At 59.5% G+C, this 53,624-nt stretch carries 69 protein-coding genes and 1 tRNA gene (2 of these 70 cut by a window edge); 41 read left to right on the forward strand and 29 right to left on the reverse strand.

Going from position 1 to position 53,624, the window contains the following annotated elements; translation table 11 throughout:
* Positions 1-1,245: the 3' portion of a siroheme synthase CysG gene (gene cysG, locus E4O97_RS24425; protein ID WP_032880627.1), read on the forward strand. 150 nt of this gene lie to the left of the window's left edge; 1,245 of the gene's 1,395 nt are visible here — the last part of the coding sequence; its start codon lies beyond the left edge, outside the window; the stop codon is at positions 1,243-1,245.
* Positions 1,246-1,359: 114 nt separating this feature from the next.
* Here the strand turns inward: cysG and E4O97_RS24430 are convergent, their stop codons facing one another.
* The 6 genes from E4O97_RS24430 to tusD form a co-directional block, all read right to left on the reverse strand.
* A complete protein-coding gene (locus E4O97_RS24430) occupies positions 1,360-2,355 on the reverse strand; it encodes a glutathione S-transferase family protein (RefSeq protein ID WP_078821661.1) in 996 nt (331 codons plus the stop codon).
* Positions 2,356-2,443: 88 nt separating this feature from the next.
* The gene (locus E4O97_RS24435) at positions 2,444-3,445 is read right to left on the reverse strand and encodes a glycosyl transferase family protein (RefSeq protein WP_078821660.1); all 1,002 of its coding nucleotides are present in this window, start codon (positions 3,443-3,445) and stop codon (positions 2,444-2,446) included.
* Complete coding sequence (locus tag E4O97_RS24440; RefSeq protein ID WP_032880630.1) at positions 3,442-3,777, reverse strand: TusE/DsrC/DsvC family sulfur relay protein; 336 nt, start codon at positions 3,775-3,777, stop codon at positions 3,442-3,444. Before E4O97_RS24440 ends, E4O97_RS24435 begins: the two co-directional genes overlap by 4 nt.
* Positions 3,774-4,052, reverse strand: coding sequence for a sulfurtransferase complex subunit TusB (gene tusB / locus E4O97_RS24445; protein ID WP_005789074.1), 279 nt, complete (start codon positions 4,050-4,052; stop codon positions 3,774-3,776). The genes E4O97_RS24440 and tusB overlap by 4 nt, the downstream gene beginning before the upstream one ends.
* The gene (tusC, locus tag E4O97_RS24450; protein WP_032880631.1) at positions 4,052-4,402 is read right to left on the reverse strand and encodes a sulfurtransferase complex subunit TusC; all 351 of its coding nucleotides are present in this window, start codon (positions 4,400-4,402) and stop codon (positions 4,052-4,054) included. The genes tusB and tusC overlap by 1 nt, the downstream gene beginning before the upstream one ends.
* 1 nt (position 4,403) lies before the next feature.
* Entirely contained in the window at positions 4,404-4,796 is a 393-nt protein-coding gene (gene tusD / locus E4O97_RS24455) for a sulfurtransferase complex subunit TusD (protein ID WP_005789072.1), read from the reverse strand.
* Positions 4,797-4,953: 157 nt separating this feature from the next.
* Between tusD and E4O97_RS24460 the strand changes: the two genes are divergently transcribed.
* On the forward strand, positions 4,954-6,129 hold the full coding sequence (locus E4O97_RS24460) for a CaiB/BaiF CoA-transferase family protein (RefSeq protein WP_248162474.1): 1,176 nt from the start codon (positions 4,954-4,956) through the stop codon (positions 6,127-6,129).
* A gap of 93 nt (positions 6,130-6,222) precedes the next feature.
* Here E4O97_RS24460 and E4O97_RS24465 read toward each other — a convergent pair whose 3' ends face one another.
* Together E4O97_RS24465 and E4O97_RS24470 are read right to left on the reverse strand one after the other, a co-directional pair.
* Complete coding sequence (locus tag E4O97_RS24465; protein WP_003192067.1) at positions 6,223-6,717, reverse strand: SprT family zinc-dependent metalloprotease; 495 nt, start codon at positions 6,715-6,717, stop codon at positions 6,223-6,225.
* A gap of 128 nt (positions 6,718-6,845) precedes the next feature.
* Positions 6,846-7,448: a Yip1 family protein gene (locus E4O97_RS24470; protein ID WP_005789070.1), complete on the reverse strand. Its 603-nt coding sequence runs from the start codon at positions 7,446-7,448 to the stop codon at positions 6,846-6,848.
* A 348-nt stretch (positions 7,449-7,796) separates the two neighbouring features.
* Here E4O97_RS24470 and ttcA point away from each other — a divergent pair, with 348 nt between their 5' ends.
* Entirely contained in the window at positions 7,797-8,621 is an 825-nt protein-coding gene (gene ttcA / locus E4O97_RS24475) for a tRNA 2-thiocytidine(32) synthetase TtcA (protein WP_044274647.1), read from the forward strand.
* 67 nt (positions 8,622-8,688) lie between these two features.
* Positions 8,689-9,360 (forward strand): DNA-3-methyladenine glycosylase I, encoded by a 672-nt coding sequence (locus tag E4O97_RS24480; RefSeq protein WP_034120216.1) that lies wholly within the window; start codon positions 8,689-8,691, stop codon positions 9,358-9,360.
* Positions 9,361-9,449: 89 nt separating this feature from the next.
* Here E4O97_RS24480 and E4O97_RS24485 read toward each other — a convergent pair whose 3' ends face one another.
* Genes E4O97_RS24485 through arsC form a run of 3 tightly spaced genes read right to left on the reverse strand, consistent with a single transcriptional unit; the run spans position 9,450 to position 10,817 of the window.
* Complete coding sequence (locus tag E4O97_RS24485; protein WP_078821656.1) at positions 9,450-9,869, reverse strand: DUF2069 domain-containing protein; 420 nt, start codon at positions 9,867-9,869, stop codon at positions 9,450-9,452.
* The gene (gene wrbA / locus E4O97_RS24490) at positions 9,853-10,467 is read right to left on the reverse strand and encodes an NAD(P)H:quinone oxidoreductase (RefSeq protein ID WP_216091701.1); all 615 of its coding nucleotides are present in this window, start codon (positions 10,465-10,467) and stop codon (positions 9,853-9,855) included. The genes E4O97_RS24485 and wrbA overlap by 17 nt, the downstream gene beginning before the upstream one ends.
* A complete protein-coding gene (gene arsC / locus E4O97_RS24495) occupies positions 10,464-10,817 on the reverse strand; it encodes an arsenate reductase (glutaredoxin) (protein WP_216091700.1) in 354 nt (117 codons plus the stop codon). The genes wrbA and arsC overlap by 4 nt, the downstream gene beginning before the upstream one ends.
* A gap of 115 nt (positions 10,818-10,932) precedes the next feature.
* Between arsC and E4O97_RS24500 the strand changes: the two genes are divergently transcribed.
* Positions 10,933-11,394 carry a TlpA disulfide reductase family protein gene (locus E4O97_RS24500; protein WP_005789064.1) on the forward strand — a complete coding sequence of 154 codons (462 nt, stop codon included), beginning with the start codon at positions 10,933-10,935 and terminating at the stop codon, positions 11,392-11,394.
* A gap of 141 nt (positions 11,395-11,535) precedes the next feature.
* Here the strand turns inward: E4O97_RS24500 and E4O97_RS24505 are convergent, their stop codons facing one another.
* From E4O97_RS24505 to E4O97_RS24520, 4 genes are all read right to left on the reverse strand, one after another.
* Positions 11,536-11,940 carry an META domain-containing protein gene (locus E4O97_RS24505; protein WP_032880638.1) on the reverse strand — a complete coding sequence of 135 codons (405 nt, stop codon included), beginning with the start codon at positions 11,938-11,940 and terminating at the stop codon, positions 11,536-11,538.
* The gene (locus tag E4O97_RS24510; protein WP_078821651.1) at positions 11,937-12,377 is read right to left on the reverse strand and encodes a hypothetical protein; all 441 of its coding nucleotides are present in this window, start codon (positions 12,375-12,377) and stop codon (positions 11,937-11,939) included. The genes E4O97_RS24505 and E4O97_RS24510 overlap by 4 nt, the downstream gene beginning before the upstream one ends.
* Positions 12,378-12,448: 71 nt before the next feature.
* Positions 12,449-13,438 (reverse strand): 2-hydroxyacid dehydrogenase, encoded by a 990-nt coding sequence (locus E4O97_RS24515; RefSeq protein ID WP_248162476.1) that lies wholly within the window; start codon positions 13,436-13,438, stop codon positions 12,449-12,451.
* 97 nt (positions 13,439-13,535) lie between these two features.
* Positions 13,536-16,289, reverse strand: a complete 2,754-nt coding sequence (locus E4O97_RS24520; RefSeq protein ID WP_032880641.1) for a response regulator — start codon at positions 16,287-16,289, stop codon at positions 13,536-13,538.
* A gap of 205 nt (positions 16,290-16,494) precedes the next feature.
* Between E4O97_RS24520 and E4O97_RS24525 the strand changes: the two genes are divergently transcribed.
* Both E4O97_RS24525 and E4O97_RS24530 read left to right on the forward strand, forming a co-directional pair.
* Positions 16,495-17,223, forward strand: a complete 729-nt coding sequence (locus E4O97_RS24525) for a response regulator transcription factor (RefSeq protein ID WP_005789059.1) — start codon at positions 16,495-16,497, stop codon at positions 17,221-17,223.
* A complete protein-coding gene (locus E4O97_RS24530; protein ID WP_078821650.1) occupies positions 17,210-18,568 on the forward strand; it encodes a sensor histidine kinase in 1,359 nt (452 codons plus the stop codon). The genes E4O97_RS24525 and E4O97_RS24530 overlap by 14 nt, the downstream gene beginning before the upstream one ends.
* Positions 18,569-18,571: 3 nt before the next feature.
* Here the strand turns inward: E4O97_RS24530 and E4O97_RS24535 are convergent, their stop codons facing one another.
* Positions 18,572-19,087 (reverse strand): DUF2062 domain-containing protein, encoded by a 516-nt coding sequence (locus E4O97_RS24535; RefSeq protein ID WP_005789057.1) that lies wholly within the window; start codon positions 19,085-19,087, stop codon positions 18,572-18,574.
* A 135-nt stretch (positions 19,088-19,222) separates the two neighbouring features.
* Here E4O97_RS24535 and E4O97_RS24540 point away from each other — a divergent pair, with 135 nt between their 5' ends.
* The 8 genes from E4O97_RS24540 to murB all read left to right on the forward strand — a co-directional run bounded on the left by E4O97_RS24540 (position 19,223) and on the right by murB (position 26,068).
* The gene (locus tag E4O97_RS24540; RefSeq protein ID WP_216091696.1) at positions 19,223-21,448 is read left to right on the forward strand and encodes a DNA internalization-related competence protein ComEC/Rec2; all 2,226 of its coding nucleotides are present in this window, start codon (positions 19,223-19,225) and stop codon (positions 21,446-21,448) included.
* A 109-nt stretch (positions 21,449-21,557) separates the two neighbouring features.
* Positions 21,558-22,193, forward strand: coding sequence for a MotA/TolQ/ExbB proton channel family protein (locus E4O97_RS24545; protein ID WP_005789055.1), 636 nt, complete (start codon positions 21,558-21,560; stop codon positions 22,191-22,193).
* Positions 22,190-22,618 carry a biopolymer transporter ExbD gene (locus E4O97_RS24550; RefSeq protein ID WP_216091695.1) on the forward strand — a complete coding sequence of 143 codons (429 nt, stop codon included), beginning with the start codon at positions 22,190-22,192 and terminating at the stop codon, positions 22,616-22,618. The genes E4O97_RS24545 and E4O97_RS24550 overlap by 4 nt, the downstream gene beginning before the upstream one ends.
* Positions 22,618-23,628 (forward strand): tetraacyldisaccharide 4'-kinase, encoded by a 1,011-nt coding sequence (gene lpxK / locus E4O97_RS24555; RefSeq protein ID WP_228308572.1) that lies wholly within the window; start codon positions 22,618-22,620, stop codon positions 23,626-23,628. Before E4O97_RS24550 ends, lpxK begins: the two co-directional genes overlap by 1 nt.
* Before the next feature lie 22 nt (positions 23,629-23,650).
* Entirely contained in the window at positions 23,651-23,836 is a 186-nt protein-coding gene (locus tag E4O97_RS24560) for a Trm112 family protein (RefSeq protein WP_003174668.1), read from the forward strand.
* Positions 23,833-24,597: a 3-deoxy-manno-octulosonate cytidylyltransferase gene (kdsB, locus tag E4O97_RS24565; protein WP_032880648.1), complete on the forward strand. Its 765-nt coding sequence runs from the start codon at positions 23,833-23,835 to the stop codon at positions 24,595-24,597. The genes E4O97_RS24560 and kdsB overlap by 4 nt, the downstream gene beginning before the upstream one ends.
* Entirely contained in the window at positions 24,597-25,052 is a 456-nt protein-coding gene (locus E4O97_RS24570) for a low molecular weight protein-tyrosine-phosphatase (protein ID WP_248162478.1), read from the forward strand. Before kdsB ends, E4O97_RS24570 begins: the two co-directional genes overlap by 1 nt.
* Entirely contained in the window at positions 25,049-26,068 is a 1,020-nt protein-coding gene (gene murB, locus E4O97_RS24575; RefSeq protein WP_248162480.1) for a UDP-N-acetylmuramate dehydrogenase, read from the forward strand. The genes E4O97_RS24570 and murB overlap by 4 nt, the downstream gene beginning before the upstream one ends.
* A 69-nt stretch (positions 26,069-26,137) precedes the next feature.
* Here murB and E4O97_RS24580 read toward each other — a convergent pair whose 3' ends face one another.
* Entirely contained in the window at positions 26,138-26,809 is a 672-nt protein-coding gene (locus E4O97_RS24580) for a Bax inhibitor-1/YccA family protein (RefSeq protein ID WP_003192030.1), read from the reverse strand.
* Positions 26,810-26,961: 152 nt separating this feature from the next.
* Between E4O97_RS24580 and E4O97_RS24585 the strand changes: the two genes are divergently transcribed.
* A tRNA-Ser gene (locus E4O97_RS24585) sits at positions 26,962-27,052 on the forward strand.
* Positions 27,053-27,168: 116 nt separating this feature from the next.
* On the opposite strand, the gene E4O97_RS24590 is transcribed toward E4O97_RS24585, so the two are convergent.
* From E4O97_RS24590 to E4O97_RS24635, 10 genes are all read right to left on the reverse strand, one after another.
* The gene (locus tag E4O97_RS24590; RefSeq protein ID WP_248162483.1) at positions 27,169-28,218 is read right to left on the reverse strand and encodes a tyrosine-type recombinase/integrase; all 1,050 of its coding nucleotides are present in this window, start codon (positions 28,216-28,218) and stop codon (positions 27,169-27,171) included.
* Between the two features lies 1 nt (position 28,219).
* Positions 28,220-28,495, reverse strand: a complete 276-nt coding sequence (locus E4O97_RS24595) for a DUF4224 domain-containing protein (protein ID WP_248162550.1) — start codon at positions 28,493-28,495, stop codon at positions 28,220-28,222.
* A 218-nt stretch (positions 28,496-28,713) separates the two neighbouring features.
* A complete protein-coding gene (locus E4O97_RS24600) occupies positions 28,714-29,256 on the reverse strand; it encodes a phosphohydrolase (RefSeq protein ID WP_248162485.1) in 543 nt (180 codons plus the stop codon).
* Positions 29,253-29,474, reverse strand: a complete 222-nt coding sequence (locus E4O97_RS24605) for a hypothetical protein (RefSeq protein WP_248162486.1) — start codon at positions 29,472-29,474, stop codon at positions 29,253-29,255. The genes E4O97_RS24600 and E4O97_RS24605 overlap by 4 nt, the downstream gene beginning before the upstream one ends.
* Positions 29,471-29,872: a hypothetical protein gene (locus E4O97_RS24610; RefSeq protein WP_248162487.1), complete on the reverse strand. Its 402-nt coding sequence runs from the start codon at positions 29,870-29,872 to the stop codon at positions 29,471-29,473. Before E4O97_RS24610 ends, E4O97_RS24605 begins: the two co-directional genes overlap by 4 nt.
* Positions 29,873-29,921: 49 nt before the next feature.
* Entirely contained in the window at positions 29,922-30,245 is a 324-nt protein-coding gene (locus E4O97_RS24615; protein ID WP_248162488.1) for a pyocin activator PrtN family protein, read from the reverse strand.
* Between the two features lie 33 nt (positions 30,246-30,278).
* Entirely contained in the window at positions 30,279-30,686 is a 408-nt protein-coding gene (locus E4O97_RS27575) for an AlpA family phage regulatory protein (protein ID WP_348984555.1), read from the reverse strand.
* Positions 30,643-30,807: a hypothetical protein gene (locus E4O97_RS24625; protein WP_248162489.1), complete on the reverse strand. Its 165-nt coding sequence runs from the start codon at positions 30,805-30,807 to the stop codon at positions 30,643-30,645. The genes E4O97_RS27575 and E4O97_RS24625 overlap by 44 nt, the downstream gene beginning before the upstream one ends.
* Positions 30,794-31,078, reverse strand: coding sequence for a phage antirepressor KilAC domain-containing protein (locus E4O97_RS24630; protein ID WP_248162490.1), 285 nt, complete (start codon positions 31,076-31,078; stop codon positions 30,794-30,796). The genes E4O97_RS24625 and E4O97_RS24630 overlap by 14 nt, the downstream gene beginning before the upstream one ends.
* A 9-nt stretch (positions 31,079-31,087) precedes the next feature.
* Positions 31,088-31,669 (reverse strand): hypothetical protein, encoded by a 582-nt coding sequence (locus E4O97_RS24635; protein ID WP_248162491.1) that lies wholly within the window; start codon positions 31,667-31,669, stop codon positions 31,088-31,090.
* A 336-nt stretch (positions 31,670-32,005) separates the two neighbouring features.
* Here E4O97_RS24635 and E4O97_RS24640 point away from each other — a divergent pair, with 336 nt between their 5' ends.
* The gene (locus E4O97_RS24640; protein WP_248162493.1) at positions 32,006-33,484 is read left to right on the forward strand and encodes a HEPN domain-containing protein; all 1,479 of its coding nucleotides are present in this window, start codon (positions 32,006-32,008) and stop codon (positions 33,482-33,484) included.
* Here E4O97_RS24640 and E4O97_RS24645 read toward each other — a convergent pair.
* The gene (locus E4O97_RS24645; RefSeq protein WP_248162494.1) at positions 33,471-34,196 is read right to left on the reverse strand and encodes a S24 family peptidase; all 726 of its coding nucleotides are present in this window, start codon (positions 34,194-34,196) and stop codon (positions 33,471-33,473) included. The genes E4O97_RS24640 and E4O97_RS24645 overlap by 14 nt on opposite strands.
* A gap of 78 nt (positions 34,197-34,274) precedes the next feature.
* Here E4O97_RS24645 and E4O97_RS24650 point away from each other — a divergent pair, with 78 nt between their 5' ends.
* The 5 genes from E4O97_RS24650 to E4O97_RS24670 all read left to right on the forward strand — a co-directional run bounded on the left by E4O97_RS24650 (position 34,275) and on the right by E4O97_RS24670 (position 38,166).
* Complete coding sequence (locus tag E4O97_RS24650; RefSeq protein WP_065929212.1) at positions 34,275-34,535, forward strand: hypothetical protein; 261 nt, start codon at positions 34,275-34,277, stop codon at positions 34,533-34,535.
* A gap of 328 nt (positions 34,536-34,863) precedes the next feature.
* Entirely contained in the window at positions 34,864-35,382 is a 519-nt protein-coding gene (locus E4O97_RS24655; protein WP_248162495.1) for a phage regulatory CII family protein, read from the forward strand.
* Positions 35,375-35,602 (forward strand): TraR/DksA family transcriptional regulator, encoded by a 228-nt coding sequence (locus E4O97_RS24660; RefSeq protein WP_248162496.1) that lies wholly within the window; start codon positions 35,375-35,377, stop codon positions 35,600-35,602. The genes E4O97_RS24655 and E4O97_RS24660 overlap by 8 nt, the downstream gene beginning before the upstream one ends.
* Complete coding sequence (locus tag E4O97_RS24665) at positions 35,592-37,808, forward strand: VapE domain-containing protein (protein WP_248162498.1); 2,217 nt, start codon at positions 35,592-35,594, stop codon at positions 37,806-37,808. The genes E4O97_RS24660 and E4O97_RS24665 overlap by 11 nt, the downstream gene beginning before the upstream one ends.
* The gene (locus E4O97_RS24670) at positions 37,801-38,166 is read left to right on the forward strand and encodes a hypothetical protein (protein WP_248162500.1); all 366 of its coding nucleotides are present in this window, start codon (positions 37,801-37,803) and stop codon (positions 38,164-38,166) included. The genes E4O97_RS24665 and E4O97_RS24670 overlap by 8 nt, the downstream gene beginning before the upstream one ends.
* Positions 38,167-38,686: 520 nt before the next feature.
* Here the strand turns inward: E4O97_RS24670 and E4O97_RS24675 are convergent.
* Positions 38,687-39,064 carry a hypothetical protein gene (locus tag E4O97_RS24675; RefSeq protein ID WP_248162502.1) on the reverse strand — a complete coding sequence of 126 codons (378 nt, stop codon included), beginning with the start codon at positions 39,062-39,064 and terminating at the stop codon, positions 38,687-38,689.
* A 106-nt stretch (positions 39,065-39,170) separates the two neighbouring features.
* On the opposite strand from E4O97_RS24675, the gene E4O97_RS24680 reads away from it, so the two are divergent.
* From E4O97_RS24680 to E4O97_RS24770, 19 genes are all read left to right on the forward strand, one after another.
* Entirely contained in the window at positions 39,171-39,515 is a 345-nt protein-coding gene (locus E4O97_RS24680) for a phage holin family protein (RefSeq protein WP_043046669.1), read from the forward strand.
* A gap of 205 nt (positions 39,516-39,720) precedes the next feature.
* The gene (locus tag E4O97_RS24685; protein ID WP_248162506.1) at positions 39,721-40,326 is read left to right on the forward strand and encodes a terminase small subunit; all 606 of its coding nucleotides are present in this window, start codon (positions 39,721-39,723) and stop codon (positions 40,324-40,326) included.
* Positions 40,327-40,329: 3 nt separating this feature from the next.
* A complete protein-coding gene (locus tag E4O97_RS24690) occupies positions 40,330-42,330 on the forward strand; it encodes a phage terminase large subunit family protein (RefSeq protein WP_073521655.1) in 2,001 nt (666 codons plus the stop codon).
* 1 nt (position 42,331) lies between these two features.
* Positions 42,332-42,538, forward strand: coding sequence for a hypothetical protein (locus tag E4O97_RS24695; protein WP_056783432.1), 207 nt, complete (start codon positions 42,332-42,334; stop codon positions 42,536-42,538).
* Positions 42,538-44,019 (forward strand): phage portal protein, encoded by a 1,482-nt coding sequence (locus E4O97_RS24700; RefSeq protein ID WP_248162508.1) that lies wholly within the window; start codon positions 42,538-42,540, stop codon positions 44,017-44,019. The genes E4O97_RS24695 and E4O97_RS24700 overlap by 1 nt, the downstream gene beginning before the upstream one ends.
* Positions 44,016-45,158 (forward strand): head maturation protease, ClpP-related, encoded by a 1,143-nt coding sequence (locus E4O97_RS24705; protein ID WP_248162510.1) that lies wholly within the window; start codon positions 44,016-44,018, stop codon positions 45,156-45,158. The genes E4O97_RS24700 and E4O97_RS24705 overlap by 4 nt, the downstream gene beginning before the upstream one ends.
* Positions 45,155-45,493, forward strand: a complete 339-nt coding sequence (locus E4O97_RS24710) for a head decoration protein (protein ID WP_248162512.1) — start codon at positions 45,155-45,157, stop codon at positions 45,491-45,493. Before E4O97_RS24705 ends, E4O97_RS24710 begins: the two co-directional genes overlap by 4 nt.
* Positions 45,494-45,555: 62 nt before the next feature.
* On the forward strand, positions 45,556-46,551 hold the full coding sequence (locus tag E4O97_RS24715) for a major capsid protein (protein ID WP_150689209.1): 996 nt from the start codon (positions 45,556-45,558) through the stop codon (positions 46,549-46,551).
* Positions 46,552-46,553: 2 nt separating this feature from the next.
* The gene (locus E4O97_RS24720; protein ID WP_078821616.1) at positions 46,554-46,874 is read left to right on the forward strand and encodes a hypothetical protein; all 321 of its coding nucleotides are present in this window, start codon (positions 46,554-46,556) and stop codon (positions 46,872-46,874) included.
* A complete protein-coding gene (locus E4O97_RS24725) occupies positions 46,871-47,527 on the forward strand; it encodes a phage tail protein (protein WP_248162514.1) in 657 nt (218 codons plus the stop codon). Before E4O97_RS24720 ends, E4O97_RS24725 begins: the two co-directional genes overlap by 4 nt.
* Complete coding sequence (locus tag E4O97_RS24730) at positions 47,520-48,050, forward strand: hypothetical protein (protein ID WP_248162515.1); 531 nt, start codon at positions 47,520-47,522, stop codon at positions 48,048-48,050. Before E4O97_RS24725 ends, E4O97_RS24730 begins: the two co-directional genes overlap by 8 nt.
* Positions 48,047-48,610 (forward strand): phage baseplate assembly protein V, encoded by a 564-nt coding sequence (locus tag E4O97_RS24735; RefSeq protein ID WP_248162516.1) that lies wholly within the window; start codon positions 48,047-48,049, stop codon positions 48,608-48,610. The genes E4O97_RS24730 and E4O97_RS24735 overlap by 4 nt, the downstream gene beginning before the upstream one ends.
* A 58-nt stretch (positions 48,611-48,668) precedes the next feature.
* A complete protein-coding gene (locus E4O97_RS24740; RefSeq protein ID WP_248162517.1) occupies positions 48,669-48,914 on the forward strand; it encodes a hypothetical protein in 246 nt (81 codons plus the stop codon).
* A gap of 5 nt (positions 48,915-48,919) precedes the next feature.
* A complete protein-coding gene (locus E4O97_RS24745; RefSeq protein ID WP_248162518.1) occupies positions 48,920-49,246 on the forward strand; it encodes a GPW/gp25 family protein in 327 nt (108 codons plus the stop codon).
* Positions 49,243-50,130, forward strand: coding sequence for a baseplate J/gp47 family protein (locus tag E4O97_RS24750; protein WP_248162519.1), 888 nt, complete (start codon positions 49,243-49,245; stop codon positions 50,128-50,130). Before E4O97_RS24745 ends, E4O97_RS24750 begins: the two co-directional genes overlap by 4 nt.
* Positions 50,127-50,816, forward strand: coding sequence for a phage tail protein I (locus E4O97_RS24755; RefSeq protein WP_248162521.1), 690 nt, complete (start codon positions 50,127-50,129; stop codon positions 50,814-50,816). The genes E4O97_RS24750 and E4O97_RS24755 overlap by 4 nt, the downstream gene beginning before the upstream one ends.
* Positions 50,813-52,699: a phage tail protein gene (locus E4O97_RS24760; protein ID WP_078821607.1), complete on the forward strand. Its 1,887-nt coding sequence runs from the start codon at positions 50,813-50,815 to the stop codon at positions 52,697-52,699. Before E4O97_RS24755 ends, E4O97_RS24760 begins: the two co-directional genes overlap by 4 nt.
* A 9-nt stretch (positions 52,700-52,708) precedes the next feature.
* Entirely contained in the window at positions 52,709-53,098 is a 390-nt protein-coding gene (locus E4O97_RS24765; RefSeq protein ID WP_248162522.1) for a phage tail assembly chaperone, read from the forward strand.
* 93 nt (positions 53,099-53,191) lie between these two features.
* Positions 53,192-53,624, forward strand: the 5' portion of a protein-coding gene (locus E4O97_RS24770) for a phage tail sheath family protein (protein ID WP_248162524.1). It continues 740 nt past the right edge of the window; 433 of the gene's 1,173 nt are visible here — the first part of the coding sequence; the start codon lies at positions 53,192-53,194; its stop codon lies off the right edge, out of view.

Here is a 53,624-nt window from a genome sequence, read left to right on the forward strand (position 1 = left end):
GAACTGGTACTGGGCAGTGGCGGGGAACTGATTTTGCGCGGTTATCAGGAGGCTGACCTGGAGGGTTGCACCCTGATCATCGCGGCAACGGACGACGAGCCGCTGAACGCGCAAGTGTCCAGTGAGGCCAAGCGCCGTTGCGTGCCGGTCAATGTTGTAGATGCGCCGGCCTTGTGCAGCGTGATCTTCCCGGCGATTGTCGACCGTTCGCCGTTGGTAATTGCGGTGTCCAGCGGCGGCGACGCGCCGGTGCTGGCGCGCTTGATCCGCGCCAAGCTGGAAACCTGGATTCCGTCCACCTACGGCCAATTGGCCGGTTTGGCCGCGCGTTTTCGCGCCCAGGTCAAAGGTTTGTACCCGGATGTGCAGCAGCGCCGTGCGTTCTGGGAAGAGGTGTTCCAGGGGCCGATTGCCGACCGTCAACTGGCCGGGCAGGGCGATGAAGCTGAGCGCCTGTTGATCGAAAAGGTCAATGGCGCGCCACCTTATGCACCCGGCGAGGTGTACCTGGTGGGTGCAGGCCCGGGTGACCCGGACTTGCTCACCTTTCGTGCCTTGCGCCTGATGCAGCAGGCCGACGTGGTGCTGTACGACCGTCTGGTGGCGCCGGCGATCCTGGAACTGTGCCGTCGTGATGCCGAGCGAGTTTACGTCGGCAAGCGGCGTGCTGACCACGCTGTGCCTCAGGATAAGATCAACCAGCAACTGGTCGACCTGGCCAAGCAAGGCAAGCGCGTGCTGCGCCTCAAGGGCGGTGATCCGTTCATTTTTGGGCGCGGTGGCGAAGAAATCGAGGAATTGGCGGCCCATGGCATCCCGTTCCAGGTGGTGCCAGGGATCACGGCGGCCAGTGGTTGTGCCGCGTATGCCGGGATTCCGCTGACGCACCGTGACTATGCGCAATCGGTGCGCTTCATCACCGGGCACCTGAAGAACAATACGTCGGATCTGCCCTGGCAGGACTTGGTCGGGCCGTCGCAGACCCTGGTGTTCTACATGGGCTTGATTGGCTTGCCGATCATTTGCGAGCAGTTGATCAAGCACGGGCGCTCGGCGGACACACCGGCGGCTTTGATCCAGCAGGGCACCACTTCCAACCAGCGTGTGTTTACCGGCACCCTGGCGGACTTGCCGCGCATGGTGGCGGAGCATGAAGTACATGCGCCGACGCTGGTGATCGTGGGTGAGGTGGTGGTGTTGCGCGAGAAGCTCAAATGGTTCGAAGGGGCTCAGTCTCAGGTCTGAGCCTTAAAAGCATCGGGAGCAAGCCCCCTCCCACATTTTGGTTTGTGAACACAGTCAAAATGTGGGAGGGGGCTTGCTCCCGATGAGGCCATCAAATACAACCGATAATCCAGATCAGCTAAAGACACCTTTACCTGAAAGTCGCGCCCGATCATGGCTGTTGTCAAACTCTTGCAACGGCCCCTTCGGCACAATCCCCGTCGGGTTGATCGTGCGATGGCTGGCATAGTAATGCCCCTTGATATGGGCAAAGTCCACCGTCTCGGCCACGTCCGGCCACTGATACATCTCCCTTAGCCAATTCGACAAATTCGCATAATCGGCAATCCGCCGCAGGTTGCACTTGAAGTGGCTGTAATACACCGCGTCAAAGCGAATCAACGTGGTAAACAGCCGCACATCCGCCTCTGTCAGGTACTCACCGGCCAGATAACGATGCTGGCCCAGGTGTTGTTCCAAATGATCCAGCTCGGCAAACACATCATCAAACGCACGTTCATACGCCTGTTGTGACGTGGCAAAACCTGCGCGGTATACGCCGTTGTTCACGGCCGGATAGATACGTTCGTTCAGGGCGTCGATGGTCGGACGCAGCGTGTCGGGATAAAAATCCAGGGTATTGCCGGTCAGCCCGTTGAACGCGTTATTAAACATGCGGATGATTTCCGCCGATTCATTGCTGACGATGCGCTTGAGTTTTTTGTCCCACAGCACCGGCACGGTGACGCGCCCGGTGTAGTCGGTCGTATCGGCGGTGTAGCGCTGGTGCATGAAGGCCAGATCGTCCAGTTTGTCACCGCTGGAGCCGTGGGCCTTGTCGAAGGTCCATCCGTTTTCCAGCATCAACCAGCTGACCACTGACACGTCGATCAGGCTTTCCAGGCCTTTGAGCTTGCGCAGGATCAAGGTGCGGTGCGCCCAGGGGCAGGCCAGGGATACATAGAGGTGATAGCGGCCAGCCTCAGCCTTGAAGCCACCTTCGCCACTCGGGCCGGGCGCGCCATCGGCGGTCACCCAGTTGCGGCGTTGTGCCTGTTCCCGTTGGAAAGCGCCATCTGCGCTACTTTCATACCACTGGTCTTTCCACTGTCCTTCAATCAGCAAACCCATGACTGGCTCCTTGGCTGTTAAACGTTGGAGTCCAGTCTAAAGGGATGAGTTCGAACTAAAAGCGCAAAGACCGGGGGTGAATGATCGACTAAATCGATTTATCCCGTGCATCCCAGTATTGCTGGGCCAGTTCGAAGGCCTGTTGCCGCGGGTGGCCGAGACCGCGCAACGCCAGGGCCATGGTGGCGATCAGCGCCAGTTGCGGGTAGCTGTCCTCGACTTCGCCACGCCACAACGCTTTCAACTGTTCAGGCTCAAGCGTCGCCGGTTTGACGTGACGCTGGGCGGAGAGCGCGGGCCACTCTTCGTCCCAACTCTGGCCGCCGGTGGTGCCATACAGGTGACTGAGGGTGTCGGGGTTGATTTCGATCTCGCCGCCGTCGCCCTTGACCACGATCACATTGTCCCCGAGCAGGCCGCTGGCATCGCGGTGTACGCCCTGGTAGCCCGGGTGGAAGATGCTTTGCAGGCCGCAGCGCGCATTCAGCGGGTTAAGCAGCCGCGCCAGGGAATGAATGGGCGAGCGCAGGCCGAGGGTGTTGCGCAGGTCGATCATGCGTTGCAATTGCGGCGCCCAGTCGCCCAGCGGGATAAAGGCCAGGTTGCCCTGCTCGAAGGCGCTTCCCACCTGCTGCCAATTGCGGCACAGCGGGATCTGCAGCGTCTGCAGCAGTTGCTCGGTGTACAGCCGGCCCGCCGTGTGGGCACCGCCGCCGTGCATCAGAATGCGCACACCGTTTTGCGCCAGGCACTTGGCCGCCAGCAGAAACCACGGCAGATGGCGCTTTTTGCCGGCGTAAGTCGGCCAGTCGATATCCACGTTCAACGCCGGTGCATCCAGGCGTTCACGTACCGCTTCGGTGAAACCGGCGAGTTCTTCCGGGCTCTCTTCTTTGTGACGCAGCAGCATCAAAAAGGCGCCGAGCTGGGTGTCTTCGACCTTTTCGTCGAGCAACATGCCCATGGCTTGCCGCGCTTCTTCGCGGGTGAGGTTGCGTGCGCCGCGCTTGCCTTTGCCGAGGATGCGTACGAACTGGGCAAAAGGGTGCTCTTCGGGCGTGTTGAGGGTCAAGGGGGCGAAGTCGGTCATAAGCAATTCGTCGGCCTGGGCAGGCCCGCCAGCTTGGCGGCGAGTTTGGCGGGAGTGCCGTTGAACAGTTTGTTTAGATGCAGGCTGTTGCCCTTTTCCGGGCCCAGTTTCAAGGCGGTGTACTTGATCAGCGGGCGTGTGGCAGGGGACAGCTGGAATTCGGTATAGAACTGGCGCAGCAGCTTGAGGATTTCCCAGTGATCCGCGGTCAGCTCCAGGGCTTCGGCAGCGGCCAGGGCGTGCGCCACCTCATCGGACCAGTCATTGAGGTCGACGAGGTAACCGTCCTTGTCCAGTTCGAGGCTGCGTGTGCCGACGGTCAGGGTGTTCATAGCCAGGTGTTGACCTTGTCGTAGTCGATCGACAGTTGCACGAAACCTGGATAATCCACGCTGTCAGCCCAGTCGGGAAGCGGCAGGTTGCGCGCCTGCATGTCTTCGGCCAGTACAAAGACCTTCACGCCTTTGCTTTGCAGGGCGGGCGTGTGTAGCGCGTAGGCACCGTCGCCACACAGCAGGATTGCGTCCTGAGCGCCGCAGATGCGCAGGCAGCTGTCGAGGCGGCTGTCGGTAAAGGGAGAGTGAGACACCACATGTAGAGTCGACATCAGAGGGTAATCACCTGGTCGTAACGATCAATCAGCTCGCAAATGGCTTGGCTGTGCAGCGTCTGCGCATTGGCGGGCGGCAGCAACCCGCGTGCGGACAGGCTGTGGCCGCAGGCGAACACGTCATCAATGCCGAACAGGCCCAATGCCTGCAGGTTGGCGCTCAGGTCTTTTTGTTGCACGGCCTTGGCGGCCTGATGCGGCGCCAGCTGGAACACACCGTCATCCAGAAACAGCAGACCAATGGGCAGATCAAACGCGCCACCAGCCAGCACGATATCCAGTGCTTCCCGCGCACTTGGCCCGGACCACGGCGCCTGTCGGCTGATCACCAATAAGGATTTGGACATCTCACGGCCCTCCAAAACAGATCAGGCGGTCGGCATCCTGGATCGCGTCATGCAATTGCCCAAGGCCCGATAACGCCCATGGCGCCTGCAGATTGACCGCGCTGCGTTGATAGCGTGCGGCCTCCTCGGCGTTCAGCACACCACGGCGCAAGGCGGCGGCGATGCACACCACGCCGTCGAGCTGGTGCTGGCTGACAAACTCGCGCCATTGGCGCGCAATGTCTGGCTCGTCCTGGGGCGCTACGATGTTATTGGACGCGCTGTACACGCCATCCTGATAAAAAAACAGCCGCACAATCTCATGCCCGCCCGCTAGCGCTGCCTGTGCGAACAGCAGGGCGCGGCGCGAGGAGGGCGCGTGGGCGGCGCTATACAGTGCAATCGCGAACTTCATGGGAGACTCTGCCAACAAACGTCGGCCAATGATAAAGCCGCCGCGGCGAAAAAGCCCGCCGTGATCAAAACGGTCACTGTCGCTGATCGTTCTGACGATTGCCGGCAGGCACAAGGCTGCCTAGTCTGTGGGGATTCGCAACCCGGATGGAGTCCGTATGTCAGGTCCCTTGGCGTCCCTTAAAGTGCTGGATTTTTCCACCTTGCTGCCCGGCCCGTTTGCCTCGTTGATGCTGGCGGACATGGGCGCCCAGGTGCTGCGTATCGAATCGCCCACGCGCATGGACCTGTTGCGGGTGTTGCCGCCCCATGACCGCGGTACCTCGGCGAGCCACGCGTATTTGAACCGCAACAAGCGCAGCCTGGCCCTGGACCTCAAGCAGGCCGAGGCGGTGGAGATCGTGCGTGAGCTGGTCAAGGGCCATGACATCCTGCTCGAACAGTTTCGCCCTGGGGTCATGGAGCGCCTGGGGCTGGGTTATGAGACGCTGAAGGCGATCAATCCCGGGTTGATTTATGTGTCGATTACCGGCTACGGCCAGACCGGCCCTTACAAGGACCGCGCCGGGCACGATATCAATTACCTGGCGTTGGCCGGTGTGGCCAGTCACACCGGGCGGCGGGACAGCGGGCCGTTGCCGCTGGGCGTGCAACTGGCGGACGTGGCAGGTGGTTCGTTGCATGCGGTGGTGGGCTTGCTGGCGGCGGTGATTGCCAGGCAGCAGAGCGGAGTGGGGCAATACCTGGATGTGAGCATGACCGATTGTTCGTTCAGCCTGAACGCCATGGTCGGGGCTGGCTATCTAGCCTGCGGGGTGGAGCCGGAGTGGGAGAACCATGTACTCAATGGTGGCAGTTTTTACGATTACTATCGCACTCGCGATGGGCGCTGGATGTCGGTGGGCAGCTTGGAGCCGGCCTTTATGCAGCAATTGTGCGAGGCGCTCGGAAGGCCGGAGCTGGCGGCCCACAGCGTGAAGCCTGAACAGCAGGGGGCCTTGAAGCAGGCATTGCAGGTGGAATTCGAGAAGCGCAGTTTTGAGGAACTGTGCGAGTTGTTCGCCGGGGTGGATGCGTGTGTTGAGCCGGTGTTGAGCCTGGCGGAGGCTGTTGAGCATCCGCAGTTGAAGGCGCGGGAGCTGGTCAGCCATGTGCCCCGGGGGGATGGCTCGACACAAGCGCAATTGGCCTGCCCGCTGAAGTTCTCAGAAGGGTTGCCGGCGCCCAGGCATATTGGGGTGGCGGTGGGGGCGCATAGTGATGAGGTGTTGGTGGAGTTGGGGATCAGTGCTCAGCGGATAGATGAATTGCGTCAGGCCAAGGTTGTAGGTTGACTGAGCCGACGCTTTCGCAGGCAAGCCAGCTCCCACATTTTGATTGCGTTCACAGATCCAGATGTGGGAGCTGGCTTGCCTGCGAAGAGGCCCTCATTCCACCCGAGTTTCCCCGGTGAACACCAGAGTCTGCCGACACCGCCGACACAAATACCGCCGCCCCTGGTTCACCAGGCCATGGCGCTGCGGCGAGAACGGGAAGTCACTGTCCGCGCACGGGCAGCGGTAGATATAACGGGTCACCTGGCGGCGCTTGACCTCATAGGTATGGCAGCGGTCCGGCGGTAGTTCGTAAACCCCGCGCATGATCAACTGCCATTCCTCGCCATGGGGCTGTATACGCTCGCCAAACAACTGGTGGGCAATCAGGTGCGCCACTTCGTGGGCCACGGTTTGCTTGAGAAAATGCTGGCTGTTTTCACGGTACAACTGAGGGTTGAAGCGCAGCAGGTTCTCGTGCAAATGCGCGACACCGGCTTTCTGGCCCCGCAGCTTGAGGCTGACCTGGGGGCGTTTGAAGCTTCGTTTGAAAAAGGATTCGGCTTGCAGGAAACAATCTTCGACGCGGGTATTGAGTTGCTCGGGCATGCTGTACAAATCTCCAGAGACGCCCAGTATGCCGCAAAGCAGGGTGTTTCCGAATCTGTCAGGCGCCGAATGGTCATGCATAACGCACAAAGCCACCTTGCGGTGGCCTTGCCTGCGGGTTGAGTTGCCTAGTTGGTGTAGATGGGCCCTACGCCCAGGCCCCAAACAATCACGGTAAACGCCATGATCGCCACCAGTACCACCAGGCCCACGGCCAATACCGAACTGGAAAACAGGAAGCCTTCGTCCGGGTCGATACTCATGAAGGTCGGCAGCCCCACATACAGCAGGTACACCGTGTAGCAAATGGCCGCCGTGCCGACCACCATGCCCAGCCACATATGCGGGTAGAGTGCCGCCAGCCCGCCGACAAACAGTGGCGTTGCGGTATAGGTGGCGAAGGCCACGCAGCGTGCCATGCTGGGGCTGGCGTCGTAGGTGCGGGCCATCCAGTGAATGAACGCGCCCATCACCGCCACGCCGCCAAGCATGGCCGCGTACGACATGAGCGTCATCCACAGTGCGCTTTCCTGGGTCAACATCACCGGCGCCCGGTTGCCGATGACCCAGCCAACCTGGGTGGTGCCGATAAAGGCGGACACGGCGGGGATCGCCGCGAGAATCAGGGTGTGAGTAAGGTACATGTGGCCGATACTTTCTTCTTTATCGCCACGGATTTCCCGCCATTCCTGGTCGGGATGGGTAAAAAGCCCCACGACGTGATGGATCATGCCAGTCACTCCTGTCGTTATTACCATCGCCCCCCATCGGAGCGCCCACCGGCCAGATGGCCTGAAAGGTTTGGATATGTGTGCGACCTCAAGTCGCAGTATAGGAAGTGATGACCGGAATAACTGTAGGGCCTTTAGAGCAAATTGCGCTGTAAACAGGGCGCTTAATCGCGGTGGGGTCTGTCAAATGTGGGAGGGGGCTTGCTCCCGATAGCGGTGTGCAGGCACTACAAGCGCTGTCTGATGCACTGCTATCGGGAGCAAGCCCCCTCTCACATTGAATGTAGGTACTCGACATCGCTAAAATACCCGGCTTTTCGTCACACACCTTCAGCGGATCCAAGCGCCATGGGCACTCTTACGGTCAACCAGAACAAACTGCAAAAACGCCTGCGTCGCCTGGCCGGTGAAGCGGTCGCCGATTTCAACATGATCGAGGACGGCGACAAGGTCATGGTCTGCCTCTCTGGTGGCAAAGACAGCTACACCATGCTCGACGTATTGCTGCACCTGCAAAAGGTCGCGCCGATCAAGTTCGAGATCGTGGCGGTGAACATGGACCAGAAGCAACCCGGCTTCCCCGAGCACGTATTGCCGGCCTACCTCAAGGAATTGGGCGTTGAATACCACATCGTCGAGAAAGACACCTACTCGGTGGTCAAGGAGCTGATCCCGGAAGGCAAGACCACCTGCTCGCTGTGCTCGCGCCTGCGCCGTGGCACGCTCTACACCTTTGCCGACGAGATCGGCGCGACCAAGATGGCCCTGGGTCATCACCGCGATGACATCGTCGAGACCTTCTTCCTGAATATGTTCTTCAACGGTTCGCTCAAGGCCATGCCACCTAAGCTGCGCGCCGATGATGGACGCAACGTGGTGATCCGCCCGCTGGCGTATTGCAATGAGAAGGACATCCAAGCGTACTCCGACTTCAAGCAATTCCCGATCATCCCCTGCAACCTGTGCGGCTCCCAGGAAAACCTGCAGCGCCAGGTGGTCAAGGAAATGCTGCTGGACTGGGAGCGCAAGACCCCCGGGCGTACCGAGAGCATCTTCCGCAGCCTGCAAAATGTGATCCCGTCTCAACTGGCTGATCGCAACCTGTTCGATTTCACCAGCTTGAAAATCGATGAGACGGCTGCTTCGCGTTTCGTCAATGTAGTGAACCTCTAAGCCTCGTCGAGGCTCTAGTAAACGGCGCTTGCGGGCGCCGTTTTCAATTCAACTGCCAGGAGAGGGCGTGCGCGATTACAAGTGGCTGCACGAATATTGTCTGAACCGCTTCGGTTCGGCGGCCGAGCTGGAAGCCCACCTGCCTGTGCCCAAGACCCCGGCGCAATTGCGCAAGATCACCGATGACCGTTACCTGTCGACCCTGGCGCTGCGGGTCTTCCGTGCGGGCTTGAAGCACAGTGTGGTCGACGCGAAATGGCCGGCGTTTGAACAGGTGTTTTTCGGCTTCGATCCGGAAAAAGTCGTGCTGATGGGCGCCGAGCACTTGGAACGCCTGATGCAGGACACCCGCATCATCCGCCACCTGGGCAAGCTCAAGAGTGTGCCGCGCAATGCGCAGATGATCCTGGATATCGAGCAGGAAAAGGGCAGCTTCGGTGCGTTTGTCGCCGATTGGCCGGTCACCGATATCGTCGGGCTATGGAAATACCTGAGCAAGCATGGCCACCAACTGGGCGGGCTGTCGGCACCGCGTTTCCTGCGCATGGTGGGCAAGGATACGTTTGTGCCGAGCTATGACGTGGTGGCGGCGTTGAATGCGCAGAAGATCGTCGACAAGGCGCCGACCAGCCTGCGGGATTTGGCCACAGTACAGGGCGCCTTCAACCAGTGGCATGCCGAGAGTGGGCGGCCGATGTGCCAGTTGTCGATGATGTTGGCGTACACCGTCAACCATTGAGACCCAGGTGATGCCTTCGCGAGCAAGCCCACATTTTGACCACGCCGCCTATCAACATGTGGGAGCTGGCTTGCCTGCGATAGCGGACTTCAGGCCGATACAGGTTCTGCAGCCAACCGCCGATTCAACTGATGCCGCCAACGCACATACAACAGCGCCGTGCAAAACACCGCCAGGCTCGCCAGCATCTCCAACACCCCGAACCACTGGCGGTTCGGGTCGTACGCCGCCAGCGCGCCCTTGATGAAATACAGATTCACCACAAAGCACATCCACGAATGCCCGCGCGCACTGCCGATCATCATCCCTGGCGCCAGTACCAGCAGCGGCACCAGTTCGATCAGCAGGATCACCCATGGGCGCGCCCCATGCAGGTCGGCGATGAACAGGTAGTACACGCACAACAAGCCCACCAGGGCAAAAAACGCCAGCAGGCTCAGTGCGCGTGCAATGTTTACCCGCGGTTCCAGCCACGCCTGGGGCGGCAGGATTTTAGGTTTGCGGGCCACGGCCGTGCTCCAGCAGCGTGGCGGTCTTGGCCAGGCGCAGGCCCAGGGCCCGGCACAGGGTGATTTCATGTTGATCGAGCATCCGCTTGCCGTCAGGCCCGGAATGGTGGCTGGCGCCGTATGGCGTGCCGCCGCCCTGGGTATCAAGCAGTGCCTGTTCGCTGTAAGGCAGGCCGGTGATCAACATGCCGTGGTGCAGCAGCGGCAGCAACATCGACATCAGCGTGGTTTCCTGGCCGCCATGCAGGCTGGCGGTAGAGGTGAACACGCCGGCGGGCTTGCCGACCAGGGCACCGGTGAGCCACAGGTTGCTGGTGCCGTCGAGGAAGTACTTGAGCGGTGCAGCCATGTTGCCAAAGCGTGTCGGGCTGCCCAGGGCCAGGCCTGAACAGTGCTTCAGATCATCCAGGCTGGCATACAGCGCGCCTTCCTCGGGAATGCTCGGCGCCACCGCTTCGCACTCGGTGGAAATCGCCGGCACGGTGCGCAGACGTGCTTCCATGCCGCCTTGCTCGATCCCCCGGGCAATCTGCCGGGCCATTTCGCTTACCGAGCCGTTGCGGCTGTAATACAGCACCAGCACATAGGGCGTGGTCACGGCAGAATCTCCAATACGTTCTCGGGTGGGCGGCCAATGATGGCTTTGTCGGCAGTTGCCAGGATCGGGCGTTCCATCAGCTTGGGGTGCCCGGCGATAGCGGCGATCAATTGCGCTTCGCTCAAGTTGGCATCGGCCAGGTTGAGGGTTTTGTATTCCTCTTCGCCGGTGCGCAGCAGTTGGCGCGCGCTGAACCCCAGCTTTTTGAGCAAGGCCTGGATTTGCGCGGCGTCCAGCGGGGTTTCCAGGTAGCGCACCACGGTCGGGTTGAGGCCGCGAGCTTCAAGCAGTTCGAGCGCACCGCGGGATTTCGAGCAGCGCGGGTTGTGATAAAGCGTCAGATCGGTCATGTGCGGGTCGCATCTTGCGTAAGGTGGCGGGTATTCTACCTGCGCTGGCGCCTGTCCTTAAACCGTAAGAGGCGATAGGTCGCAGCCAACGTTCATTTTTGCGAAGGAATACCCCATGACAAGGCGACTGATCGGTGCATTGGCGATCATCACAACCCTGCTGCTCAGCGGCTGCGGTAACGATTACGGCGTTGACCAATATGGCCAGAAAGTGGCGGCCGAACGCCTGGACAAACAGTGGCTGGTGGTCAATTACTGGGCCGAATGGTGTGGCCCGTGCCGCACGGAAATCCCCGAACTCAATGCCTTGGCCGAGCAACTGAAAGGGCAGGGTGTGGAGGTGTTCGGGGTTAACTTCGACAATGTGCAGGGTGAGGAACTGAAGGCCGCCAGCGACAAGCTGGGGATCAAGTTCACGGTCCTGGCCCAGAACCCGGACGGGATCTTCGAGATTCCACGCAGCGAGGCGTTGCCGGTGACCTACATCATCGACGACAAGGGCAAGGTGCGTGAGCAGTTGATGGGTGAGCAGACTGCAGAAGGGGTGCTGGCCAAGCTCAAGGCCCTGCGCGGTTAAAGCAACACCTCAGAGAAAGTGTGGGAGGGGGCTTGCTCCCGATAGCGGTGTAACAGTCAATTGATGTATTGACTGACACACTGCTATCGGGAGCAAGCCCCCTCCCACATTGAGATCCCATCAATCCAAAGACTGGGGATATCAGCCTTCTTCAAGCCACAAACGAATCGGCTTGCCCTCGGCCGGCCAGAACCGCGTCTGTTCGATCGGCGAGATGTCCCAGCGCTGCACGCCTTGCAAGGCCTGGAAGAAGCGGTGCTCCTGCTCCATCAACGCCTCGGCGCACATTTTGCGGGTGCTGCCGATAGGTCCGAAGCTGAGCTTGTCACCCTCGACGGTATACGGTGCAAACCAGTGATTGCAGCCGCCGTTGCCGTAGGCGCGGCCATCAGCGCCAAGGGTGACGGTCAGGTGCGCGTAGTCCATCAGCGGGCGCTCACCGATCCACTCCACCACGTAGCTGTGGTCGCGTTCGAGCTTCGGGCCGTCGGCAGCACAACCCGTCAGAGCCGCGCCGATTGCGGCGAGCAGCAGCGGGCCCTTCATTGTGCGGCCTGCTGGCATTTCGGGCAGCGGTGCTTGTCGCCTTCACTGGCCCAGCCGAGTTCTTTGATGCGTGCGTTGGCGGCCGGTTGCAGCGGCTCTTTGGTCAGCTTGGTTTCCACCGAAAATTCAAACTCCAGCACGACGTCGCAGCTGTCGCAGTTGACCTTCCAGGTGTGAATTTCCAGTTCGCCGAACTTCGGCCCCTGGGCCATGGCGACCCATTGGCCCGCCGGGCGTATGGAGTAGCGTGCGTCACCTTCGACGGTCAGGCGCATCGACAGGGTTTTACTGCCGCGCAGGGTGACGATCAGCACGTCACCGTGCTTGATCGAACCACCGTTGCCGGTGACCTGGTAACGGCCCGGCACAAGGGCGCGGCATTCGATCAGGGTGTGTTGCGGGCTCAGCAAGCTGAAGCGGAAATCGTGTTCGGCCATGGATCCTCCAAATAGGCGCGGCATCCTATCACGGGTGCCGGCCCATCATGAGCCTGGTATGTGACCGCTGATCAACCCTCGACCAGGTTCTGTGGCCGACCATCGGCCCACGCCACAATGTTGGCCAGCGTCGTACCGGCGATCGCCGCCAGGGCTTCACGAGTGAGAAATGCCTGGTGCGCAGTGATGATCACGTTGGGGAAGGTCAGCAGACGCGCGAGTACGTCGTCTTGCAGGGGCAGGTCCGAGCGGTCCTCGAAAAACAGCTGGGCTTCTTCTTCATAAACGTCCAGCGCCAGGTAGCCCAATTGGCCCTCCTTGAGGGCTTCGATCAGCGCGGGCGTATCGACCAAGCCACCGCGGCCGGTGTTGATCAGCATTGCACCGGGCTGCATGTGCGCCAGGGAACGGGCGTTGATCAGGTGTTTGCTGTCGGCAGTCAACGGGCAGTGCAGGCTGATGATCTGCGCCTCGGCCAGCAAGTCGGGCAGGCTGACGTAGCGAGCGCCCAGGGCCTGGACGTGTGGGTTGGGGAAGGGGTCATAAGCCAGTAATTGGCAGCCGAAGCCGGCCATGATCTTGGCGAAGGTCGCGCCGATCTGCCCGGTGCCAACCACGCCGACGGTTTTGCCGACCAGATCGAAACCGGTGAGCCCATGCAGGCTGAAGTCGCCATCACGGGTACGGTTATAGGCACGGTGCAGGCGGCGGTTGAGAGCCAGGATCAGCGCCACGGCGTGTTCGGCCACGGCGTGGGGCGAATAGGCGGGCACGCGCACGATGCTCAGGCCCAGGCGTTTGGCGGCGACCAAGTCAACATGGTTGTAGCCGGCCGAACGCAGGGCAATCAGGCGTGTACCGCCCTTGGCCAGTTGCTCCAGCACCGGGGCGCTGAGGTCGTCATTGATAAAGGCGCAGACCACCTCATGGTGTTCGGCCAGGGCTACGGTGTCGAGGTTGAGGCGGGCGGGTTGGAATTGCAGCTCCAGGGCCGAGGGGAGCGGTTCACCGAGAAAACTGTCACGGTCGTAGGTCTGGCTGCTGAAAAGAATGACGCGCATCAAGAAGGCTCCCTGCAATTTACACGATGGAAATGCTGACTAAATGTGGGAGGGGGCTTGCTCCCACATTTTGATTGGTGTTGTCCATAAAATTGCGTCAGGCGCTGACTCTGGCTTCACTGGCCAGCCGCGCAATCGCCATGTCCAGTTCATCCAGCGCGGCCATGGCCTTAGCATCGTCCTGCTTGAGCAGGGTTTCAGCGCGTTGGCACGCCGCGCGCAGTTGCGGCACGCCACAGTAGCGCGTGGCGCCGTGCAAACGGTGCACGCGTTCGATCAGGGCGTGATTGTCATTGGCTTCGCGGGCGACGGTAATCGCCAGGCGGTCGGCTTCCAGGGAGGCCAGCAGCATGGCGAGCATGTCGGCGGCGAGGTCGGCCTTGTTGGCGGCCAGGCGCAGGCCCTCCTCGTGGTCGAGCACCAGCAGTTGCACACCTTGAGCCGGGCCGTCGTTGACGCGTTCCGGGCCCTGGTTACGCAGGGCCAGGCCGGTCCACTTCAACACCACCTGGGCCAGTTGCCGCTCGCTGATGGGCTTGGTCAGGTAGTCGTCCATGCCGCTCTGCAGCAGGGCGCGTTTTTCATTGGCCATGGCGTGTGCCGTGAGGGCCACCACCGGCAGCGGCGTGCCGTGGCGCTCGCTTTCCCACTGGCGGATCGCCTCAGTGCTTTGGCGGCCGTCCATGCCGGGCATTTGTACATCCATCAATACCAGATCGAAGGTTTCCTGCTTCACCGCATCAATGGCCGCGTAACCGCTCTCCACCGCCTGCACCTTGGCGCCCATGTCTTCCAGCAGGGTTTGTACCAGCAACAGGTTCGCCGGGTTGTCGTCCACGCACAGCACACGCGGCGCACGGCTGGACAGCGGCTCACCCGGCTCGCTGCGTGAAGGGCGGGGGCTGATCAGGTCGGCCAGGGAGCGGCGCAGCTTGCGTGTACAGGCCGGCTTGGCCTGCAATTGGCTGTTGGGGTTGGGTACCGATTGGTTGAACAGCATCTGTTCGGTGGTCGGGCACAGCACCAGCACTTTGCAACCCAGGTGTTCAAGGTCCCACAAGTGCTGGTTGAGACGCTCGGGCGGAATGTCATTGGCCGTCACGCCGAGCACCGCCAGGCTGATGGCCTGCTCGGTCTGGTGCGCACTGGTGATGCCGTTGGTCAGGCTTTCCAGGGTATTGAAGGGTGTGACTTCCAGGCCGCAGTCTTCCAGTTGGTGTTGCAGGGCCTGGCGCGCCAGCTCGTGGTTTTCCAGTACGGCCACGCGGCGACCCAGCAGCGGCGGGGCGGGCAGGTCTTCGACGTCGTCGCGGGTCTTGGGCAGGTTCAGGCTGATCCAGAATTCCGAGCCTTCACCCGGCGTGCTGTCGACGCCGATTTCACCGCCCATCTGCTCGATCAAACGCTTGGAAATCACCAGGCCCAGGCCGGTGCCGCCAGGTTGGCGCGACAGCGAGTTGTCGGCCTGGCTGAACGCCTGGAACAGCGCGCGCACATCCTGGTTGGACAGGCCTATGCCGGTGTCTTGCACGCTGATGCGCAATTGCACGCTGTCCTCCTGTTCGTCCTCGACCATCGCCCGGGCGACGATGGTGCCTTCGCGGGTGAACTTGATCGCGTTGCTGATCAGGTTGGTCAGGATCTGCTTGAGCCGCAGCGGGTCGCCCACCAACGCCAGCGGCGTATCGCGGTACACCAGGCTCACCAGTTCAAGCTGCTTGGCATGGGCGGCGGGGGCGAGGATGGTCAGGGTGTCTTGCAGCAAGTCCCGCAGGTTGAACGGCACGCTGTCGAGCACCAGCTTGCCGGCCTCGATCTTCGAGAAATCGAGGATTTCGTTGATGATACCCAGCAGGTTATCGGCGGATTTTTCAATAGTGCCCAGGTAATCCAGTTGGCGCGGCGACAGCTCGCTTTTTTGCAGCAGATGAGTAAAACCGAGGATGCCGTTGAGCGGCGTGCGGATCTCATGGCTCATATTGGCCAGGAACTCGGACTTGATGCGACTGGCCTCCAGGGCCTCCTTGCGCGCCAGGTCCAGCTCGATGTTCTGGATCTCGATGGTCTCCAGGTTCTGGCGTACGTCCTCGGTGGCCTGGTCGATGCTGTGTTGCAGTTCTTCCTGGGCGTTTTGCAGGGTTTCGGCCATGCGGTTGATGCCCGATGCGAGCTGGTCCAGTTCCTGGCTGCCCAGGGGCGGCAGGCGTGTTTCCAGGTTGCCGTCCTTGAGCTGGGCCACGGCTTGCTTGATCTGGCCAATCGGCGAATTGATGGTGCGGCTGATCCGCAGGGCGAGCGCTGCGGTGAACATCAGGCCGATGGCGATCAACAACAGGCTGGCGAACAGGCTGCGGTAGCCGCGCAGCAACATGCCATTGTGGGACAGCTCCACTTCGACCCAGCCCAGCAGGCGGTCTGCCTCATCCGGGATCACGTCGCCGGCGAGGTTGCGATGACGGCCGAATACCGGCAGCAGATAGCGGGTGGCATCGTTGCCGGTGCGCTGCAACAGGCGCGAACTGTTGCCGGTGGGTGGTGGGTTGAGCATGGTCGGGCCGGCGTGGGCCAGGGACGAACGGTCTGGCGCCAGGAACGACACTGCGCGCACGTCCGGTTGCTCCAGGGACTGGGTGGCGATGCGCTCCAGCAGCTCGGCGTTCTTGTGGCCCAGGGCCGGCGCTACCAATGGCGCCAATTGCTCGGCAATCATTTCGCCGCGCTGCAGCAACTGGCTCTGCAACTCCGAAAGTTGCATCCAGGTGAAATAGCCTCCCAACAACAGAGCCATCAGGCTGGTCGGTAATAAGGTCAGCAACAGTACGCGGCCTTTTATCCCCATTCTTCTAAGCACGCCACTCTCCTGCTACCACGTTGTTATCCATTATCCACACAGGCATCCGGCCCGCGCCACCTGCGCAGTGTAGCCATTTGCACGGCCTGGAATCTTGCAAATTAATGACATGCGGCAATCTTCGGGCCATTCGGCGCCGGGTGGCGATTGCCTGTGAACGTTTAATCTTGAATAATCAGTGATTGAGAATGACTTGCAGACGCTAATGACTCCCGCAGCAGTTGGCCTACCCACAATCCTGACCATCGAAGATGACCCTGTGCTGGGTGCCTACGTGCATGAGCAACTTGGCCGCAGTGGTTTTCAGGTGACGTGGTGCCGCAACGGCCAGCAGGGCCTGCAAATGGCTTGCGAGCAGGCGTTCGACCTGGTGTTGATGGACATCCTGCTGCCGGGGCTCGACGGCTTGTCGATCCTCACCCATTTGCGCAAGAGCCATGCCATGCCGGTGATCCTGATGTCGGCCCTGGGCGCTGAAGCCGATCGCATCAGCGGTTTTCGCCTGGGGGCGGACGACTACCTGCCCAAACCGTTCAGCATGGTAGAGCTGCGTGTGCGCATTGAAGCCATCCTGCGCCGCGTGGCCCTGGATCGCCGACCCGAGCCGCCGCGCCCGGTGATGCGTGAGGATGCCCGGGTGTTGCAGTTTGACGATGAGCGCTGTGATGTGGCCTGCCAGCAACACTGGGCCGGGTTGACGCGCAGCGAATACCGGCTGCTGGAAACCCTGCAGCGCAATGTTGAAGAAGTGCTCAGCAAAGCCTTCCTGTATCAACACGTGCTGCAGCGCGGTTATGCACCCCATGACCGCAGCCTCGACATGCACGTCAGTCAGATTCGCCGCAAACTCAAGGCCATCGGCTACGCCGAGCGTGAAGTGCGTACAGTGTGGGGCAAGGGCTATGTGCTGAGCGGTCATGATGAAGGGCTTTGAGCGGCTGCCTGGCAAACACTCATTGTTCTGGAAGCTGGCCTGCCTGTTGATCGCCTTCTGTTTGCTGATGATTTGGCTCAGTTGGTCGTGGGGCCGCTACATGGAGCAGCAGAGTGCTTACCTGTCCGACAAGTCGCGGGAGATCCTCAGCGGTTACGCTGCAGGTGCCGAACTGGCGTGGAGTACACAAGGCCGCGCCGGCGTGGATGCCTGGTTGCAACTGATGGCCAAGCGTGAAACCACCTGGGTGGGTGTGATCGGCAACGATTTGCAATCCCTGGGCAGCACGCCGCTCAGCGACAAGGAAAGCCAGCGCCTGACCTTCTTGCGCGGGCTGGATTGGCCGGTCAGCCGACATGTCATCGGATTGCCGTGGATGAAGGTGCCGTTTCCGGTTGATCCTGGGATGGGGTCGCTGGTGATCGAGTTGCCGCAGCGCTTTATGCCGGGGCGTTATCAACTGTTCTGGCGGGTGGTGACCAATGGCGTCATCCCGGGCCTGTTTACCTTGTTGCTGTGCATCGGCCTCTATCGGCTGCTGATCATGCCCCTCAATCAATTGCGCGAGCAGGCCAATGCCTGGCGTGCGGATCAATTGAATACGCGGATGTCCCGGGATGCGACCAGTCGACAGGATGAGCTCGGGGAGCTGGGGCGCGCCTTTGACCATATGTCTGAACGCTTGCAGGGTACGGTGCGCTTGCAACAGCAGTTGCTGCGCGACATGTCCCATGAATTGCGCACGCCTTTGAGTCGCCTGCGGGTGGCTTGCGACAGCGAGCAAGACCCGGCCAGGCTGCGTGAGCGCCTGGGTCGGGAAATCGACGCCATGCAGCGCCTGGTGGAAGACAGCCTGCAACTGGCCTGGCTCGACAGTGAAACAGCGCCGCTGCCCCAGGAAGACATTCAGCTCCAGGCGCTGTGGGACATGTTGCGGGAAAACGCCTGTTTCGAAAGCCACTGGCCGGCGTCGCGCTTGCCGTGCTTATTACCGCCGGACAGTTGGGTGCGCGGCAACCTGAATGCACTGGCCCAGGCTCTGGAGAATATCCTGCGCAACGCCATACGCCACTCGCCAGCCGAGGGTACCGTGCTACTCGACGGCTGCCGCGAAGGAGACTATTGGCATATCTGGCTACAGGACCAGGGCGGCGGTATTGATGAGCAGGATTTGGAAACTATCTTCGCGCCCTTTACCCGGTTGGACGGCTCGCGGCCCGGCGATGGCGGGTTCGGCCTGGGCTTGAGCATTGCCCGCAACGCCGTGCAGCGTCAGGGTGGGCGCTTATGGGCGCAGAACTGCGGTCCGGGTTTGCGCGTGCATATACGCTTGCCGGCCCGTTAACCGTCAACGGCGACGCAGCTTGCGTTTCTTCCACTGGTGCGCGACCCACCAGCGCCAGTAGGCCATGGTCAAGCAATAAGCCAGCGCCCCCAGCACCAGCCCCAATACCACCGAACCCAGCAGAAACGGTTGCCAGAGCGTGCTCAACTGGCCGCTGATCCATTCCCATGTCAAATCGTCAGGTAGGCTGCGTGGCGGCACATTCATCAGCCAGGCGCCGGTCAGGTAGGTACAGACGAATACCACCGGCATGGTGACCGGATTGGTCAGCCACACCAGGCTGACCGCTATCGGCATATTGCCGCGCACGGTGATCGCCAGGATCGCCGCAAGCAGCATCTGCAACGGAATCGGTATAAACGCCGCGAATAAACCCACCGCCATGGCGCGAGCCACCGAATGCCGGTTCAGGTGCCAGAGGTTCGGATCATGCAGCAGGGTGCCAAGAAACTGTAATGACTTGTGTTCCCTGATGCTGCTGGGATCGGGCATGTACCGTTTGAATAAGCGCCGGGGCATAAGGGGTCCAGGTCAATTTGAAGGGCAAGTATGCCCGGATTCTATAAACAGAAAATTCAGACTTTGTGACAAAACATCATAGGCGCTCTCGGTCAGCCGGCTAAGACTGAATGGATCACTGGAAAAGGATGATTCATGAAAACAGGGATGTTCGCGCTGGCGCTGGGGTTGCTGGTATTGCGCTGGTTACCCGCATTGCCGTCTGGCGCCGGGTTGCTGGCTATGCTGATACTGGCCTTGATGCTGCTGCCTTTTCGTACCTATCCTGTGGCGTTTTTTCTGGTCGGCCTGAGTTGGGCCTGCATCAGCGCACAGTGGGCGCTGGATGATCGATTGCAACCGGCGCTGGACGGGCAGACGCGCTGGGTACAAGGGCGTGTCATCGGCTTGCCGCAGCAGACCGGCACGGGCGTGCGATTCGAGTTGGCCGACAGTCGGGCGCGCAATGCACGGCTGCCCAAACGTATTCGGGTGTCCTGGCACGGCGGGCCGACCGTAAACAGCGGCGAGTACTGGCGTCTGGCACTGACGCTCAAGCGGCCCGCCGGCCTGCTCAATTTTCATGGCTTTGACCACGAAGCCTGGCTGCTGGCCCAGCGTATCGGCGCCAGCGCGACGGTGAAGGATGGTGAGCGCCTGGCGCCGGCGCGCAATGCCTGGCGCGATGCCGTTCGCCAGCGCCTGATGGCCGTGGAAGCGCACGGCCGCGAGGCGGGCCTGGCGGCGTTGGTGCTGGGCGACGGTTCCGGGCTTGCACCTGAGGATTGGCAGGTGTTGCAGAACACCGGCACGGTGCATCTGCTGGTGATTTCCGGACAGCACATTGGTTTGTTGGCGGGGTTGATCTACGGCTTGATCTCTATGTTGGCGCGCTATGGCTGCTGGCCGCGAGGCTGGCCATGGCTGCCATGGGCGTGCGGCTTGGCGTTTGCCGGGGCGTTGGGCTATGGCCTGCTGGCAGGGTTCGGCGTGCCGGTGCAGCGGGCTTGTGTGATGGTGGGCCTGGTGCTGCTGTGGCGTTTGCGTTTTCGCCATTTGGGGGTGTGGTGGCCGTTGTTGCTCGCATTGAATGGCGTGTTGCTCATCGAGCCCTTGGCCAGTCTACAGCCGGGGTTCTGGTTGTCGTTTGCGGCGGTCGCGGTGTTGGTGTGGGCATTCAGCGGGCGCCTGGGGCCGTGGAGCGTCTGGCAAATCTGGACCCGTCCACAGTGGTTGATCGCAATTGGCTTGTTTCCGGTCCTGCTGGTGTTGGGGTTGCCCATCAGCCTCAGTGCCCCCGTGGCCAATCTGGTCGCCGTGCCCTGGATCAGCCTGGTAGTACTGCCTTTGGCGCTGCTGGGCACGGCGCTGCTGTGGGTGCCGTTGGTCGGCGAGGGCGTGTTGTGGCTGGCCGGTGGCGCACTGGACGGATTGTTCAAGGGCCTGGCGCTGCTCGCTGCACAACTGCCGGCCTGGGTACCGGCTGAGGTACCTTTGAGGTATTGGCTGGTGAGCCTGGCGGGCGCAGTGATTGTGTTGTTGCCCAAGGGGCTGCCATTCCGAGTGCTGGGTTGGCCCATGCTGTTGGTGGCAGTGTTTCCACCCAGGGATGGGGTGCCCCATGGCCAGGTGGAGGTGTTGCAACTGGATGTCGGCCAGGGCCAGGCACTGATCCTGCGTACCCGCCATCACACCTTGCTCTACGATGCCGGGCCGCGCTCGGGGCCTGCCGATCTGGGCGCGCGCGTGGTCTTGCCGTCGTTGCAGAAGCTCGGGGTAGGGCAGTTGGACATGATGCTGCTCAGTCATGCCGATGCCGATCATGCCGGCGGTGCCGCGGCGGTGGCCCGTGGCCTGCCCATCAAGCGTGTGGTAGGCGGTGAAACCGAAGGGCTGCCAGCGTTTCTTGCTACGCAACCCTGCAGGAGCGGTGAACATTGGGAGTGGGACGGCGTGGCATTCGAACTGTGGCAATGGCCTGGTGCTATCGAGGGCAATCCGAAATCCTGTGTATTGCAGGTCCAGGCCAACGGTGAACGCTTGCTGCTCACCGGTGATATCGATCGCGCCGCCGAGCAAGCATTTCTGGCCTCGCCGCTGGCGGTTCCGACCGACTGGCTGCAAGCCCCGCACCATGGCAGCCGCAGTTCTTCGTCCTGGCCTTTCCTGCAGCGGCTGGCGCCAACCGCGGTGCTGATTTCCCGGGGGCGCGGCAACGCGTTCGGCCATCCGCATCCGCAGGTGCTGGAGCGCTATCAGGCGCTGGGTAGCCGGGTATATGACAGTGCCGAGCAAGGCGCTGTACGGCTGCGCCTGGGGGCATTCACGCCACCAACGGTTGCGCGCAGTCAACGTCGTTTCTGGCGCGAACCGTTACCGTAACCCAGCGTTACCAAAGACTCAGGGGCGCGACAGGCGGGCCTGTTGCCGACGAACCCCGCTGCCGAACCTATATGGTAAAGTGGCGCACTTTTTCGAGGGGACATTCACTGTGTGGGAATTGGTCAAATCCGGCGGCTGGATGATGTTGCCGATCATTCTGAGCTCCATCGCCGCACTCGGCATCGTCGCCGAACGCCTGTGGACCCTGCGCGCCAGTCGCGTAACCCCTGAACACCTGCTGGGGCAGGTCTGGGGCTGGATCAAGAACAAACAGCTCGACAAGCAAAAACTCAAGGAGCTGCGCGCCAATTCGCCGCTGGGTGAAATCCTCGCTGCCGGCCTGGCCAACTCCAAGCATGGTCGCGAGATCATGAAAGAGTGCATCGAAGAAGCGGCTGCCCGGGTTATCCATGAACTGGAGCGCTACATCAATGCCCTCGGCACCATTGCCGCCATGGCACCGCTGCTCGGTTTGCTCGGCACGGTACTGGGCATGATCGATATCTTCAGCTCGTTCATGGGCTCGGGCATGACCACCAACGCGGCAGTATTGGCCGGGGGGATTTCCAAGGCATTGATCACCACCGCCGCCGGCCTGATGGTGGGGATTCCTTCGGTGTTCTTCCACCGCTTCCTGCAGCGTCGCATCGACGAACTGGTGGTTGGCATGGAACAGGAGGCCATCAAGCTGGTGGAAGTGGTGCAGGGCGATCGTGACGTAGATCTGGTCGAGGGCAAAGCGTGAAATTTCGCCGCAAGCAACGGGAAAATGTCGATATCAACCTCGCGTCATTGATCGACGTGGTGTTCATCCTGCTGCTGTTCTTTGTCGTGACCACCACCTTCACCCGGGAAACCCAGCTGCGTGTCGACTTGCCGGAGGCGGTGAGCGGTTCACCTGCCGAAGACCAGCAGGTCAAGCAACTGGATATTGCCATCAGCGCAGACGGCGTATTTTCAGTGAATAACCAATTGCTGCAGAAAAACGATCTCGCCAGCCTGATGGAGGCCTTGCAGAAAGAGTCCGGTGGCGACACCCGGCTACCGCTGTCGATCAGTGCTGATGGCAAGACCCAGCACCAAGCGGTGATCACCGCCATGGACGCGGCCGGCAAGCTCGGCTTCAGCCATTTGCGCATGACCACCGTCGAGGCGGCGAGCCCGCCCTGATGGCCATTTCCGATCGTTTGCTCAAGGCCTGGTACGAGGGCCATCCGGCATTGGTGCTGTTGCGGCCGCTGGAGTCACTGTATCGCCGGGTGGTGCAACGCAAGCGTGCGCGCTTCGTGGCAGGTGAGGGCGAGATTTATCAATCGCCGGTGCCGGTGGTGGTGGTCGGCAATATCACCGTGGGAGGCACCGGCAAGACGCCGCTGATCCTGTGGTTGATCGAGCATTGCCGTCGTAGCGGTTTGCGCGTGGGCGTGGTCAGCCGTGGCTACGGTGCCAAGCCGCCGCAGTTGCCGTGGCGGGTCGAGGCCAGCCACAGTGCCGAGGTGGCCGGCGACGAGCCCTTGCTGATCGTGCAGCGCAGCGGCGTAGCGCTGATGATCGACCCCGATCGCAGCCGCGCGGTAAAGGCCCTCTTGGCCAGTGAACCCCTGGACCTGATCCTCTCCGACGACGGCCTGCAGCATTACCGCCTGGCCCGCGATCTCGAGCTGGTGCTGATCGACGCTGCCCGTGGCCTCGGCAATCGTCGCTGCCTGCCGGCCGGGCCGTTGCGCGAGCCGGTGGAGCGCCTGCAAAGTGTGGATGCGTTGCTCTATAACGGTGCCGGTTCGGACCGTAAGGATGGTTTTGCCTTCCGGCTGCAGCCCACCGCGCTGGTCAACCTGCACAGCGGCGAGCGCCAGCCCGTCACGCACTTTGCGCCGGGCCAACAGGTGCATGCGGTCGCCGGTATCGGCAATCCGCAACGTTTCTTCAATACCCTTGAAACGCTACACTGGCAGCCGCTGCCCCATGCTTTTGCCGACCACGCGCCCTACAGCGCCGAGGTCTTGAATTTTACCCCGTCATTGCCGCTGGTCATGACCGAAAAGGACGCGGTGAAGTGCCGCGCCTTTGCCCAGCCCGACTGGTGGTACCTTGCGGTGGATGCGGTGCCGTCGCCGGCGTTTGTCGCCTGGTTCGACACGCAGCTGATGCGTCTGCTGCCCAACCGTCTATTGCCTTAACGCTTCTTTCCAGGAATCACTCATGGACACCAAACTGCTCGACATCCTCGCTTGCCCGATCTGCAAAGGCCCGCTCAAGCTCAGCGCCGACAAAACCGAGCTGATCAGCAAAGGTGCCGGCCTGGCTTACCCGATACGTGATGGCATCCCGGTGATGCTTGAAAGCGAAGCCCGTACCCTGACCACCGATGAGCGCCTGGATAAATGACCACCGCCTTTACCGTCGTCATTCCCTCGCGCTATGCCTCGACGCGCCTGCCGGGCAAACCGCTGCAAATGATCGGCACCAAGCCGATGATCCAGCTGGTGTGGGAACAAGCGTGCAAGAGCAGCGCCGAGCGGGTAGTGGTGGCCACCGATGACCCGCGTATCATCGAGGCGTGCAAAGGGTTCGGTGCCGAAGCCGTCCTGACCCGCGAAGACCATAACTCCGGCACTGATCGTCTGGCCGAGGTGGCGACCAAGCTTGGCCTGGCGCCCGACGCCATCGTGGTCAACGTGCAAGGTGACGAGCCATTGATACCGCCGGGTGTCATCGACCAGGTCGCCGCCAACCTCGCGGCCCATGGCGAGGCGCGTATGGCGACCCTGGCCGAACCGATCGAAGACATCGAGACGCTGTTCAACCCGAACGTGGTGAAAGTGGTCAGCGACATCAACGGCCTGGCACTGACCTTCAGTCGCTCTACCTTGCCGTGGGCGCGGGATGCCTTTGCCAGGAGTCGCGACGTGTTGCCGGAAGGCGTGCCGTATCGCCGCCATATCGGCATCTACGCCTACCGCGCGGGTTTCCTGCATGATTTTGTCAGCTGGGGCCCGTGCTGGCTGGAAAACACCGAATCCCTGGAACAACTGCGTGCCCTGTGGCACGGCGTGCGCATCCATGTGGGCGATGCGTTGGAAGCGCCGCCGGCGGGTGTCGACACTCAGGAAGATCTCGAACGCGTCCGTCGCCTGCTGGGCGCCTGATGGAAGTTCTGTTTGTATGCCTGGGCAATATCTGCCGCTCGCCAACCGCTGAAGGCGTCCTGCGCCATAAATTGCGCGAGGCGGGCTTGGCCGGCCAGATCGAGGTAGCGTCTGCCGGCACCGGTGAATGGCATATCGGCAACCCGCCGGATCAGCGCAGCCAGCGTGCGGCACTGGGGCGTGGTTACGACCTGTCATCCCAGCGTGCCCAGCAGGTTAGCCGCGCCGACTTTGCGCGCTATGACCTGATCCTGGCCATGGATCACAGCAACCTCAAGGCCATGCAGCCGGGGCAGGGCAAGGCGGAACTGGATTTGTTCCTGCGCCGCTTTGACGGCGAAGTGGATGAAGTGCCAGACCCTTACTACGAAGGTGAACAAGGTTTCGAGCGGGTCCTGGACCTGATCGAGCGCGCCTGTGATTTATTGGTGATCGAATTGAAGGGGCGGTTATGACCTTGCAAGTGCTTGCGCAGGTATCGCTCAAGCCATTCAACAGCTTTGGCATTGATGTGCGCGCTCAATTATTTGCCGAGGCCCACAGCGATGCCGAGGTTCGCGAAGCCATCGCCTATGCCGCTGCACACGCGGTACCGTTGCTGGTGATCGGTGGCGGCAGCAATTTGCTGTTGACCCAGGATGTCCCGGCGTTGGTGTTGCGCATGGCAACAGAAGGCATTCGCGTGCTGCACGACGATGGCGTGCGCGTGCTGGTCGAAGCCGAAGCGGGCGAAGCCTGGCACCCGTTCGTTTTGTGGACCCTTGAACACGGCTTCTGCGGCCTGGAAAACCTCAGCCTGATCCCCGGCACCGTCGGCGCCGCACCCATGCAGAACATCGGGGCCTATGGCGTGGAGATCAAGGATGTCTTCGCCGGCCTCACCGCCCTGGATCGCCAGACGGGCGAACTGCGGGATTTCAGCCTGGACGAATGCAACTTTGCTTACCGTGACAGCCTGTTCAAGCATGAGGTCGGGCGGTGGTTGATCCTGCGGGTACGCTTTGCCCTCAGCCGCACCAATCACCTGAAACTCGACTACGGCCCGGTGCAACAGCGCCTGACCGCGCAGGGCATCACCCACGCTACACCAAGCGATGTGAGCCGGGCGATTTGCAGCATTCGCCGCGAGAAACTGCCGGACCCGGCAGAGTTGGGCAATGCCGGCAGCTTCTTCAAGAACCCACTGGTGTCCCAGGCCCTCGCTGCCGAACTGCAAAGCCAATACCCGGACTTGGTCGCATACCCTCAGGCCGACGGGCAAATGAAACTCGCCGCCGGCTGGCTGATCGACAAGGCAGGGTGGAAGGGCTTTCGAGACGGCGATGCGGGCGTGCATAAGCTGCAGGCGCTGGTGCTGGTCAACTACGGGGCAGCCACAGGGCGCGAGATTGCCAACCTGGCGTTACGTATCCAGCAGGATATCTTCAAGCGTTTCAAGGTTGAGCTGGAGATGGAACCCAACCAGTACTGATCTTTCAGGCCTGGAAATGAAAATGCCCCGTATCTTGCGATACGGGGCATTTTTTATTGCGCTGGTTGATCAGTCGTCGCGGCTCATGATGCCGAAGATCTGCAACAGGCTGATAAACAGGTTGTAGATCGATACATACAGGCTGATGGTGGCCATGATGTAGTTACGCTCACCACCGTGGATGATGGCGCTGGTCTGGAACAGGATGCACACCGAGGAAAACAGCACAAAACCTGCGCTGATCGCCAGTTGCAGGCCGCTGATCTGGAAGAACATGCTGGCCACCACCGCCGCCAGCAACACGAAGAAGCCTGCGGTGATGAAGCCACCCAGGAAGCTCATGTCCTTACGGCTGATAAGCACGTAGGCCGACAGGCCACCAAATACCAGCGCCGTCATGGCAAACGCCGAACTGACCACTTCCGCACCGCCGGCCATGCCGAGGTAACGGTTGAGGATCGGGCCGAGGATAAAGCCCATGAAACCGGTCAAGGCAAACGCCGACACCAGGCCCCAGGCCGAATCGCGCAGCTTGTTGGTCAGGAAGAACAGACCATAGAAGCCGATCAGCACGACAAAGATATTCGGATAACCAACGCGCATCTGTTGGGCCACATACGCCATCACGCCGCTGAATGCGAGCGTCAAGGCGAGCAAGCCGTACGTATTGCGCAACACGCGGCTGACTTCAAGCTGCTCAGCCTGCGCGTTGCCATTCACTGCGTAATTCTGTTCGCGCATGGCGACACTCCTTCAGTTTTGAAACGTTCAGTCGCAAAGATCATAACAGACGCTCTGTAACAAGCGATGCAGAGAGTTTGACAGTGTGTTTCATTCGGGTATTATGGCGCCCGCTGACACGGGATGAGCTACTATAATCCTGTGATGCACAAGGGAAATTGGCAGAGTGGTTGAATGCACCGGTCTTGAAAACCGGCGGACGTTAATAGCGTCTCCAGGGTTCGAATCCCTGGTTTCCCGCCAAGATTCAAACGAAAGCCCCGCGAATGCGGGGCTTTTGTGTTTCTGGGGTTTGGGTGGAGCGCGACGGTTTTTGAGAGGCGTTCCGAAACTTTCGGGTAGGCGTTCCGAAACTTTGCCTATTTTGATGGTTTGGCAGTGGCGCCAATCCTCCTGTATACCCGTTTGGTGATCTCCTGCTTGCTATGTCCCAGCAGTAGGCTTGCGTCGCCAATATCGATGATTTCCGAAGCCGCCTTGGGTCTGATGTCACGAAACTGAAACCCTCCAATCTTTGCTGCGAGCATAGGGTCGCCCTGATCCAGCGCATTCTGCTGCGCCTTTTCCCTTGCCTTGTCCCAGCGTAGGCGCAACATACCTTTCGTCATCCTTTTACCGTGCTTGTTGATGAGTAGGTACTTGGACGGGTGATTGGCATTCCTTTCGGTTATCTCTCTAACCAATTTCCCGAGACTGTTTTCTCCAGATTCTGTTTGCATCAAAATTCTGAGTTTCTGCCCAGTTTTACCTTGAGTGACTAGGAAGTAATCGCCCTCTGTGTCGTCACTACGCATGATGATTACGTCGGCCGGCCTCTGGCCTGTCAGGTAGGCCAGGTCCATGGCTTCCTTAAGTTCGGGGCCCGCCATACCGTAAACTGCGTCCCAAACCACCGCATTGGCGTAGTAGTCGCGTGGAACCTCCTTGTTCTTCCTGACGCCTTGGCAAGGATTCTCCCGCTCGGTGAGGCCCCACTCGCGAGCCATATTGAACACGTGAGACAGAAGAGCAATTTCCCTGTTAGCCCTGACCTTGGCGGTGCGTGCGTCGCGATACCCGGCGATATTTGCCGGCGTGATGGAGTCTATGGGAGCCCCATCGAATGTGGGACGTAGCTGTTTTAGTTCGGCCAGGTTGTCTTTCTGGGTACGCTCGCCTTTTTTCGGAATGACGTCGCGGACGTATCGATCAAATATACCCTGCATTATGGTCAGATCTGCTGGCTTTTCCTTGGCCTCAAGCTCTGCCCACTTCAATCGGGCTTTATTCAGGTCGCCGCCAAGCGGGATTTCTTTTCCCGTCGAGTCTTTGTAGTAGTAACCGACCCATACTTTACCGTTCTTACGAGGACGTTTACGGCGGACCATTCCCGGAGGCAAGTCCCTATTTTCTGTGTTTCGAGGCCGCATCTCAGTTCACCCTGGAGAAGTCAGGCGTCCAAACTGGCCGCGTAGGTGGGGGGCTTTGCTCAATTAGTACTGGATTGCTCATGCCTAGCTTCATGCGAGCGTACATGCGCCCGACTAAAGGGCGACCCCCACGGCTCTTGATGAATACCCAGTTGCGGTCGATTAGCCACTTTCGTTGGTGGGCTCGCTGCTTATAGCCGGTTAGGTCGGCCAGTTCATCGTCCGAGAGGATTTCAGCCTCTAGGGCTTTGGGCTGTGAACGGGTCGTATACCCCACGACAGGCTGCGCGAGCGGGCGTTTCTGAGCGTTTAGCGTTGCATCAGCGCGCGCTGCCCCGCGCAGCTTTTCGTGGGGTATAAGTGCCTCGGCGGTGTCGCTGGAAGGAGCAATAATGCCTGCTGCTACGCAGCAGAGGCTGTTTGTTTCTAGCGTGTCGACGCTACCTGCAATGTGGAGCAAAGCGGGCAGGGCGCCGGTGTTGTCCTGTTGGTTCTTCATGCCGCTTTCCTCCGATGTTCGATTGCGAGTTGGTCCATCAGCCGCTGGTGGTAGGTGAGCCGGGCTTCGGCGGCAGGCCATGGGCGGATGGTTTCAACCATGGGTTCGATGCCGACCAAGCAATCCCAGATAGCCGGATCGGTTGGCATGAGGTCGCGGCGTTCGGTAGCAAGTGCAATCAAGTCGGCCTTGTATATGCACGCGGGGAGTTCTGGGGCGATGTCGAACCGTTCGCACACTCGCCACCAGATACAATCCTCAAAGTGCTGGTAGGCGCTAATCCACTGCTTGAGTGGCCGCGTCATGTCACCCACGTACGCCTCGGCGGCGTCGTGAAGTAGGGCCGCGAGTTTGTGCTCTTCCGGCACCAGCTCGGCAACGATGCAACTGTGTTGGGCCACGCTGTAGAACTCGCGGGTGTGGCCGTTGAATCGGCACAGGTGGGCCAGTGCGTGCGAGATATCGCGTGGGTCGATCATGCCGGCGTCAGGCTCGAACAAGTCGAAGCGCTTGCTGGTGGAGGTGAGGATCCAGTTCATGCGGCTTCCCTCACCAGGTCGGCCATCAGCAAGGCGTTGTCAGTTGCTTTGTGCAATTGGCGCAGAGCTTCATAGCCGATCAGGGCTTTCAACTGGCGGTCGAGCTCTTTGCTGTAGCGGGTCAGAGCGCGCAGTTCCTTGGTGGCCTTGGCGTGTTGCTGCTGCAATGTGCCGGCGGCTTGGGGTGTCAGGCGCAGCATTGGGATGGCTCGGCTCATGCTGCATCCCCTTTCAACTCGAAGCGATCCATCAGCGCAGCCATATTCAGTGCCTTGTCACGTAGGGCTAGCGCCTGAGTTGTTTGGGTTTCGGATCTGACGGCGCGGAAGGTGTCTGCGGCGAGTTTCAGCTTTTCGGCAATGGCGAGAAGGGTGTAACGGTCTTGCGGTTCCCGGCTCAATAGGAGTTCGGTGCGCTTGCATTGATCTGACATCTTTTTGAGAGAGGTCGCGTATGCAGCTGAAGCCTCCTCCCTGCCCGAGACGTACCCCTCGGCATAGCCTTCGTCGTAGCCATCATTTTTGCCGTCGGTGAGGCCGCCTCGGTAGCCGACCCAATAGAGGATGCCGGCGGCGATTACGATGCCGATCAATGCGCAGATTTGAATTGCAGTCATGTGGTGTGCTCCTGGTAGTTACGTTGGCTGGTGGTGGCAGCCGTTGGGGTTACTGGTCCTGCTCGGTTAAATCGTTTTGCTGTCGCGGCATGTCCTCGTCTGCTCTGTAGGCGCGGATGTCGATCAGTGCCGCGACGTGCTTGATGTGCGCGTACCGCAACGCTTTCACACTGTGATCCAGCGTGGTCACCGGCAGTTGAATCCGGCCGCTGTTGATCGCCTCGGTGAAGGTCTTTTCATTGAGGTTCTTGAAGTAGTGCACGCGCAACTTTTCCAATGGGATAAGCACGTCGCCGAAGAGTTGGTGCAGCATTTCTACGGTTGCGCTATCCGGTGCGTGTAGCAGCCTTAGCGGAGGCTGGTTGGTGGTCATCTCCATAAACTCCCGATCAATCTATATTTCGTTTCACCGCCGGACGCGTGTTCGCGTCCAGTCCTGAACCTCCGAAAGAACCCATGCTACTGGGGCGCTCTTGCCGGTAGCTTCGGTTAGCTTGACTGGACGCGGAAACTTGCTTTCGGGGTTCCTGAGTAGCTTGTAGATTGTTGGACGAGCCAAGCCGACAATCTTTGTAACGTCACTCATGCGAACGAGGATGCAACTTGGATCTTTCGCTCCGCTCGCCGTCATCGGTTGTGCGTCGGAGGTTTGATCGATTTTATTTATGCCTGCCACTTCAACCGCAAGTTGTAGGGCGCTCCTAACTTTTTTTGGGGCGCGCTCTGAGTGAGGCAATTCAAGTAGGGTTTTCAGCAGGTAATCTAAAAGGTCATGGTTCATTGAGTTTTTTCCGTTTTGGATGGTGCCAGGCATTCAGGCAATGGCGTTTGGTCAGCTCCCGCAGATGCTCCGGCACTTCGAGGAGCGCGGCATTGCGCTCCTCGCGTGTGTGCATGGCGACGATCTGGCGGGCGTACTCCCTAGGCCACGTCATGGTTGTCTGCCGGTATGGCTGGCAGTTCGAGGCCCAGCTGACTTGCCAACCAGGGCATGCCGGCTTGCCGGACCTTCGTCGACTGGCTGTATTGCATTCCAGCCGTCTCGTGGTACCAGTTGCCGTTCTTGATCCGCAGGTACTCCCGGTCACGTACAGGAAACGCCGGGAGGTTGCGGTCAGTGAGCAAGCCCTTGTCACGCATCAGCGCGATCAGTTTGGGGCGGGTGAGGCCGAAGTACTTGGCGGCCTTTTCCAGGCTACGTTCCATCGCGACCTCCTAGGCTGCATGCGCGGCGGGAGTCGCCACGGCTGCCAGGTGAGTGATGGATTCGGCCACCATGGAGTAGATCTCCACGTCACTGCCGCACACCGTGAAGCACTTACTGAATGGCTTCTTGACGCCGATGCTCATGATGGTGGTGATGCCGGTGCGGGTTTTGTTGCGATGGATTGCCAGGTTAATAGGTTGCTCAAAACCCATGTCGAGGCTCAGCGCGCCGCCGGTTTGCACCAGGTCGAATACACGCTGCTTGTGTTCAATTTCGAAGACGCCGTAGCGGCGATCAGCGTGCGGCACAGACGACGGATCGCTTGGACTCGCTGGTCCGTTGACGATCTCCTCGATGAAGTCCGCAAGCTTAAGATGCATCTTCTTGCTGTTGGTCAGTGTCAGCGTGTGGCGTTCGCTTCCCAGTTCAACAGTGAAGTGAGTGTCGGCTTTGCGGCGCTCGACTTTCAGGCGGAAGGCTAGGGCCTCACGCTGAACTTCGGCGCGCAGCAGGTGGTTGAAGGTTTCGGTTAGGTTTACCTGTGCCTTGAGCAGGGCCAGGGTTCGGTTGTCGAGTTTGTACTTGCTCATGCCGCGTGCCCTCCGCCGTTTGGATCGAACGGGCAGGGCGCGTTGCGTTCTTTCGGCTTAGGTTTGGACGCGATGAATGTGCAGCCGAGGTCTTGCGCTAGGCGGCGGATTTCAAAGATGCGGGAAGGGTTAGCAGCGGCCGGGTGGACGTGCAGGGTAGCTGTGGTGTGCATGGTGTTGCCTCGCTCTGTGGTGGAAGAGTGAGGAAAATATCAACCATTGGTTGTTTTATGTCAACAACTGAAGGTTGATATTTTTTTGGGTGGATCAATCCGCTATCAATCAGTCATTCCTTTTGATAAAGGTATGAGACGTCGGGTTTTTGGAAAGAAATGCATGGAAAAGGGTCAGCGGTCACCTCCATCTGGTCACCCTAACGCTACGACGCCTCGTGGCAAAGCTATAAGCCAAACTGCGCGATTATTGAAAAAGCTAGAAAAGCAGTTTGTTCGATTCCATAAAATGTCAACTGATCAGAAAATGGGATACTTGAAAGGGAATCAGTTTGCTAGCTTTTGTACTATTGAATCTACGCGAGGAGGTGGTTTGTTATATGGGCTTGAAGGGGATAGCTATTTCAATGAGCTGTGTGAAGTCATTGCGAAATTCTCTCCAGATCTGAAGGGGAAGGTCGGATTTGATGTTGCTAAGAAAGTAGTTAAAGATGAATTCAGACAGCAGTTCATGATTAATAGCGTGGCGCTGGATAAAGCAGGTGCAGAGCTTTACTTGGAGGCTGTTGTTGCTGCATTGAAATCCAAATGTAAAAAAATTGTGCACAATATTCCGTGCATTTTTTTTACAGGTGATAGTCCTGATAGCTTCAGTGTTGGGCCTGTTAGCTTTATTCGAATGAGCGTTTTTTTAGACGGGTGCCAAAAAAGTTTTAAAAAGTATGATTGGTTTGATGAGGATAGACGTGAGTTGGTGAGTTCTCTTGAGGGGCGTGCATTAGACTATTATCAGAAATTTCCTTGGATCGCTAGTGTTGAAATTAATCAATGCGATTTCGAGATCTCGTATAAACAAGCTGTATTTGCATGTCAGACGGCCCTTAATGTTGTTAAAGTTATGTTTGGTGCAACGCACACTAATCGTTTTCGTCTAAGCACGGCCGAGAGGGGGGCTTCTAATTCTGCAAGAATCTGGTCTGTAAAAGGCGAGGAGTATGAATGCGCACTCAGCTCCAGCGTTGCTTCCCCCCACGGACCGACTAACTGGTATGACTATCTAAATAAAGATGATGGACTATATGTAAAAAGATTTCTTGGTGATGTGATTGAAGTCTCTAATGGTTTTTTTCCTCATACGGAGTTAAGTGCTCGACTGGTCGATTCGATTAACTGGTTTGGTGATGCTGTGACGGAAAGCTCTGACGCGGCGGCAATAGTTAAATATGTAACTGCTATCGAGCGCCTGTATTTTGGTGTTCAATGTCAGGGAATGAGGAAGAAGTTTTCCAGCCGAATTCAACGAGTGTTAAAGGATCTAGAATACGAAGGTGAAGGGAAAGTGTTCGAGTCGGCAAGTGATGTGTACAAGGTTCGATCTACTCTAGTTCATGGGGCTATATCGCCAAGTTTAGGTGAGGTAATTTTGCCCTTGAGCAAGGCTGAAGATTTGGCTAGACGCTGTATCATAAGTTCAGTGCAGATATATGCACTTATTCATGAGGTTTTTCGACCTGCGAATGCTGCTGATTTTGAGGCTGGAATGCTTAAGTATGAAGCTGAAGGTATCGAGTGGCTTTCTATTATGGCCGCCAAGCTACAATCCGATAGAATGGAGAGAGCCGAAAAAGTTATTCCGGAATAAATGATCCGACCACCTTGCCGCAAATATGAGTTTCTTCCGTAATGTCAATGATTGGATATTGCGGATTGATTGGTCTTAAAAATTGCCGGCCGGCATCTTCCACTAGAATCTTAAAGGTGGCCTCATTTGTACGGGGCACTCTGGCGATTACTCTGTCACCTGTTTTAGTTTCAGCCTCTGGGTCTACGAAAATTATGCAGCCCGTCGGATAGCTGCGGCCAGGTCCCGGGTTTGTCATCGAGTCACCAAGTACCTTCAGCGCATAGCCGCTTTCGCTAATAGGTACGGGGCAGGATAGCCATGACTCTCCATCATGCTGCTCAAAATTTGACTCACACCATGCACCGGCCTGGACCCAAGAAATCAAAGGGACTTTTCCAAAGCGCCGAGTGACTTCACGGACATTGCTCTCGCCCGCTACGCTGAGCTGGTGAACATTACTGTCCCCAGTCTGCTCTTTTGGCAGCACGCCATACTCCAACCATTCCCTTCGCACCTTCAGCCATGAACACAGCACAACCATGCTGTCTGCCTCGGGAATGGATTCACCATTCAGCCACTTACTTATAGCTTGAGTGCTTTTTTCAGCCCCAACCTTCACCAAATGCTTATGAATATCCACCCCACGTCCCCGGGTGCGTACACCGGCATCGTCGAGTGCTTCGTGAAGGCGCGCCGTGAAAGCTGCCCGTAGCTCATTCTTATCAACCATAAGTTGATACTCTCACAGGGGTTGCGCAATAGTCAGTTGATGTTAATATCAACCGTGAGTTGATAAATGGAGGTTGCCATGTTGGACCCCGCAGATTTTCCGAACGCCATCGCGTTCGCATTTGAAGCAGTAGGCGGCATCGGAGCCGCCGCCAAGGTATGTGACAGGAGTTACCAAGCACTCAATAAATGGCGCTTGGCTGCCAGCCTTCCACGCACCGATTACACCGGTGAAACCCACTACGCAAAACTTTTAGCGACTGCTGCAGAGCAAAAGGGCAACGCGTTTGACGCTGCCTGGTTGCTCAACGCATCGGCCCCGCAGAAAGCTGCAGCGTAGATAGAAAAAAGGCGACCCAAGGGCCGCCCAGTTCCTCCCGGCACACACCACCACAGTGCTGTCGGGTCGCGACGAAGGTAGGAGGGCACACCACATGCAAACCACCTCCCTTTATCGCGCTGCCAAGACACGGTTGTCTTGGGTTGCTGCCTTTTCCACCACAGATTAGGCAGCTGTTGCGCCAGAGGTGAGCAACGGATTGTTCGCCTCGGCACGGTGCCGGTTTCGATCCCTAGATCTAGCCGGCGTTTGGGCCCTTTCAAGCCACGCGGCAAATGTATCACCACTACACGTCGCGGGGCACTGGCAACTTAGTAGGATTAATGCCATGAGCCGAGTAGCTTTAAGCTGTGTTGATCGAGCGCAAAAGGAAATACTGACGCTCGAATTAGCCCTGTACCACGCCGCACGGGACTATCCCGGCGGTGCCGCAGCAATCGCCGCCACCACCGGTCGCAATGCCACCACGCTGCAGCACAAATTGTCTCCCACCCATCCCTCGCACACCGTCAACATTCAGGAGTTCGGCGAGATCCTCGAACTGACCAAGGATCGCCGCATTCTCGATGCGGTGCATGCCCTTGTCGGCGACACGATCTGGCAGGAACTGGCTGAGGCGTACACAAACGACATGCCTGAGACCCTGACCACGGGTATCGCCATGTTTTTCCGGCACGTCGCCGATTTGTCCGAAACTTGGGCCAAGCACATTGGCGACGGCAAGGTCGATGACCGTGAGCTGGCTGAGATACGCCAGTTGGTGTTTCGAGGCATCCAAGGATTGTTGGGCATGTACAACCGCGCCCGCTACGTCAACCAGACGACTTGTGGGGTGGAACGTGGCTGATATCGCTGACTTCGCAAATGACCTGGTGCAAGAGCGCATTGATCAGGCCGTCGCTGCACGCCTGGCGCTGATGCCCCACACGGCTCAGCATTCGCTGATGTTCTGTGACGAATGCGATGGCCCCATCCCCGAGGCCCGTCGTTTGGCACAGCCCGGTTGCACGCTCTGCATTGAGTGCAAGACCGCTGATGATCAGAGGGCTGCCCGTTATGCTCGATGATGTGATCAATCAGTTCGCGGACTATGGTCTTGAACCCGCTCAACCCTTGGTATTCGGCAAGCTCACCCGCTGCAAAACCACCCAGGATAAAGGCAAAGAAAAAAACGGCTGGTATGTCATCCACGAACACCGCACTGAAAAGAACGAGACGCTGATCTTCGGCAGCTTCGGTGACTGGCGTTCTGGCGATACGCAGAAGATCAAGGTTAAACCCGGACGCATGAGCCCCGAGGAGCGCGAAGTCATGCGCGCTCGCCAGGAAGATGCGAAGCGTAAGGCCGCTGAGATTGCAGCCAACGCATCACGCCGAGCGGCCAACCGTGCTGCCGGCCTGTTCAAGCGCATGCCAGAAAAGGGCAAGAGCGCCTATCTGGATCGAAAGCAGATCGTTGGCTTCAAGGTTCGCTATGCGCCACGTACTGGCGCATTTTTGGTGCCCATGTGCAACGTCCGTGACCAGATCGTCGGCCTGCAGGTGATCTTCCCGGTCAAGCAAGAAGACACCGGTCGGGATAAACAGTACTGGCCGCACGGTATGTCAAAAGAGGGGGCTTTCCACCTGATCGGTCCCCACCCCGAGCCCGGCGAACCGGTGCTGGTGTGTGAGGGCTACGCCACAGGCGCAAGCCTGCACATGGCGACTTCGCTCACTGTCGCCATCGCCTTCGACGCGGGCAACCTGCTGCCTGTCTCCAAGGCAATGCGCGAGCGTTTTCCCGGCTGCCCGCTGATCATATGTCGCGATGACGACTGGAAAACCAAACGCCCCAACGGTGACCCTTGGAACCCAGGCGAAGAGAAGGCCAACAACGCCGCGCTGGTTGTCGGCGGTCAAGTCGTCGCCCCGATGTTCTCCGGCGAGCGCGAGATCAAGTGGACCGACTTCAACGACCTGCACGTCGCCGAGGGGTTGGAGGCCGTCCGCCGCCAGGTGCTTGCGGTGGTCAAGCCTCCTGCAGCGGGTGGTTGGAAAGATCAACTGGCCCGCACCGAAAACGGCTCGCTGATTGCGCACATGCAAAACGTCGAGCTGATCCTGGGCAATGACGAACGCTGGGCCGGTGTCATCGGCTACAGCGTGTTCAGCTCCAAGATCGTCAAACTGCGGTCTGCGCCCTTCGGCGGCGGTGCCGGCGACTGGGCTGACATCGACGACATGCGAGTGATGAAGTGGCTCGCGCAGCAATACAACCTGCGGGTCAAAGCGTCCCATGTGATCGAGGCGGTCAGCGTTGTTGCCCACGACCACGCCTTCCACCCGGTGCGTGAGTACCTGGAGAAGCTGGAATGGGATCGCGTGCCACGCATTGAAACCTGGCTGACCGACGTGCTGGGCGTCCAGGCCAGTGAGTACTCGGCCAAGGTCGGTAAGCGCTGGCTCATATCAGCGGTTGCCCGTGTGATGCGTCCAGGCTGCAAGGCAGACTCGGTGATGATCCTCGAAGGCGGGCAGGGCGCCGGTAAGTCCACGGCCATGGGCGTCCTCGGTGGCGAGTGGTTCATGGATACGCCTTTTGCCCTCGGTGACAAGGACAGCTTCCAGGCGATTCGCGGCAAGTGGATCGTCGAGCTGGGTGAGCTGGACAGTTTCAACAAGGCTGAAAGCACCAAGGCCAAACAGTTCTTCTCTGCGTCCACCGACACCTACCGCGAGAGCTACGGCCGCAGAACGAATGACGTGCCACGCCAGTGTGTTTTCGTGGGCACCACCAACCAAGAGGAGTACCTCAAGGACGCCACGGGCAACCGTCGTTACTGGCCGGTGTTCTGCAACAAGGTCGATCTGGAGCAACTGCGCGAGATCCGCGACCAGCTGTGGGCCGAGGCGCTGTTCTGCTTTGAAGCGGGCGATATCTGGTGGGTGAATAAGGAGGAATCCAAGATGTTCGCCGAGGCTCAAGACGAGCGCTTCGTGGTGGATGAATGGGAGGGGCCAATCCTGGCCTGGATGGAAGAGTCGCAGATCGGGGAGACCGCTACCGGCAACGAGATCCTGACCCAGGCGCTGAAGCTGGACTTCGGACATTGGGGCAAGCCCGAGCAGATGCGGGTCGGGGCGATCATGCACCGGCTGGGCTGGCGCAAGCGGCGTATGCCTGCTCTGCCAAAAAGCGGTGTGCGGCCATGGGCCTATGAAAAGCCTGCGGGCTGGGGGCGTGCGTCTGCGTTGCAGCAGGCGGTGATCGAGGAGCCTTGCTTTGATTAAGCGAATCGATGAGATGCTTAAACTGTGGGCGCAGGATCTGCATTCGCCTGTGCCGGACAGTGCTGGTGGGCCGAGTGGCGGCAACATGATCGCCATGCTGATGGAGTGCAAAGGGGAGTTGATACGCGGCACGCGGGGTAGTCGGGTGCTGCTGGATGAATCGGCCGACATTGAGCTGATCGTCAACAAGCACTTGCCGCCGCAGCTGTCGCTTGTCGTACGCGAGCACTACTGCAACCACGAAAGTTTTTTGTCGCAGAAGTACACCCACTGCGGATGCAGCCGGGATACCTATTACCAGCGGCTCCATGAGGCACACCTGCACATAGCCGGCATGCTGATGGGGAAGGCTGCATGATCTTCGGGATCACTCCGCGTGCCTCTGTCCTACTGTCCTGCTTTGTCCGACTGCCATTTGGCGCAGTTGGACAGGCGCAGGCCGCGCCGTTGCTGGGCTGTCCTACTGTCCAACCTTTACCCACCCCACGCACACATGAGCATAGCGGGCAAGTAGTCGCGCCCATGGCGCGCACGCGTGCTTTTAGCTTTCTCTCTATACACAAGAGAAAAGTAATAAAGGTAGGACAGTAGGGCAGAGCCCTGTATTTAGGCGTCTGTAGCTGTCCTACTCCGATCTAGAATAGTGGGACAAGTAAGACAGGGCACCAGAAGCGATAGCCGATAGAATGCGTTGTCCCTGCGTCGCACCTGCGTCATACCTGTATCGCACCCATATTGCGCCATGGCATTAAAACTCCCTTGCTGCCACCGGAATCCACCTGTAAAAAGTACCCATCTTCGATAGGTGCGACCGCAAGCAGCGGGACACACCACCACACTGAACCCGGCCATTGCGCCGGGTTTTTGCTTTTAAGGGGCTAAGGCGTTACCAGCTTCTGAGCTTGTTTCTTGTCCTCAACCTGAAACATGACGATTACGGCTAGCGAGGCTACGGTGAAGACCCCCAGGCTCATGAAATTCATCAGGAGCAGAAAAACATCGAGTCGTGTCATCGGCTCGCTGCTGATGACGAACTTCACCATTTTCCAGATGCCAGTTGCGACAAGCACAAAGCAGGAGACATATACCCATCCTCTGTAGACCTTGCACCGTATCCAAGCCCAGACGCTTCGGAATTTTTCTTTTGCTTCATCAGATGCCTGTACCCATGCCAATACGAAACCGGGCACACCAATGACTGTAAGCAACAAACTTATAGCGCCGATGACAACGCTGAGTAGGTCAAGTGGGTTCATGTGAACTCTCCAAAAATCAGCAATTACATGTGATGAACGTTCGATACATGCGCGGACGCGAAAGTAGCCTTCGATCCATAACACCGATACCAAACAGGAAAATGGTATGACAAACGAGCAGCAAGCGCTTATTGATATGCCGATCTGGATGGTGATCGTACTGTCCCTGGTCGGCGGCATATCCGGCGAGGCATGGCGCGCCGACAAAGCAGGGGTAAGTGGCTGGTCCTTGATTCGCCGCTTGCTCCTTCGATCCGGGGCCTGCGTGGTCTGCGGGCTTTCCACCATGATGTTGCTGCACGCTTCGGGCATGTCGGTCCTGGCGGCAGGGAGCATCGGATGCCTCACCGCGATGGCCGGCGCCGATGTCGCCATCGGGCTGTATGAACGCTGGGCCGCCAAGCGGTTGGGCGTGTGCGATGTGCCTCCCTCGGGCAGCGGTCAGGCATGATGCGTTGGGGGCCACGGAATACGTGGTCTGTAGCGAGTGCGCCAAAATGGCGCACCGAAAAGTCGCCGGGGACCCTGGAGACATTCGAGGGACACGGGGCATGAAACCCGCGGGAAAGCGTTAGCGGCAGGGCTGCCAGCTTACTGAAATTCAATCCATTGAAATTGAAAGGTTTCCATTGAAAAGCCGTTGAAAAGGAGGGCTTATGACGGATCCACTGTTCCTGTCTAAAAGCGCTTTCGCGGTTCGCATCGGCAGGACGCCGAGCTACATCACCTGGCTGAAAGACAACAACCGCCTGGTGCTCTCGCCAGATGGCAAGAAGGTCGACGTGCTGGCAACCGAAGCACTGATCCTCGAAACCGCCGACCCCAGCAAGGCCGCCGTCGCGGCTCGCCACCTGCAAGACCGGCTCCAGCGTGACGTTTACAGCCAACTGTCCCCCATGGTCGAGCCGACTAACACGGCTGCGCCGCCGCAGCCTGCTGGCGCGAAGAGCGGGCAACCTGACTTCCAGAAGGCCCGCGCACACCGCGAGTACTACCTGGCTCAGTTGGCCGAAGCCGAGTTTCACAAGGTGCAGGGCTCGCTAGTGGACATGAAGGCGGTCACCACCGGGGCCTACAACGCCGGACGCATGCTGCGCGATCAACTGCTCAGCATGCCCCCGCAACTGGCCCCTGAACTGGCGGCGATGACTGACCCTTGGGAAATTGAGCAGCACCTGACCAAGGCGCTACGGCTGTCCCTGGAAGAGGCCGAGCGCATGTCTTCGGCCGACCTTGAACGCGATCTGATCACTACGAGTTAACCCATGCAAACGGAAAAACCTGACGGCGCTGAGGTGTACCGTGAGGCGTATTTCCGTGGGCTGCGTCCAGACCCCAGCCTGTGGGTGGACGAGTGGGCCGACGAGTACATGCGCATCCCGCGTGATACCGGCGCCGCCGAGCCAGGGAAATATCGCACCGTGCGAACGCCCTACGCACGCGAGCCGATGCGGTGCCTGTCACCGGCTCACCCGTGCAAGCGCGTAGTGACCATGGTCGCCTCGCAACTGATGAAAACCCAGATCGCCTTGAACTGGATCGGCGCGCTGATCCACATGGTGCCGTCGAACATTCTCACGCTGTTGCCCAGCCTGGGTTTGGCAAAGCGGGTGTCGTCGCGGATCGGCAAGACCATCAAGGCCACCCCGGTGCTGCGCGAGCGTGTGGCGGCGAGCCGCTCGCGGGACTCGCGCAACACCATGGACACCAAGGAGTTCGAAGGCGGCTCGCTGTACGTCACCACAGCCGGTTCTGCGGCCAACTTGGCCGAGCTGTCGGCGCGCTACGTGTACGGCGATGAGATCGACCGTTGGGAGGTCGACGTAGGCGAAGAGGGCGACCCCATCGAGCTGGCTGAGACGCGGGGCAGTACCTTCGGCCGCAATGCCAAGTTCTACTTCTCCAGTTCGCCGACGATCAAGGGCGCCTCACGCATCGACGATCTGTTCGAGGGTAGCGACCAGCGTTACTACTACGTGCCGTGCCCGACTTGTGGGCACATGCAGACCCTGGAGTGGGAGCGGCTGCATTACTCCCAGGACTTCAGCGTGGTGCACTACGAGTGCGCCGGGCCTGACTGCGACGTGCTGATCGAGGAGCACCACAAGGGCGACATGCTCGCCCGTGGCGAGTGGCGTGCCCATGCCAAGGGCGATGGCGAGACGGTCGGCTTCCACCTCAACGCGCTGTATTCACCGCTGGGTTGGACGGGCTGGAAGTCGCTGGCGAAGCAATTCGAGAAGGCGAAAAAGGCCCAAGCCAAAGGCGACCTTGAACCCATGCAGGTGTTCTACAACACCCGCCTGGCTAAGGTGTGGGACAGCGCGCAAGAGCAGACCAAAGCATCGGTACTGATCGAGCGGGCACGCCGGGAAGGGTTCTCCCTCGGCGCGATGCCTGCCGCCGTGATGATGATCACGGGCGCCGTCGACGTACAGGCCGACCGTCTGGAGTTCATGGCAATGGGCTGGGGCGTCGGCATGGAGCGCTGGGTCATCGACCACAGGGTGATCGCGGGCGACCCGTCGGATGAACGCACTTGGGCGGTACTGGATGAACTGCTGAAAGAGCGGTACCGGCATCCGTGTGGCGTCGGCCTGGGCATTCTCGCGGTCGCCGTCGACTCCGGCGGTCACCACACTGACGAGGTCTACCAGTTCTGCCGCGTGCGGCGCTGGCGCAACATCTTCGCCATCAAGGGTGCGAGCAAACCCGGTAAGCCGGTGATCGCTCAGCGGCCGTCCATGGTTGATGTGACCTGGAAGGGCCAGACCGAACGCGGCGGCGCCGAGCTGTGGTTTGTCGGTACCGACACCGCAAAGGACTGGATCTACAACCGCTACCCGTTCGAGTCCGGCCCAGGTGCGCTGCACTTTGCCAACGACCTGCCGGACGAGTTCTTCGCCCAGTGCGTGGCCGAGCGCAAGGTCGCCAAGTACGTGCGCGGCCACAAGCGTATCGAGTGGATCAAGGGCAAGGCCGAGCGCAACGAAGCCCTCGACCTGATGGTGTATTGCCTGGCGATGGCGCATTACCTCGGCATCAACCGGTATCAGGAACACGACTGGGACCGGGTACGGAACTCGCTGGCACAGGCCGGTTTGTTCGATGAAAAGGTGGTCGCTGCTGAGCGTGTAACGGTTGCCCCACAGGCTACCGCGACACCGCAAGTGGCGCCGCAACCCGTTGCCCCGGTCGCCCAACCGCGACCCGCTGCACCCCCACAACGCCGCAGTTCCACCAGCGGTTACCTGAAGAGACGCTGATATGTCGTTTACTCCGAAGCACCTCGAAGCCATCGAGCGCGCCATCGCACGCGGTGAAAAGACCGTGCGCTACAGCGACCGCACGGTGGAATACCGCTCCATCGACGAACTGCTCAAGGCTCGCGACGAGATTCGCACGTCGCTGACCAACGCCGCCGGGCCGCGCTCTCGCGTGGTTCGGCTCATGCATGGAGGCAAAGGACTCTAATGGCCCGACATTATCCGACGCTAACCCGTAATGGATTCTTGCTGCCGTCGAACATCAAGGCCAGTTACGAAGGCGCCGGAGAGGGCCGTCGTTCGGCCAGTTGGGAAGCCACCGACAACGGCATCAACAGTATCAACACCCCGGCCTTACGCAACCTGCGGGCTCGCTCGCGGGCGGCGGTGCGCAATGACCCGTACGCGTTCAACGTCATCGAAAAGCGCGTCAGCAACCTGATCGGCACCGGCATCACGCCCAGGCCGACCACGGACGACGCGGCACTGCGCAAACTCAAGCAGCAGCTGTGGGACGACTGGGTGGATGAAGCGGACGCAGACGAGCTGACCGACTTCTACGGCATGCAGGCGTTGGTGGCGCGCACCGTGGAAACCGCTGGTGAATGCTTTGTGCGCTTGCGGCCGCGCAGTCCGAGCGAAGGTTTAGCGGTGCCTCTGCAGTTGCAGGCTCTGGCGCCTGAATTTGTCCCTCACGATAAGTTTGAGACGGCCAAAAATGGCAACGTCATCCGCGCTGGGATCGAGTTCAATCCGGCCGGCAAGCGCGTAGCGTACTGGATGTACTTGTCGCACCCACGCGATTCATCGTCGTTGAACGCCGGTTACAACCAGTTGGTGCGGGTGCCAGCGACCCAGGTGCTGCACATCTTCGAACCCATGGAACCAGGGCAACTGCGCGGCGTACCGCGTCTGGCACCGGTATTGAAACGACTGCGCAGCCTGGACAACTACGACGACGCGGTGCTGTTTCGCCAGGAGGTGGCAAACCTGTTTGCTGGCTTCATCAAGCGCCCGGCGCCGGACAGCGGGCACCAACCGCGTGACCCGGTAACGGGACAACTGCTGACCACCGACCGCGATGGTTTCACACCGATGGTGGCCCTGGAGCCCGGCACCATGCAGGAGTTGGGGCCAGGTGAAGAGGTGGAGTTCTCTAAACCACCGGACGCCGGCAACAACTATCCGGACTTCATGCGGCAGCAACTGATGGCTGCGGCGGCGGGTTCGGGCACGCCTTACGAGATCCTTACCGGCGATATGCGAGAGGTCAACGACCGGGCGCTGCGGGTGGTGCTCAACGAGTTCCGGCGACGCCTGGAGCAGCTGCAATTCGGAGTGTATGTGCATCAACTGTGTCGCCCGGTGCGTGCCGCCTGGATGGACATGGCGGTGCTGTCCGGCGCCCTGGTGCTGGAGGATTACGCGCAACGTCGGCGCGAATACCTGCGCACACGTTGGGTGCCGCAAGGCTGGGCCTACATTCAGCCGGTGCAGGACGTCCAGGCGCGGCGGATGGAAGTGCAGGCCGGCTTCGGTTCGCGCAGCGAGATGTGTCTGCGCAACGGCTACGACGCGGAAACCATCGACGCGGAAAACGCTGCTGACCTCGCCAGGTCCACTGATCTTGGCCTCAACTACACCACGCTTGATGCCATTGAGCCGATAGATGACAAGGAACAACCATGAGTAAAAAAGCGATCCCGCGCATTTATGACAAGGCTGGCAAGCAGGTAAAAGTCGCGGATAAGAGTTGGTACACGTTCCATGCCAGCGGTGAAGCTGAGCAGCAATCCATTGAGGTATTTGTATACGGCGAGATCGGCACCTGGGGTGTCAGCGCTAATCAGTTTGTCCAGGACCTGCGCGCCATGGACGACGGCGCGTCACCAGTGATTGTTGCGTTCAACAGCATCGGTGGCGACTTGTTCGACGGCCTGGCGATCCACAACGCGCTGTCGCGCTTAGGCGAGCGCTGTACCGGGCGTATTGATGCGTTGGCCGCCAGTGCGGCGAGTGTCGCGGTGTGCGGCGCTCATCGCGTTGTGATTGCGGCCAATGCAATGCTGATGATTCACAACCCCTACACCTTTACCGGTGGTGATGCCGAAGACTTCCGCCGCGTTGCTGATGTGCTGGACCAGACCCTGGAAGCGATCATCGCGGCCTACAAGTCCAAAGCACCGGACATTGACGAGGCCGAGCTGCGGCGCATGGTCAACGCCGAGACTTGGCTGACTGCAAATGAGGCGGTGGCGCTGGGCCTGGCAGATGAAGTGGGCGACGGCCTTAAGGTCAAAGCCTGTCTCGGCCAGGGCAGTGTGTTGCAGCGCTTCCAGCATGCCCCGGCTGAATTGCTCGCCCAGTTGGATGAAGAGCCAGATGTCGAACCGCCTGAACCGGTCGACCCACCGGAACCGGCGCCCGTATTGGACGCTGCTGGACTGGCACTGATGGTCACCAAGGGGTGCGCGGCGGCCGGCATCAGTAACCTGGTGGAGCCGCTGCTCGCCACCACCAGGCTGGAAAGCGAAGCGGTAGTTACGGCAGCACTGACCAACGCGAAAACCCTGCATGGCCTGTGTGTAGCCGCACGATTGCCGGAACTGACCGCTGAGTTTATCTCGGCGGGTCTGGATGAAAGCGCAGTTCGTGCTCGGCTGTTCGACAAGCTGGTCAGCAGCGGCGGTGGCTTTGAGATCAACAACAGCCTGCCGCTGGACAACGACCCGGAACCCACCATTAAGGCCAAACAGGTCGACACCCAATCAATCTGGGCTACCCGTCAGGCGGCACAGAACGGAACCTCGAAAGGAGCAAGAGCATGAAAATCGAATCGATGCACGCGGGAGAGTTCCTGCTGTCCGAAGGCGCTGGCAACATTTCCCGCGAAGCGATCAATGTCGCAGCCGGGCCAGCCCTGGAGCCGGGCCAGATCCTGGGCCTAGTCACCGCCAGCAGCGAGTTTGCCCCGTACCAGCCAACCGCCGAGGACGGTACCGAAAACGCCGTCGCTATTCTGTATGGGCCGCTGGGCGAGTCCGATGTGGCCCGGCGCGGTCGTGCCATTGTGCGGCTGGCCGAGGTCAGCGAAGCGCATTTGGCCGGCCTCGACCTCGCCGCCGAAAAGGCCCTGGCCGCCCATTTCGTGATCGTCCGCTAAGACGTTTACCTCGTTTATCCATCCCGCCGAGTGCGGGATTTTTCGTTTCTGGAGAGTACCCCATGGCCGATATCGCCATTTTTGAAGACGATGCATTCAGCGTCTCCTCGCTGACCGCTGCTATCAATGAACAGGAATACCTGCCAGGCCGTATCAGCAGCCTTGGCCTGTTCCGCGAAGAGGGCATCAGCACGTTGACCGTGCAGATCGAGAAAGACGGCGACACCCTGGCCCTGGTGCCATCGGGTGAGCGCGGCACCTCGGGCCTGGTGGTTGGCGGGACCAAGCGCACGTTGATCCCTTTCAACACAGTGCATCTCCCTGAGCGCTTCACCATCAAGGCTGATGAGATCCAGGGCATCCGCGCCTTCGGTACCCGCAGCGAATTGCAGGCCGTGCAGGATGTGGTCAACAAGCGCCTGGCAAAGGCCCGACGACAGCTGGATGCCACCCACGAATTCCAGCGCATGGGCGCGTTGAACGGGCAGGTGCTGGACGCCGATGGCAAGACGGTTCTGTTGGATATTTATAAATCCTTCGGCGTGAATCGCCAGAAGCTACCGATGGGCTTGAACAGTCCAGATACCGAGCTGCGGGTCAAATGCGGCGAAGCGCTGGATATGCAGGAAGAAGCCCTCGGCAGCGTCACCAGCAGCGGCTCCCGCGCCATGTGCGGCAAGAACTTCTGGAACAAGCTGATCGTCCACAAGTCGGTCAAAGAGACTTACCTCAACACCATGCAAGCCGCGTCTCTGCGTGGCGATGCCCGTGAAGCCTTCGAGTTCGGCGGGATCGTCTGGGAGCGTTATCGCGGCAAGGTTGCCGGCGTTGCGTTTGTCCACGACGACAAGGCGCTGCTGGTCCCCGAAGGCGTCCCTGACCTGTACATCTCGTCCTTCGCACCGGCCGACTACATGGAGACGGTCAACACCCAGGGCATCCCGTACTACAGCAAGATCGAGCCGCTGCCGTTCAACAAGGGTGTGGCCGGTGAAGCTCAGTCCAACCCGCTGCACCTGTGCACGCGACCTCGGGCGCAGATCCTGCTGGAGATGTGATCGTGGCCTTCCGCGATCTGATCGACGACATCGACGACGTGGTGTTCGAAACCCTGGGCGACAGCGCCGTGATCGAGGGGCGCTCGGAGCCGGTGCTGGGTATGTTCTCGGCACCCTGGAAACAGCCTCAGTTCGGCAAGCTCAACACTGGCCTGCGGGAGCCGCGCTTCGAGATTCGCGTCAAGGATTCGGATGGCTTGGTCAAAGGTCTACGGGTCAGCGTTGATCTGCCGGCGTTGGATGGCGGTGGCGACTATGACCTGCTGCAGCTTGAGCCGGACGGCAATGGCCTGGTGGCCTTGATCTTGAGGAAGCGTGCATGAGCATCGGCAGCTACACCCAGCAGAAGCGCGACGGTGGGATGCTCACCATAACGCCGTCGGCGGTGCATGTTCAGGCGCTGAAAGAGTTCGGCGACATGGTGCCCAAAGCGGCAGCGGCGGCTCAGCGGCGTGCAATCAACAAAACCATCCGTTGGTTGCGCACCCACATTGCACGGGCCGTCGGCAAGCAAGAACGCATCGCTATTGGCGCCGTCCGGCAACGTCTTCGGGCGTACCCGGTGACCGGCGGCGATATGCGCGGCAAGTTGTGGTTCGGCATCAATGCCATCGAAGCCAGCCGCGTCGGGCGTGCGCGGCAAACCAGCGCGGGTGTTTCAGTCGCCGGCCGGCGTTACCAGGGGGCTTTCTACAAGAAGGTTTACGGCAGCAATGCTGATATCTGGATCCGCACGTCGAGCAAACACTTCAACACCACCGATTACCCGGATGCCGCGCAGGGGGGCATCCGCTCTGGCTTCGTCGAAGAAAACGACAACCGCTTTCCCCTGGCGAAGGCCAAGGTGTCGTTGGAGCAAGTGCGACCGCACTTTGATGCCTGGGTGAAGCGTGCGGACGAACGCCTGCTGGAGATCCTCACGCAGGAACTCAACTTTGAACTGCAGAAGTATTTGAAGGGGACGCCGCGTGTCTGACGAAACGTTGAGCCTCGACCAGCTTTATCAAGCTATCGAGCAGCACCTGCAGGCGCATCTGCCAGGTGTCCAAACCGTTGCTGCCTGGCCGAATATTGAGGATCACATCCCATTGCCAGCGGTGTTCCTGGAGATGGCCGAGATTGAGCCGGGGGCTGATATCGGGACCGCTGAAACCACCATGGTCTGCAAGTTCGAAGCGCGGATCATCGTTGATCCCATTCAGGCTGATCATCATCGCCAGGTGGTGCAGTTGGCGACTCAGTTGATTGTGTTGCTACGGGCACAGAACTGGGGCCTGGAGATCGAATGCGCCGAGTTTATTCAAGCGGTGCAGGACTGGACCCGTCCTGAGCTGGATGGTTACACGGTCTGGCTGGTGGAGTGGAATCAGACGATTTATCTCGGTACCGAAGAGTGGCCTTGGCCGGATGAACCGCCGGGCACGCTGTTGATAGGTGTCAGCCCGGATATTGGCCCAGGCAGTCGAGATCAGTACGTCGCGCCGGAGTTGCTTACATGAGCTACGCCAGCGGGGAAAGCGACCGCATGATCGCCGCCATGCTGATGGATTGCGTGGTGGCTGCTGTTGATACGACGGCCTCGCCGCCGGTTGTCAGGGTCAGGGCAGGGGAGTGGACAAGCGCCTGGGTGCGCTGGCACAGCGTCGCTGCTGGTAAGGCTCGGCACTGGCGAGTCCCCAGCCTGGGCGAGCAAGGCAAACTATTTAGCCCCAGTGGTAACCCGGCAATGGGTACTTTTATTCCTGGGCTGTATGGCGATGCTGGTTCGCCGCCTGACAACCGGGATCATGTTGAGGTGTGGCGGTTTGATGATGGCGGGTCGCTGGTCTATGACTGGCAGGCCAATAGCTACAGCATCACGCTGCCTTCCGGGACCGTCACCATCATGGTCGGCGGCACGGTAGCCACTGTCACTGATAGCGCCGTAACGGTGGTTTCCGGGGACATCGGACTCACAGGCAATGTGACGATCACCGGGCCGCTGACGGTGACGGGTGATATCAACGGCGCCGGCAAGATCATTGATGCGGGTGGCAACACCCCAAATCACAAACACTGATTAACCGCTTATTTCTGCCCGCCGCGTGCGGGCCTTTTCATTTCTGGAGTTTGCCCAAATGAACAAGCCTAAGTCGGACGAGCAGCCTGCCGCTCCCCAATCATTGCCAGCACCGAAAGTAGAGTCGTCACCGAAAGCTGTTGGCCTGCCTCGTCGTTTTCGCGACACCATGTTCACCTCGCGAACGCTGATCACACCGCACGGCCAAAGCCTTGTGGTTATCAGGGGGCTGGTGACCGCTGACACCTCTGATCATTACGAGTTTCTTCAAAACCATCCTGACCTCGAACCCGCGCCGGAGTAACCCAGATGATCGGAATGGATCGCCGCACTGGGCAGCCCATCTCCGGCATCGAGCATCTGCGTCAGTGCATTGAAGATATCCTGACCACCCCGTTGGGCAGCCGACGGCAACGGCCCGACTACGGTAGCCAGTTACGCCGCTTCGTCGACCTGCCAGTTACCGAAGGTTGGAAAAGCGCCGTCCAGGCCGAAGTGGCACGGGCGCTGGGACGATGGGAGCCCCGGCTCAGTATCAGCCAGGTGCGTGTGGTGGCTATTTTAGATGGCCGAATCGAGTTTGAACTCAAGGGCCTGTTCAAGGGCGAAAACGCGCTACTGAGGGTCGCCGCATGAGCACTGTGGATTTATCAGCGCTGCCGGCGCCGCCTGTGCTGGAGGATCTCGACTTTGAACAAACCTACGCCGAGGAACTGGCCGCATTTCGTTTGTACATGGGCGAAAACTGGACCGCCGAGCTGGAAAGCGATCCAGTGGTCAAGCTGTTGGAGTTGGGCGTTTACCGGCGCATCCAGAACAGGGCCCGAGTAAATGACGGGGCCAAGGCACTGATGCTGGCTTATGCCATTGATGGTGACCTTGATGAGTTGGCCAACAACGTCCGGCTGAAGCGTCTGGTGATTCAGGAAGAAAATCTCAACACCGTTCCGCCGACGCCTCGGGTGATGGAGTCCAACGACGCTCTGCGCGAGCGAGTGCAGCTGGTGTACGAAGGGCTAACCACGGCCGGCCCGCGAAACAGCTACATCTTGCATGCTCGCAACGCGTCGGCCCTGGTGGCGGATGCAACGGCTGAAAGCCCATTCCCTGCGGAAGTGGTAGTCACCGTGCTGCACCTGCAGGGCAATGGTGTCGCCGAGCAGCCGCTGCTGGATGCGGTGATGAAATACCTCAGTGATGACGACATCCGGCCAGTCGGGGATCGCCTCACCGTGCAAAGCGCCGAGGTCATTGAATACCGCATTGACGCGGTGCTGCACATGGCCGGTACCGGTTCGGAAAACGAGGCGATCCTGGCTGCGGCTGAGCAGCGCTTGGCGAGCTGGGTCAATCCTCGGCGTCGGTTGGGTGTCGAGGTACCGCGTTCGGCCATCGACGCGCAGCTGCATATCAGCGGCGTCGGTCGGGTGGACCTGCCAAATTGGCAAGACATCAAGCCGACCAAGTACCAGGCGGCTTATTGCGTCGGCTTTACCGTGAAGCTGGGAGGGCCGTCGTGAAAAGCCTACTGCCTATAAACAGCACTCAACTGGAACGGGCCATTGAAGCGGCGACCGACGAAGTCACTGATGTGCCGTTACGCACTTTGTACAACCCTGACACCTGCCCTGCGCACTTGCTGCACCAATTGGCTTGGGCCTGGTCGGTCGACCGCTGGGACAACAACTGGTCGGAAGCAGTAAAGCGCTCGGCCATACGCTCAGCGTTCTACGTACACGCACACAAGGGCACCATCGGCGCGTTGCGCCGGGTGGTTGAGCCGCTCGGTTACTTGATTGAAGTGCAGGAGTGGTGGGAGACAAACCCCAAAGGTGTTCCGGGCACTTTCGCTTTAAAGGTTGGCGTACTGGAAACGGGTATCACCGAGGAGATGTACCAAGAGCTGACCTGGCTCATCGATGACGCCAAGCCGGTCAGTCGACACATGACGGGCCTTGCGATCAGCCTTGAGTCCAGTGGAGCCATAAACATCTTCGCCAGTGCTTACGACGGCGACGAAATCGATGTGTACCCGCCCGTGCTGCAGGACATAGAAGTCACAGGCGTTATCGGTGGTGGTGGGCGTGAGCATTCCATTGATGCGCTGGACATCTATCCGCCTTCACAGGGCGTTATCTCGGTTGACTGCGTGAACGGTGTATCGGGCCACGAACATTCCATAGACTTTTTGGACGTATATCCATGATTGATGCCAATTCAAAGTTCTACGCCATCCTGACAGCGGTCGGCGAGGCGAAGCAGGTCAAGGCCGATGCCGGTTTGCTGACCTGGAAAATCACCCACATGGCGGTGGGGGATGCCAATGGCACTGATCCGCTGCCAGACCGCTTACAGAAGGTGCTAATTAACGAGCGACGCCGAGCCCCCCTGAACTCGTTGGCACCGGATCCGGCCAACTCGGCCATCTTGGTTGCCGAGCAGGTTATTCCGGCTGATGAAGGCGGCTTCTGGGTGCGTGAGCTGGGGTTGTTTGATTCGGATGGTGACCTGGTGGCAGTTGCCAACTGTGCGCCGAGCTTCAAACCCAAGCTATCTCAGGGATCTGGGCGTACGCAAACACTGCGCATGAACTTTGTAGTTAGCAGTTCAAATAACATCGTGCTGAACATTGACCCGGCCGTGGTCCTAGCGACACGTAAGTATGTTGACGATTCGTTAGCTAGCGCTGTGCAGCGGCTGGATAACAAGCAGTCGGTATTGGTGGCGACCACCATGTCGATGGTCTTGGCAGGTGTCCAAGAAATCGATGGATTGGCTGTGCCTGCCGGTTCTCGCGTGCTGGTTAAGGATCAAGTCCAGGCAAAGGACAACGGTTTGTATCTGGTCGGCGCTGAAAGTTGGGTACGCACGGTTGATGCCGACAGTAGCGACAAAGTGACGCCAGGTTTGCTTGTTACGGTCGAGCGTGGTACTGCCAACGCCGACACAGTCTGGCAACTGATCACTGATGGCCCGATAGTCTTGGGAACAACACCTCTGACTTTCCAATGGGCCGCTGGGCAAAACGTTCCAACACCTGCCGTTGATGACAGATCTAAACGTAGTGCCAACACCGAATCGGTGCGGACTCAGATAGAAAGCCCTAAACAGGCGTTTCCTGTTCACGTCTACCGAAAAAATCGACTGATCAATGGCGCCTTTCAGGTCTGGCAGCGGGGTAAGTCTGGCGTTATTGGCAAAGCCAACGGTGACCCTGAAAGTGCTTTCGGCCCGGACCGCTGGATGATTTACAGCCCAAAGAACGCCATGTGTAATTGGAGCCAGCTGCCACTTGAGCAAGATGCAAATATCAACGAAGCAAAGTTTGGCCTGCGGCTTTCGCGCCAAGGTGAGGGGCAGGGTTGGAACCTTAGTCAGCGCATCGAGAATGTCGAAACACTGGCCGGCGGAAAGGTCACCGTATCGTTCTATATGAAAACCAGCGTGCCACACACGTGCGCTGTGATTCTTCGTCAAAACTTTGGGGTTAACTCAACCGAGCCGAACGTCGATGTGGGTACCTCGGTGGAGCTGACAACGGTCTATAAAAAATACGTTGTCACCCTCGACTTGGGCGCCGTGGTGAACAAGAACAAGGGTGTCGCCAATGACTTTCTAGAAGTTATCTTTGCCAGTTGGGGAACGGGCGCCCACTACACGGACATTACCAATGTCCAGATTGAAACTGGCAGCGTGGCGACCCCTTACGACTACCGGACCTATCAGGAGGAGCACCGCGCATGCCTGCGATACTTTGAGAAATCATTCCTCCAGGATCACCCCATCAAATCGAACAATGGACCGTCGACCTGCATAGCGACCTTTACACAAGCCGCCGCTGCACAGTCTTCACAGTCGGCTTTGCGTATGGATTTTCGAGAAATCAAACGCGTCGTTCCAACGTTGAAGTTGTATTCACCAGGTGAGCAAACATCGGAAGTATGGGCGCAATCGCTTGGTAAGCCGTGCACGCTGACCAATATTCAAAGTTTGTGGGCAACTGGCTTTGCATTGTCATGTGTGCCGCCGAGCGGCTCCGTGCCTGGCTACACGCTTCAAATCGAGTGGACGGCAGACGCTGAACTTTAAGGTGATCTCATGGATAACATTCAGTACAAACACAGTCCGGCCGGTGTGCAGCGATTGCCCGATAGCGTGTTTATTCCCAACGACATGGGTAATAAGGACTGGGTCGCTTATATGGGTTGGGTGACAGAGGGGGGGCAGACGCTACCGCTTTCAACCGCTGATGATGATGCCAATGCCGAACGCCGTTGGCGCGATGGTGAGCTGGAGTCGGTCAAATGGATGCGCGAGCGACACCGCGATGAGTTGGAGTTAGGTAGTGCCACGTCACTGACAACGGACCAGTACGGAGAGCTTCTTGCCTATATGCAGTTCCTGCGCGACTGGCCCCAGTCAACGAAGTTTCCGACTCAAAAATACCGGCCTAAAAAGCCTGGCTGGATCGACCAGCAAACTCTTTAGCGCTCCGCATAGCCGGGGCGTTTTTGTATCCACCGCTTACCCCCTCAAAGCCTCGCTCATGCGGGGCTTTGTCATTTCTGGAGAACTCGCATTATGGCCTCTTCCGGTCGTTTTCACGGCGTTACCGTCACCCTGGTAGATACCGGGGCACGGACCATTGCGCTGCCGTCGTCGTCCATTATTGGGCTGTGCGACACCTATACTGTGGTACCGGCGGCATCCGCCAAACCCAACGAACTGACGCTGATCACCAGTGAGCGTGAAGCGGTTGCCGCTTGGGGCGAAGACTCCGCGATCACGCGTGCATGCAAGGCGATTTTCGTTCGTGCGAAAGCCGTGGTCATTGGCTGCGGCGTTGCCAAAGTTGAAGACCCTGCTCAGCAAACCTCCTCAATTATTGGCGGCGTCCTGGCGACGGGCCAGCGTACTGGCATGCAAGCATTGCTGGACGGCAAGAGCCGTTTCAACGCCCAGCCGCGGCTGCTGATTGCTCCAGGTCATACTGCGACCCAGGCGGTTGCTACTG

The organism is Pseudomonas sp. W15Feb34, from assembly GCF_023127765.1.
Lineage (GTDB): Bacteria > Pseudomonadota > Gammaproteobacteria > Pseudomonadales > Pseudomonadaceae > Aquipseudomonas > Aquipseudomonas synxantha_A.

Coding starts and splice junctions, on each gene's coding strand:
- E4O97_RS24430 (WP_078821661.1), bottom strand. CDS start 2,355: ATGGGTTTGCTGATTGAAGGACAGTGGAAAGACCAGTGGTATGAAAGT.
- E4O97_RS24435 (WP_078821660.1), bottom strand. CDS start 3,445: ATGACCGACTTCGCCCCCTTGACCCTCAACACGCCCGAAGAGCACCCT.
- E4O97_RS24440 (WP_032880630.1), bottom strand. CDS start 3,777: ATGAACACCCTGACCGTCGGCACACGCAGCCTCGAACTGGACAAGGAC.
- tusB (WP_005789074.1), bottom strand. CDS start 4,052: ATGTCGACTCTACATGTGGTGTCTCACTCTCCCTTTACCGACAGCCGC.
- tusC (WP_032880631.1), bottom strand. CDS start 4,402: ATGTCCAAATCCTTATTGGTGATCAGCCGACAGGCGCCGTGGTCCGGG.
- tusD (WP_005789072.1), bottom strand. CDS start 4,796: ATGAAGTTCGCGATTGCACTGTATAGCGCCGCCCACGCGCCCTCCTCG.
- E4O97_RS24460 (WP_248162474.1), top strand. CDS start 4,954: ATGTCAGGTCCCTTGGCGTCCCTTAAAGTGCTGGATTTTTCCACCTTG.
- E4O97_RS24465 (WP_003192067.1), bottom strand. CDS start 6,717: ATGCCCGAGCAACTCAATACCCGCGTCGAAGATTGTTTCCTGCAAGCC.
- E4O97_RS24470 (WP_005789070.1), bottom strand. CDS start 7,448: ATGATCCATCACGTCGTGGGGCTTTTTACCCATCCCGACCAGGAATGG.
- ttcA (WP_044274647.1), top strand. CDS start 7,797: ATGGGCACTCTTACGGTCAACCAGAACAAACTGCAAAAACGCCTGCGT.
- arsC (WP_216091700.1), bottom strand. CDS start 10,817: ATGACCGATCTGACGCTTTATCACAACCCGCGCTGCTCGAAATCCCGC.
- E4O97_RS24500 (WP_005789064.1), top strand. CDS start 10,933: ATGACAAGGCGACTGATCGGTGCATTGGCGATCATCACAACCCTGCTG.
- E4O97_RS24505 (WP_032880638.1), bottom strand. CDS start 11,940: ATGAAGGGCCCGCTGCTGCTCGCCGCAATCGGCGCGGCTCTGACGGGT.
- E4O97_RS24510 (WP_078821651.1), bottom strand. CDS start 12,377: ATGGCCGAACACGATTTCCGCTTCAGCTTGCTGAGCCCGCAACACACC.
- E4O97_RS24515 (WP_248162476.1), bottom strand. CDS start 13,438: ATGCGCGTCATTCTTTTCAGCAGCCAGACCTACGACCGTGACAGTTTT.
- E4O97_RS24525 (WP_005789059.1), top strand. CDS start 16,495: ATGACTCCCGCAGCAGTTGGCCTACCCACAATCCTGACCATCGAAGAT.
- E4O97_RS24530 (WP_078821650.1), top strand. CDS start 17,210: ATGAAGGGCTTTGAGCGGCTGCCTGGCAAACACTCATTGTTCTGGAAG.
- E4O97_RS24535 (WP_005789057.1), bottom strand. CDS start 19,087: ATGCCCCGGCGCTTATTCAAACGGTACATGCCCGATCCCAGCAGCATC.
- E4O97_RS24540 (WP_216091696.1), top strand. CDS start 19,223: ATGAAAACAGGGATGTTCGCGCTGGCGCTGGGGTTGCTGGTATTGCGC.
- lpxK (WP_228308572.1), top strand. CDS start 22,618: ATGGCCATTTCCGATCGTTTGCTCAAGGCCTGGTACGAGGGCCATCCG.
- E4O97_RS24560 (WP_003174668.1), top strand. CDS start 23,651: ATGGACACCAAACTGCTCGACATCCTCGCTTGCCCGATCTGCAAAGGC.
- kdsB (WP_032880648.1), top strand. CDS start 23,833: ATGACCACCGCCTTTACCGTCGTCATTCCCTCGCGCTATGCCTCGACG.
- E4O97_RS24570 (WP_248162478.1), top strand. CDS start 24,597: ATGGAAGTTCTGTTTGTATGCCTGGGCAATATCTGCCGCTCGCCAACC.
- murB (WP_248162480.1), top strand. CDS start 25,049: ATGACCTTGCAAGTGCTTGCGCAGGTATCGCTCAAGCCATTCAACAGC.
- E4O97_RS24580 (WP_003192030.1), bottom strand. CDS start 26,809: ATGCGCGAACAGAATTACGCAGTGAATGGCAACGCGCAGGCTGAGCAG.
- E4O97_RS24590 (WP_248162483.1), bottom strand. CDS start 28,218: ATGCGGCCTCGAAACACAGAAAATAGGGACTTGCCTCCGGGAATGGTC.
- E4O97_RS24600 (WP_248162485.1), bottom strand. CDS start 29,256: ATGAACTGGATCCTCACCTCCACCAGCAAGCGCTTCGACTTGTTCGAG.
- E4O97_RS24605 (WP_248162486.1), bottom strand. CDS start 29,474: ATGAGCCGAGCCATCCCAATGCTGCGCCTGACACCCCAAGCCGCCGGC.
- E4O97_RS24610 (WP_248162487.1), bottom strand. CDS start 29,872: ATGACTGCAATTCAAATCTGCGCATTGATCGGCATCGTAATCGCCGCC.
- E4O97_RS24615 (WP_248162488.1), bottom strand. CDS start 30,245: ATGACCACCAACCAGCCTCCGCTAAGGCTGCTACACGCACCGGATAGC.
- E4O97_RS27575 (WP_348984555.1), bottom strand. CDS start 30,686: ATGCCTGGCACCATCCAAAACGGAAAAAACTCAATGAACCATGACCTT.
- E4O97_RS24625 (WP_248162489.1), bottom strand. CDS start 30,807: ATGACGTGGCCTAGGGAGTACGCCCGCCAGATCGTCGCCATGCACACA.
- E4O97_RS24630 (WP_248162490.1), bottom strand. CDS start 31,078: ATGGAACGTAGCCTGGAAAAGGCCGCCAAGTACTTCGGCCTCACCCGC.
- E4O97_RS24635 (WP_248162491.1), bottom strand. CDS start 31,669: ATGAGCAAGTACAAACTCGACAACCGAACCCTGGCCCTGCTCAAGGCA.
- E4O97_RS24640 (WP_248162493.1), top strand. CDS start 32,006: ATGGAAAAGGGTCAGCGGTCACCTCCATCTGGTCACCCTAACGCTACG.
- E4O97_RS24645 (WP_248162494.1), bottom strand. CDS start 34,196: ATGGTTGATAAGAATGAGCTACGGGCAGCTTTCACGGCGCGCCTTCAC.
- E4O97_RS24650 (WP_065929212.1), top strand. CDS start 34,275: ATGTTGGACCCCGCAGATTTTCCGAACGCCATCGCGTTCGCATTTGAA.
- E4O97_RS24655 (WP_248162495.1), top strand. CDS start 34,864: ATGAGCCGAGTAGCTTTAAGCTGTGTTGATCGAGCGCAAAAGGAAATA.
- E4O97_RS24665 (WP_248162498.1), top strand. CDS start 35,592: ATGCTCGATGATGTGATCAATCAGTTCGCGGACTATGGTCTTGAACCC.
- E4O97_RS24675 (WP_248162502.1), bottom strand. CDS start 39,064: ATGAACCCACTTGACCTACTCAGCGTTGTCATCGGCGCTATAAGTTTG.
- E4O97_RS24680 (WP_043046669.1), top strand. CDS start 39,171: ATGACAAACGAGCAGCAAGCGCTTATTGATATGCCGATCTGGATGGTG.
- E4O97_RS24685 (WP_248162506.1), top strand. CDS start 39,721: ATGACGGATCCACTGTTCCTGTCTAAAAGCGCTTTCGCGGTTCGCATC.
- E4O97_RS24690 (WP_073521655.1), top strand. CDS start 40,330: ATGCAAACGGAAAAACCTGACGGCGCTGAGGTGTACCGTGAGGCGTAT.
- E4O97_RS24695 (WP_056783432.1), top strand. CDS start 42,332: ATGTCGTTTACTCCGAAGCACCTCGAAGCCATCGAGCGCGCCATCGCA.
- E4O97_RS24700 (WP_248162508.1), top strand. CDS start 42,538: ATGGCCCGACATTATCCGACGCTAACCCGTAATGGATTCTTGCTGCCG.
- E4O97_RS24705 (WP_248162510.1), top strand. CDS start 44,016: ATGAGTAAAAAAGCGATCCCGCGCATTTATGACAAGGCTGGCAAGCAG.
- E4O97_RS24710 (WP_248162512.1), top strand. CDS start 45,155: ATGAAAATCGAATCGATGCACGCGGGAGAGTTCCTGCTGTCCGAAGGC.
- E4O97_RS24715 (WP_150689209.1), top strand. CDS start 45,556: ATGGCCGATATCGCCATTTTTGAAGACGATGCATTCAGCGTCTCCTCG.
- E4O97_RS24725 (WP_248162514.1), top strand. CDS start 46,871: ATGAGCATCGGCAGCTACACCCAGCAGAAGCGCGACGGTGGGATGCTC.
- E4O97_RS24735 (WP_248162516.1), top strand. CDS start 48,047: ATGAGCTACGCCAGCGGGGAAAGCGACCGCATGATCGCCGCCATGCTG.
- E4O97_RS24740 (WP_248162517.1), top strand. CDS start 48,669: ATGAACAAGCCTAAGTCGGACGAGCAGCCTGCCGCTCCCCAATCATTG.
- E4O97_RS24745 (WP_248162518.1), top strand. CDS start 48,920: ATGATCGGAATGGATCGCCGCACTGGGCAGCCCATCTCCGGCATCGAG.
- E4O97_RS24750 (WP_248162519.1), top strand. CDS start 49,243: ATGAGCACTGTGGATTTATCAGCGCTGCCGGCGCCGCCTGTGCTGGAG.
- E4O97_RS24760 (WP_078821607.1), top strand. CDS start 50,813: ATGATTGATGCCAATTCAAAGTTCTACGCCATCCTGACAGCGGTCGGC.
- E4O97_RS24765 (WP_248162522.1), top strand. CDS start 52,709: ATGGATAACATTCAGTACAAACACAGTCCGGCCGGTGTGCAGCGATTG.